This is a genomic window from Enterobacter sp. EC_50 (assembly GCF_019584525.1).
In the GTDB taxonomy this organism is placed as follows: Bacteria; Pseudomonadota; Gammaproteobacteria; order Enterobacterales; family Enterobacteriaceae; genus Enterobacter; species Enterobacter roggenkampii.
Genome location: NZ_VDAF01000033.1, coordinates 1 through 43,926, shown reverse-complemented (window position 1 = coordinate 43,926; position 43,926 = coordinate 1). Strand labels below are relative to the sequence as shown.

Below are 43,926 nucleotides of genomic sequence, written 5' to 3'. Positions count from 1 at the left end.
CTGGCAAGGCTGGGACGGAAGTCGCTGTCGTTCTCAAAATCGGTGGAGCTGCATGACAAAGTCATCGGGCATTATCTGAACATAAAACACTATCAATAAGTTGGAGTCATTACCTAAAACCTTACCGCTCTTTCGCTGGAATATTTAATCAACACGCCTTCACCTACAGGACTAAATCCTTCCTGATCATATCGTCCATAGGTGAACACATAGATCATATTTTTAAAGTGTATTGAAACGAAAGCATGTCCTGCACCTTGGGTTTCTGTCCAGAGGAAAACGCCATCACTCAGTTCATTCGTTTCTGCAATACACTCTCCCGCAAGGTCATATTGACCAGACTGGCTACAATCAATTCCCGGAGCAAACATCGTATCAGCCTGTGAGCCAGCCAGAAACGATGTCTTTCCAGCTCCTCCTGCATCTGAAATTGCACCAGCCGAACTCTTCTCATACGTATCATTCATCATCGACGGAATAAACTTAGCCTTACATGGACAGGTACTGTAGCTATCGAGTGTTCCGGCCATTCGCCTGCCGTGTATGGTATCGTTGTCGATGCCACCGGCTATCCTGTAAAGCCCGGGATATTTTCCACAGGTCACGCTGTCCTGCTCACGCGCAACCAGTTTATCAAACAGAGTGTGATCCTCGGCGCCCGAGGTAATTCTCCCGCCGCAGGTCGTTTTGTCACCCTGCACCAGATAAAAACCTTCTGTTGGCATATGTTTTCCTTTTAGTTGTATTCCGTCCTGTTACCCACAAAGCACCGCACTGCCTGCCGGGTCGAGCGCAATCAGACCGGCCAAAAGCTGGTCCATCTCAGGCTGAAGGCGTGACTTATCGGTTTCACTGCGTGTGGCTTTCATGCGCAGCAGTCTGAGGCGACGAGATTTCACTTCAAACAGCAGTGTCGGTGTCCACTGCGTGAGGGTGATTGACCGTGCGGCGCTATCGAGCTCACCCAGCAGATGCAGGGCCAGCTCATTTTTACCCTTTTGCTCGGCTATGCGGGCCATCAGCAGGCGCAGCAGCCATTTGTCTTTTGTAGAGTCGCAACCAGGATGGGTCTGGAGCCAGTGAAGTGTGGCATCCAGACCGTCAGTGTCCGCTTTATCCAGCGCTTCCGGCTCGAGGAGCAGGATATCGTTATCTGTCTTACCAGCAGCACTGACCGACTCATCCCGCCAGCTGGACAAATCGTCCAGCACGCTCTGATTTATCCAGTTGAGCGTGACCTCATCGGCAAACGGCGTTCCGTCATTAAAGGCCAGCGTTTCAAGTCCTGTGAGACGGCTCAGCAGCCCTTTCAGATCGGCGATGATGATATCGGCCAGCACATCGTGCCCCAATTTCACCAGAGCCTGGTGGATATACCACTGCAAATCCAGCCAGAGGTGATTAGCACCACGCGAGAAGGTGCTGTCCGCCTGCTCCAGTATCTCCAGCCAGCTCTGTTGCAGGTACAACCGTTTAAGCATGGCCCGCTGGTCAGCCCGCGGTGGTTCGATACGTGTTTTCCCTTCGGCATCCGGTGCAGGGATCGCTCTCAGCGTGTCATGGCGCAAGCTTTTCATCAGCCGGTGTGCGGCTAGCCAGCCATCAGGCTGCTCGCGCAGATATCCCGTCAGGGTACGGGCCTGGGCCAGCAAATCCTGACCGGAGGTGATGCGGTTCAGAACCGGCGCATCTGACTCGGTCGCATGCGTAAAGGGCTGTGACTGCGCCTTATTCCCTGCGTTCTGCGGTACCACGGCATCCACACCCCCGGCCTTCATCAGGCGAGACTCCAGCCCGCTGTACAGGGCATTCAGCTCTGGCCGCGATGCTTCCGGCTCGGTCTCCAGACGGGTACTGATGAGCAGCAAGGCCCCGGCGGTACGCTGTGCATCCTCGCGGATGACCTCCGGAAACAGTGACAGACTGTCCAGGACACGGCTACCGGCAAGCCATTCCAGTGCAGCCTTGCGGCTTCGGTCCCGCTGCGGGTGAAGCTGCATGCCGTAGCGCTGCAATAATCCGGCAAGCAGTTCAAGCCCTTCGGCAAAGCCGGCTTCGCCATCCTGGTGCAGTCGCGCCCAGCAGTAATAGGTCGCAATACGGATGTCTTTGGCTGTGGTGGTCAGTAACTTTTCAGCAAGCGTGCATATCAGTTCGGTATCAATTCCGGAGAGCTTATTAACCTCTTCGCGGATACGCTGAAAATCATCGTCATATCCCGGGTCTTCCCCGGTCGGACTGGCTACGCTTACCGGAGCAAGCCAGGGCTGCCAGTTATCCGTGCGCGTCTGCGCCTGTTCACGCAGCTGAGCATCGTCAGCCTGACAGGCGATAACCAAATTCTGCAATGTGCTCATTATTCGACGCCCTCCATGTCATTGTTTTCCGTATTAGCCATCAGCGCCTGAGCGGTGGCCGCGCTGTCGACACTGAATATGTGATCCGGCAGCGTGAAACCACGCAGATCCAACAGCGCCAGCGGGCCTTTTCCGAGTTGTGAGCGCAGCACCCACTGCAGGGTGCGACCATCCGGTGCAGTAAAGCTCATCATCCACTGGCTGCGGTCCAGCTGCTGACGCTTGCTCAAGTCCAGCCAGCGGATAAAGCCCCAGGTCCCGCTGTAATCCCCGAACAGACGCGCACTGGCGTTGACCGTGGTCCATGTCAGCATCGTTCCCGGTTTGTAAGTCTCTCCCGGCCAGCGGAAGCTTTGCCAGTCGGCCATCTGGTTGAAGTAGTGCAGCTTTTGTCCATCAATGGTTAGCTGCGTCTCCACCACCTGTGGCACAGGACGCGCCTGCAGCTCAAAGCTGATGCCCTGACTACCATCGGTGAACAGGATGTCTGACAGCTGGCTCAGCTGGTTAATGGCCCGCAGGAAGGCCGGGTTAAAGTTCAGTCCCTGGCTGTTGACCTTATCCGGTACCCACTGGCTGCCCTCTTTGTGCAACACACCGTTGAGCTCTGTCGACAAGAAGCGCTCTATCCGTCCACTGTCCTTACGGACAAATTCAGCCAGCATCGGTAAAGAGGCATCGCTTTTGCTGGCAGCAAACGGGAAACGGCCGTCAAAGGCAGTTTGCCAGTTCGCGACAACCGAGCGGCTCCATTTGTCATTCAGACTGGCTGCCGACGGCTGAAGTACGGTCTCCCAGGCCTGGGTCAGCGGCTGCACAAACATTGTGCTGCCAAATCCGCTCCACTCCTCACCAAGACTTGCCGAAATCAGGCTACCGTATTGCTGAGTGTCGGTGAGGTCCACGCTTTTGCCCTGGAATACGGTCTGCGCCAGGGTCTGCATCATTGCCTGCGGGTCAGAAGCGCTGGCCACCTGCTGCAGTCGCAGACGCACGCGGGTGATACGGGTCAGATACGTCTGCAGACTCAGGGTGTTGTCCGCCGACATGACATTACCACCTTTGTTTTTACCCAGAAGCTGTAGCAACGGGCCAAAGGTTTCATCGAGCGGCCCCTGTGGGCCTGACGCAGACTGGTCAATCGCCGGTTTATCCTGTCCGCCGACCAGGTCTTTAGCCGATTTGATGATGGAATCCGAAAGGCCTTCGTTTTGCTGGCCGGTTTGCCCCTGCCAGGCGAGGGTGTTCATCAGGGCAATCAGTGGCGACTGGCGGACATCGCTCATCAGCGTCAGCTGGTCGGTAACGTCCGCAATATTGTTTGCCGGGTTCCAGTGCAGACTGTTGAGGAAATTCAACCAGCTGCCGGCAAAGTCAATGAAATAACGCTCTGTCAGACGTGCTTTGAGCGCTTCCGGCGACAGATCTGCCGATACGGCTTTACGGGAATCGCTCAGCACCCAGTCGATTTCATCCCGGCGGGAATTTGCAGCCTTTTCGATAGCCTGCTGAATGCCCCCTTCCCAGGCCTGGCGGGTGAACATGCCCGGCACGACCACCTCGGTAGTAAAAAGTCGACGCGCATCGGTACCGCTGGTCATGTCCTCCAGGGAAACATCGGCGAAGTTACGACGCACTGACTTGAGCATATTTTCATACAGGGTGCTTTCAGCGTTACGACGCCCGATTTGCTGCAGCAGCACCTGGCGACTCTGGCTCACCAGCTGCGCATCCGGTGTGATTTTCCACTGTGGCTGCGCGGGCAGCTCGGCGATATAAAAAGCCCACAAATCCGGCACCAGGCTTTGCCACAGGCCGGTTGAAATCCCCATCCGCGTGGGCTGCACGGCTTTCAGGGTCTGTGCATAAAATGCGCCATCGACTTTATCCGGACGGGCCATCATCAGCCAGGCTTTCAGCTGGTCATAACCTGGCTTCGCCAGCTGTGCACGCTGGTCGCTGTTGGGGGCAGAATTTGTCAGCGCGGTGAGCTTCTGCTTAAGCGCTTCATTTGCCGGGTCGCGTATCAGACGGTTGTTCGCCACGCCGTACCAGGGCAGCATCGCGTCGAACAGCTGCTGGTTATGGTCCAGACCAAAGCGCTGATACCAGGGCGCACCGTCCTGAATATGATGCTGCAGGCGACCGGCTTCATTACGCAGGGTATGCAGGGCCGTCAGCTGATAATCCGATACCGAGGGATGCTCCACCAGATTGCGGGCCTGACCTGCCACAGAGGAAATCTGACTGTAGTTCAGGGCAAAAGAGAGCAACAGCCCGGCTCCCCAGACCCCGGTGATAGTCATCAGCGTCCAGGCGAGCGTCTGCTCCCACGCCATACCGACCCGGCGACCGCGCACGCGGGTACAGTCATCAACAATCCCCTGCCAGATCACCGGCAGAGTCAGGGCATGGCGCTGTGATTCCGGGACATATTCGTCTTTTTCCTGTGACGCACCGGCGTGTTTATTGTCCGGCAGGCTGAACATCAGGCCACGCAGCGGAATGCGCTGCTGTGAGCTATACAGCCACGGCGCCAGTTGCCGGGCCCGGCGGGCGATACCGCCGTCACTGAGGTACTGGCCAAGGCGCAGCAGGAAGTCATGGCGGGTGTTCTCAGCGACCTGGCTCACCCCCTGCGCCCGCAGGGCCGGCAGCATCAGTTCAAGCTGGCGGGTAATATCGTCTTCCCTGGCGCGTGGCGGGAAGCTGGCCCCCACCGCCTGCTCAGGGCGCGTCGCCTGCGGCCAGGCGCTGTCGCACAGCTGCCACAGCCAGACCGGGGCTGAGTAATGCAGCAGCTCGCTGAGCTTTTCCAGCCCGCGTAAATCGTTGTCGCTGATTTGTGGGGTCAGGTTAAGCGACTGCGGCATGACGCGGACAATACCGTCCAGTGGGCGCCCGCGACGCAGTTTACGCAGCGCGGCGTATTTTTCTTTATCAGGCTCAGCAGTCAGACTGCCGCCGTAAATCAGAACGGTACGGTTACCTTCAAGCCACTGGTTTTCCTGCAGGCCAGGTACCAGCAGTTCGATTGCTTCCTCATCGCCAGTGATTAACAGCAGACGGGTTTTACGACGCCAGTAAAGGCCAACACGGGAGCGAAGATGTCCCCGAATCTTGTTACACATGGCCACTGCAGGGTGAACAGGCGCTTTATCATTTTCCCGTTTCTTTTTCTCATCATCACCGTTGGTATTGTCGACAAGCGCATTAAACTCCTGCTTACCGGCACTACGAACTGCCGCCAGAAGCACTACGGATACGATAAGGGCAGATCCTGAAATACATCCGCCGGCGATGAGCCAGTGAATTTGCTGCTGACTTCCGTCTTCAATCCCGGCTATATCCGGGTGCTTCCAGACCATGAACGTCATAACGGCCAACAGCAAAAAGAAAATCAATGCGACAGCAAGATAGCGGCCTTCCGTAGTCTTCGGTGCTAAGGGTAGCTTCACGGATCCATCTCCTGTCGGGAAGCAATCGGGGTAATGAGCGTGCTCCACAGCACATTCTGTGTGGTATCACCGCAGATAATCATCTGTGGTAACTGAGTTTGTCGGGCAATTTCGGTGGCGGCAGCGATAGCCAGCCAGGGGGCCGCGGCACCGGCATGTCCCATAGATGTATCGAGCGAAATGACGGCTTCGTCCTCTACAGATTGCGCAGGGTGCGCATTCTGGCACGCGATAACTTCTGCACGCTGCTCACCCGTCAGCCCGGCAAGCCACATATTTTTCACGATATTTTCTCTGAGCGGGGCGTTATAGGCAGCCATGTTCATCCCCTCCCTCAGCTCACCGGTTGGAGCAGCATCTGGCCGATGCAGCAGCGCGAGAGGTTCGAGAGCCTCCTGCGTCAGGCGGTTGCCAAGAAGTAGTGCTACACCGGCTTCAGCTGTGTTGTCAGATTCGGCAGGCTTTAACTGGAGACCCACAATCAATAGCATTGCTTTATCTTTAATACGTTCATTCAACCAACGGTCGATTACACTGAGCCCACTCCCCTCACCATATTCAACAGGAAGAGTAATATTGCTATTTTGCCAGGTTTCATCCCAGTAATGGCGAATACTCTCCAGAGGCAGCGATGTTGTTACATCAAAAAATATGACCAGTGGTACTTTGTCAGGGATATGTGCGAAAGGAATGCCAGCAATCAACTTCGAAAAAATATTCGTTATCACAAATTTTAGCGAGTCCTGCGGGCTAGAAGAAATTTGGCTCATCCTGGAGCTTTCATTACCATCCCGGTCGACCTGCGAAACAATAATGCTATCGTTATTTTGCATCGCAATAGCTGTATCTTTCTGAGCAACTGATGAGTGGCCGGTAATGAATGTTGCATTCAGCACCTGCAGTGCACGACGTGCCTTACGGGTTTCGCGAAGAATCCATTGTTCTCGTTGTTTGTCGAAAGCATTTGCTTTGCTATCCTGCAATGCCCACAGAAGCAGACAAGAAGCAAACGGAACACTCCACAAAACGATAGGCACACCTAAAGCAATTTTCCAAAAATACAGGTTTTCAACATAACGCCCAAATATACGCATTAATATAACACTGACCGAAAGCATGGCAATTAGAGCAATAATCCAACGAGAAAATTTCAGAGGCTTAGGTCTGGGGTAGCATTCTGGCAAATGTTTAAGTGTATATAACATTCATTCTCTCATATTACAGATTAACTAAATTGGCTTTGGGTAAATATGAGGTGAGGGAATAATTTACTTAAAACCACGTGAAAGGTCACAATCAAAAAAGGTTCATTATTTTAATGAACGATAAACACGTCAATTTAATTTGGTCGTTGAAATAGACCTCCATTTCTTCAGCATGTAATTTAGCAGTTGCTTATCGTTTTTTAGATTGTAATCTGGAACCGGAGGGCTTTCTCCACCATACCCACCGTTTTCAACTATGATATGCTCTTCCCCTCGTAGGGAATATTTTACTCCATTTTTATACGCGAAATACTTTACAGTAACTGGGTCTATCCCACCAATACATCCAATTTTATAAGCAAATAAAACAGTGCCTTCGCCATCGGCAAAACTATTGTTTACTTCAATTGATTCTTTTATCAAATTCAGATTAATATCCACTTCACAGTCATTAACATAATCATTTAGAATCCAATCATCCTTTCCCTTCGTCACCTGTTTTACTGACAAATGTTCTCCAATGTTATTCTGGTTAATCTCCTTTTTTATCACCAGTAAATGCTCACCAGAATTGTCTTTCCACCTTACTTTAGGGGTTAGATCTTTAGCAAAAGTAGAGCTCACTGGGTACAAAAATAATATGCAACTCAACCTAAACAGCAGCAAAAGTGCCGAATAACAATTCATCAATAATACCCTTTATTTAAAATGAGATGCGAACTTCAAAACTCACAAGCTATTTTTGTAGCATAAACTTATTTGCAGTTTTGCAAGCTAAAGTTCCGTCAGGAAGTGAGTCAAACAAAGAGGTAAACTTATATAGAACTGTTTCCCCATTAACTTTCTTAAATTCAATAAAATACCCATAGGCACCATCATCATCACATTTTTTTCTCATAGACTCCGGTAGTGCAAAAGATACATTCCATACACACACTTTTTCATTTGGGAAAACTGCCGATGTGTTAACAGGATACTTAGACTTTTTGTCCACTCCCCAACCATAGTAAACCTCAGATACATTAACAAGTGTACTGTATTTATTTTTGATAAGTAAGTCACTTTCAATATATCGCTTCACTTCTTTTGAAGCCATTTCAATCAACAATTTCTTGTTATTTGTTTTGAAAATTTCTCTTAGAGAATCTATATTTGATTTATCCATACACTCTACTGCCAGTACAGAGGAACTGTAACAAAGTGACAACGCTAAAACATAATGATACTTCATATTACCTCCAGTATTAAATTTTTTATTTATCACCTTGTTCTTTCATCTTCATTCGAGGGTAGATTGGCTCCAAGGCTTTCACGCAACTCTGCAATATTAGACATTGTTGTTTTCCTCAAACCTGAACTTATTGTTTTTTGTGCATAAGCATAATATGGCTTAGGTACATAGAACCCTATCAATTCATAATGTAACCGCCCATTTATATAAACTTGATACAATGGATTTATAGTAACACTATCTCCCTGATTTCCGCCAAGCACACCTATTTCACCATCTTCAAAAAAACAGTATATAAAAGCAACGTGCCCTGTCCAAGATCCTTTTTTCCGCAAAACAACTATTGCACCGTATATAGGTTGAGATATTTTTATAAAATTTTTGTTTTTCGAGAAAGATTGAGAACTGGCGCTACCAGATGTCGAATACCCTGACTCTTTAAGGCAATAATTTATAAAAGAAGCACACCACGGATTAGAATTACCAACCATGGAAGACATATTAATGCCAGTCTTCTTATGGTAGTTTATTCCGCCATCGCCTTCCTTTACACGCCCCCATTTCCATCGAGTCTCTCCCTCCTCGAATGCAACCGCCATCCACGGAGCCTCTCTCTGATCATGAGGTAGTAACGCAATCGGATTACCAGAATTTTTCCCTCCAACTGAATCAAGTGTTTTTTTATTTTCATTGTTTATACTATTTTTTTCAGGTTTTTTAATAGCTGGTTTTGAGGCTATCGGATTTGCAACTGGCTTTTCAGTTTGACCAGACGTAACATTGCCACTTTTGTCTATAGAAATTGATTGTCCCGGGTATATTTTATTAGGATCTGATATATTATTCTGCCGCGCAATATCATCAACATACACACCATTTTTTTCTGCGATCTTCACCAACGTGTCCCCTGGAACAACGGTATAGTTCGAAGGCCCATTAGCATTGACACCATATATAGTCAAATGCTGGCCAGGGAAGATCTTACTCACATCTTTTATATTATTGTTTTTGGCAATCTCATCAGTGCTTGTCTTATAACGTTCGGCAATTTTCGAGAGAGTGTCGCCTGACATGACTGTATACTCAATCGGTTTTTGAGTACTCTTCGCACGTGGAACTTTGGGAGTATCGGCAAGAGTTTTTGCAGAGAATTGAGAAAAATTTCGCGTGAGCAGTATATTCTTCGTTTCATCCCCAGCAACTGCTGAATAAACAACATCCTCTTTTCCAGCAGAATTAGTATATTTGACGACAATAGCCATTCCTTGTTTCGTATGAATGATTGTCTTGAGCTTGCCGTAAGCGTCTGTTTTCCACTCGTAGCTAGTGCTTCCGAGCGTCACTTTAAATGGCACATCAGCAACTGGGCGGGAGCCGTCTGAAACAGTCACATTTGTCACATACACCCATTTTTCGGTGCCCGGCTTCAAGCCACCTTCCTTTTTGCTAATTGCCTTGATTACCTTACTGAATTTTGAATCGTCAAGTTCTCCTACTTTCTCCCCCTGAGCGACCCCACTTTCAGACATGATAAAATTGGCATAAGCTTCAGGGTTATTACCATCATTCCCCGGAGCATATTTTTTCATCATTTCTGGAATAGTAAAATCCTTATATTTTCTTTTGAGCAGAGATCGTTTGGCATTATCACCAGCTTCTATGCTAGAAAATATTGCGAATGAATGTTTGTCTGGATTGTAGACAACTCCAATACCGATTTTTCCTTTCTGATTTTTTACCGAAATAAGGTTTCCTGGGTTATTGAATCGCCAATTCAGTGAGCCCCCAGTTTTTAACAATCTTGTGCCATTTGATGACTCATATTCTACCGTTTTTGTCGATGCATGATAAATAGCATTTATAAAGCGCATTTTAATTAATCCTCTCTGCTATTTGCCTGCAACTTCAAACTTGGCATCATCTAATAAAACAGGCGTCATGTGATATCCGGTCTCTGCAAGAAATATTACGCCATCAATACTGACACTTTTTCCTAGAAGTCTTTTATTTGCTTTATAGTCATTACTATCACGCATTATCAACTGAACGTCCTGATTCCAGTTTTGGTTGTCAGTATCTGCGTCTGTTACACACGTGAGTGGCTGTTTTAAATGCAATATCCACTCATGTAGCTTCTCATCATTCGCTTTATCCTCCCCCCAGCCAGGAGGGCCGTAGTATAATTTTTCGCTAACAACTCCTGTCAGACTTACTTTATCCCCTTCCTTTAAGCAAGTAGCAGATGCACTAAAGCTAGAAAGCACGATCATAAAGCAAAAAATAGACTTCCAAATTTCCTTTAACATAGATCACCCTGTCGTAGTTAAATTTAATAGTTTTGCGATCATTGATTCTGTTAGCGCAGAAGTATGATCTTCTGCTGCCTCGGTATCATCCGAATCGGTATCAGACTCCAGTGATTCTATATCTTCCGCACTATCTACCTCAGCCTCTTCGACTGATGTTGGAAGCTCTTCTTTGAGCCAAGTCTCTCGCCCTATGATTAAGTTTAATGTATCGCTTTCAGGCAGCACTATTTTTGGGAAGCGACCTGAACTGTCTACCGTGCCGGTCGACAGGATTTTCCCATTGCTGTCAGTAATGTTGTATGGCTGATTTGTCATCCAGTCCATACTTTGGCTGACACTATCGGCGCCAGGGAAAGCAAAACGCAAGCTTTGTTCGCCAGGTTCCATTACAGGAAAGACAGGCAGCGTGACCTTTTCTGATGCGCTTGCCTTACGCCCATAATGTCCTGCTTTCGTACGATATTCACCTGCAGTAGCAGATTCAATCGCACTTGCATCAATCCTGATATAGCTCCCACCACCATTCAGAGTCAGCTTCTTCTTCGCGATGATTTTTATTTCATCTTCCGTGCTTACGATGCTGATTTCTTTTCGTGCCAGCAATGCCATCAGATCGTTCTGCGCCTGTACCTGTACCGGTCCCTGGTTTGCTATCAGCTTTATGCCCAGCTTACGCACAAAAACGCTCAGGGCATTGCCCACCCCGATAAACAGATTTTTCACCACGCTGACGTCTGCATTTTTTCCGGCGGTGGCAATCAGGTTCTGACCGGCCGATACATGCAGGTGCTGTCCGCTGGTCAGCGCCATCCCCTCCGGTGCGCTCATCAACAGCACCGACTTTTTAAGGTCCGTCAGTTGCTGTTCCAGCAGCTGAATCTGCGCCTGCAGATCGGCCGGGTTTGCGGTCGCCTTCTGTGCATCATCTGAGATGGATGTCATCTGCTCCCGTGCATCGCCGAGGTTGCTGACTGCCGGCTGCATCTCCAGCACCTGACCCTGCGCCTTCATCTGCCCGTCAGCGCTGATAAAAATCCCTTTCTGTGCCCGGATGGCCCCCCAGCTGTCCGTCCTGAGCTCAAAACCCTCACCGCGCTGCTGTTTCTCGCTGTCGACCAGATGCCCGAGGTTCAGCTGGCTCTTGCCGCCGTACTCCGTGCTGACCTTGATATGCTCTTTCCCGCGCTCATCATCCAGGCGGATTTTGTTATTCGCCGGGGTGCGCAGGACGTTACGTTTGTAGTTGCGGATGGTGACGTGGTCGCCGTGCGCCGAGTCGTGCAGCACGCCGGCAATGTACGGCCGGTCCGGGTTGCCGTCCTCAAAACCAATCGCCACTTCGGTTCCCGCCAGCAGCGGCAGGTGCAGGCCGTAGGTATCTCCTGCGTACGGGCGGGACTGGCGCACCCACAGGCTTTCGAATCCGGTTTCCCAGTTATCCCGGTCAAACAGCATGTTGACGCGGTAGCGCCCGTCCTTATCGATATGCCCGTAGGTGTCATTTTCGGTGGTACTGGTGATGCGTGCCGGTAAGGTGCCGGCCATCACCGGGCGCGAGCCAGGCTCCGGGCGGAAGCTGAAATCCGGGCTGTCCGGGATACCGTCAAACCTGACGCCGAAGTCCTTATCACGCCGCGCATGGCTGTGCATTGCCGTGACGACCACCCCCTGCGCAAACACGTCCGCCACTTCATACCCGCCGGTGACTTTCAGCCGCATCCCCGGAGAGAGCGTCGGACAGCTGGTGACGGCCCGGGTCTGCGTCTGGCCATTCAGGTAGCGCTCATGACGGATGCGGGCATAAAACGCCCCGGACTCCGGCGCCGGGTTGCGGTCGTGGGAATTCCCCGCGGTCAGGTAGTTATCCGCCCAGTGATAGGCATCACCATACGTGGTGGCATCCCCGCGGGTCGCATCCACCAGGGTATTCATGTCCTCCGTGGCCTGACGGTAGTTGTAGTCCCGGGTGCTGACCTGCTTCTGCACCACGTTATGGTGGCTCTCCATCTCCCACACCGAGTCCACACCCTTCGAGTGCTGCCCTGACGGCGGCACCGACGGCAGCGTCAGACCGTTCTCATACCCCTGCTGGCTGTCGTAAAACTCCACCACGTCGATGTTCAGCCGTGTGTCGGTGGTAAAGCGGAACCAGATACCGACCTCGCCCAGCAGGCGGGTGATAAAGTGCAGGTCGTTCTCACCGTACTGCATCACCTGCTCGCGGCGCGGGTACTCTTTTGACAGCGAGAACAGAAAATCCTGGCCGCGCATGCCGTGGCGCTCGCGCAGGATTTTTTCCACGATTTGCGGGACAGCCATGTCCTGATAAATGGCGTTCTGGTGCGAACGGTCAAGCAGCGCCAGGCGTGGCTGGAGGGTCAGGGCGTAATGCGTTTCGTCTTTTGACGTGCCCAGGCGCTCAAAACCGGTCACCACCCCCTGAATCACCCGCACCGGCTGCTGGACTTTGATGCCGTAACCCTGGTCAACCGGGGCCTGCAGCGTCAGCGAGCCGGGCTTCATCAGCATCATCTCCCTGCTGATGGCGTGGTTACCGCTGGTGAACTCAATACGGTAGCTGAAAGGCGTGCTCAGGGCTTCATCACCTTCAAACGCCAGCACATCGGACTCTGCGTCACAGCCCTTCACCGAAAGCAGGTGGTGGTTATGACTGAATCTTAACGGAGGATTGTTGCTCATTGTATTCCTTCACATCGGCAGAGAAATTATGTTCTGAAAGACCAGACATGCATTAAGTGAGTTAGTCACCGACTGATCTTTTAGCGCTCATGAAGAAAGATCATGACTCTTTAAAATTGTTTAATATACAAGGTAAGATCTTATTATTAGTTTATTTCTGAACATTAATCTCATATTTTTTTTGAAAATACTGCCCAGCACTAGCAACAACCCCCCTAATATTGATGGTTACAATTCCTTGTAACTTAGGCTTTCCTTCTATAGTAAAATTATCATATATATGTTTGGTGTAATATTTTTTTCAGCGAACACCAGTTTCAGTCCAGAATCTGATGGATGAATTTCATAACTTAAATCAACAACCGGTCCTGTACCTCCAGAGATGGTGATTGGGACATAATACTCCTGACCTATATATCCATCTGGCAACTTGTTGGGTTCAAATCTAAGGTGATTGCTACACCCAGTCAAAAACAAAGAAATTACAAAAGCTGTTAGGCAATGATTCATTTTTGATTATGGTATTTTTTTAAATACCATTCCCCCAAAAGTATGGCTTAGAAATTCACCTAATGTTAATGATACTAGAAGAGAATTATCTTTAACTTCATCCCAAGAAAAAAGCTTCAGTTCAATTAAAACATCACTAATCGATCGAGCTGGTCTTGAATTTATTTAATCTCTAATGAATAGGTTTTATCAATTCTACTAGTTTTCGTGTACATAGAGCCATAAGTATAGCCAGATATAGAAACCTTCACCTCACCTGATTTTAATGGCACCCCAGTAATAATAATATGATTGTATATAGGCAATCCATCTTTTCTTTTATTTGTAGTTACTACATACAATCCTATATCAGAGGGATAGATATTTACGCTTGCATTTTTATCAGTCAGAAATGCTGGATTATCCTCTAGACCAGCTCCGATAGTAATCTCTTGTTTATAAATCACACCGACTTTTCCATTCGGCAAGGAATCTCCAGGTGGATTATAATCAACATGAGATGAAGAGCATGATGCACTCAATAAAATAATGGAACATATAACCATTTTATAAAGCATATATTATTTAATTGGTCTAAAAACCAACCCTCCAAATGTATGTTTTATAAAAGAATCCAAACTAATGTTATTCTTCAGCTGACTTCCAACAGTCCCCCACGAGAATAGATTTAAATCCACAACATCTTCACTGGAGGTGCGTTCAGATATAACTACTCCATTACTGCACTTCACTTGTTCAGTCCAAACTATCCAATGATTCTTTGATGAGCTATCACCAGGAAAATCCGATAGCATGCCAGCAGAGATTAAGCTTACAACTTTATATCCTTTGCCAATAAAGTTATTCATATTTATAATATCTTTTAGATTTGAATGCGAGAGACTTATATTGTCGAATATTTTCTCATATCCTGCTTTCTCAAACCATTCACTCAATTTCCCCCACATAGTTATTCCTGCGACCTGATCATTCACTTCATCATAACTCATTAGTGAATTTTCAGAATCCCTCAAGCTAGCCAATGTAATCCAGTCCAGGCCTGATACTGTCTCTCTACCGTAATCATCATAAAAACTACCTTTGGGATGCCTACATCCGTCTCCTGGCAAGATCTCCAATGCGCTTATTTTTGTTTTCCCATGCAACCAAAGTTCAATAGCTGCTTGTTTATAAACATCCGGCCTATCCATCTGCAGACAATAAAAAAATGATGCAGGTCCGCACAAGCTAGTCCCCCCTTGATTAGGATAACTGACATAATTCATTCTTGATGCAATCTGGCTCTCGATCTTTTTTCTATCGAATGGATCATCAGCACTACCGATAGGATGTTCTTTTGCTATAAATGCTCTTTCCAGACAAGTTATCTGTACGCTATGGATATTGTCATCTTCGTTATCATTAACCGGCTTTGTCTGCGCTTTAGTCTCAAAATAGCAGACGTTTTCGCGTTTATTTTTAGAGTACGCTTGCCCTGATGCCATTTCACCAAGTGTGTACATTTTTTTCGCAGGCGATGAAAGCACAGAAACCAACTTACCGCCGTGCTTGCGATACAAGTTCATTTCCATAATGTAGATTACAGACAGATCATCCTCAGTTTCATTCGTTTCATGGGACTGAGTTTGATAATTTGGGGTTACTGGTTGTTGCGCCACTGACAGTAGCATATGTTTTTTATTATTGGCATCAGTTCTATACACATTGAGATCATAAAAAAGGTCGACTGCTGAAACATTCGATTCAATTTTTGTATAAATATTATACTTAGGCATTAATAGCCTCCGGCATCATATGTAGCAGAACATCCTGAGTCTGTGCAGACGTAAACAACTTCGTATACCCCTCACCATCACTAACACCCTCTATTACTGAACCATCAGCCAGAAATGCCTTGTATGGGGTATTAAGCATCGGTACTCCATTATCATCTACACACAAATAACGAATATTATGGCTGCCATCATCTATAGCATTGGCTAAAGGTGAAATAACAGGCTTATGCTGCGCTCTCGTCTGTCTCGCGTAATGCCCTGCTCTTGTCCTGAAATCTCCCATAGTGGCTGATTCAATAGCATTGACATCCAGAGTTATGTAACTCCCCCCACCGTTTACCGTCAGCTTCTTCTTCGCGATGATTTTGATTTCATCTTCCGTGCTGACGATGCTGATTTCTTTTCGTGCCAGCAATGCCATCAGATCGTTCTGGGCCTGTACCTGCACCGGCCCCTGGTTCGCGATGAGCTTGATCCCCAGCTTACGAACAAACACGCTCAGGGCATTGCCCACCCCGATGAACAGATTTTTCACCACGCTGACGTCTGCATTTTTTCCGGCAGTGGCTATCAGGTTCTGCCCGGCAGATACCTGCAGATGCTGTCCGCTGGTCAGTGCCATTCCATCCGGCGCGCTGAGCAGCAGCACTGATTTTTTGAGATCCGTCAGTTGCTGTTCCAGCAGCTTGATTTGCGCCTGGAGATCGGCCGGGTTTGCGGTCGCCTTCTGCGCATCATCGGAGATGGACGTCATCTGCTCCCGGGCATCACCCAGATTGCTGACCGCTGGCTGCATCTCCAGAACCTGGCCCTGTGCTTTCGTCTGGCCATCAGCGCTGATGAACATCCCTTTCTGTGCCCGGATGGCTCCCCAGCTGTCCGTTCTGAGCTCAAACCCCTCACCGCGCTGCTGTTTCTCGCTGTCGACCAGGTGGCCGAGGTTCAGCTGGCTCTTCCCGCCGTACTCCGTGCTGACCTTGATATGCTCTTTTCCGCGCTCGTCATCGAGGCGGATTTTGTTGTTCGCCGGGGTACGCAGGACGTTACGTTTGTAGTTGCGGATGGTAACGTGGTCGCCGTGCGCCGAGTCGTGCAGCACGCCGGCAATGTACGGCCGGTCCGGGTTACCGTCCTCAAAGCCAATCGCCACTTCGGTGCCCGCCAGCAGCGGCAGGTGCAGGCCGTAGGTGTCGCCGGCGTACGGGCGCGACTGGCGTACCCACAGGCTCTCGAACCCGGTTTCCCAGTTATCACGGTCAAACAGCATGTTGACGCGGTAACGACCGTCTTTATCGATATGCCCGTAGGTGTCATTTTCGGTGGTGCTGGTGACGCGGGCCGGTAAGGTGCCAGCCATCACCGGGCGTGAGCCAGGTTCCGGGCGGAAACCAAAATCGGTGCTGTCCGGAATGCCGTCAAAATCAACCGCAAAGTCCTTATCACGGCGAGCATACGTGTGCATCGCCGTGATGACCACGCCCTGCGCAAACACGTCGGCCACTTCATACCCGCCGGTGACTTTCAGTACCTGACCCGGCGAGAGGGTCGGACAGCTGGTGATGCCCTGCGCCCGGGTCTGACCATTCAGGTAGCGTTCGTGACGAAGGCGGGCATAAAACGCCCCGGACTCCGGGGCCGGGTTGCGGTCATAGGTGCTGCCCGGCGTCAGGTAGTTATCCGCCCAGTGATAGGCATCACCGTACGTGGTGACATCCCCGCGGGTCGCATCCACCAGGGTGTTCATGTCCTGCGTGGCCTGACGGTAGTTGTAGTCCCGGGTGCTGACCTGCTTCTGCACCACGTTGTGATGGCTCTCCATCCCCCACACCGAATCCACGCCATGCGAGTGCTGGCCTGACGGCGGTACCGACGGCAGCGTCAGACCTTTTTCATACCCCTGCTGGCTGTCGTAAAACTCCACCACGTCAATGTTGAGGCGCGTGTCGGTGGTGAAGCGAAACCAGATGCCGACCTCACCCAGCAGGCGAGTGATAAAGTGCAGGTCGTCCTCACCGTACTGCATCACCTGTTCACGGCGCGGGTATTCTTTTGACAGCGAGAACAGAAAATCCTGACCGCGCATACCGTGGCGCTCGCGCAGGATTTTTTCCACGATTTGCGGAACCGACATGTCCTGGTAAATGGCGTTCTGGTGCGAGCGGTCGAGCAGTGCCAGACGTGGCCGGAGCGTCAGGGCGTAGCGGGTTTCATCTTTTGACGTGCTGAGGCGTTCAAAACCGGTCACCACGCCCTGAATGGTGCGCACGGCCTGCTGCACTTTAATGCCGTAACCCTGGTCTACCGGGGCCTGCAGCGTCAGCGAACCGGGCTTCATCAGCATCGCCTCTCTGGCGATAGCGTGGTCACTGCTGGTGAATTCAATACGGTAACGGAACGGCGTGCTCAGGGCTTCATCGCCTTCAAACGCCAGCACGTCGAGCGCGGACTCACATCCTTTCACCGCCAGCAGGTGGTGGTTATGGCTGTATCTTAATGGTGGATTATTACTCATGCGTCCACTCCCTGTTTCACATCAAATTCCAGCCCGATCCCCTCTTCCTCACTCCAGCTAAAGCGTAATGACTGTGGTTTCAGTTTTGCGGCCATGTGGGTCAACAGTTGCTGACTGAGCACCGGCAGAATTTGCTGATTGAGCAGGCTGTCGACGTTGCGCGCGCCGGTGTCCGGCAGCAGGCAGGCGGCGGTCAGCGCGTCATACAGGCTCTCATCAATATGCGTGGTCAGGCCGTAGTGTCGATGCAGGCGCTTGCTAACCTGTAACAGCTTCATTTCCACGATGGTACGCATGGCTGCTTCCGCCAGAGGACGATAAATCACGGTCTGGAAGCGGGCCAGCAGCGCCGGCTGGAAGTGATCGCGCAGTATCGGACGCAGCAGCTCGTGAAGATCGCCTTCGCTGGCCTCCGGCTGTTCGTCAAGCAGTTGCATCAGGTGGTCGCTGCCGAGATTCGAGGTCATCAGAATGACGGTGTTGCGGAAGTCGATTTCACGTCCTTCGCCGTCGCGCATAAAGCCGCGGTCAAAGACCTGATAGAACAGGTTCATCACGTCGCGGTGGGCTTTTTCGACTTCATCGAGCAAAACCACACTATACGGGCGCTTGCGCACGGCTTCGGTCAGGATCCCTCCCTGACCATAACCGACGTAACCCGGAGGGGAGCCCTTCAGCTGGGAAACCGTATGCGGCTCTTGGTATTCTGAGAGGTTAATCGTAATGAGTGACTTCTCACCGCCGTACATGACATCGGCCAGCGCAAGCGCGGTTTCGGTTTTCCCCACCCCGCTCGGTCCCACCAGCAGAAACACGCCCTGCGGACCATTCTCGGAGGTGAGACCCGTTTTTGCCGCACGCAGACGCTGGGCGATGGCCTCGAGCGCCACATCCTGCCCGACCACACGTTTACCCATTTCATTTTCGAGGGTCAGCAGTTCGGTCTGCTCATCTTTCATCAACGATGACAGCGGAACGCCTGTCCAGTCAGCAATCACGTTGGCAACGGTGCGTACATCTACATCCAGGGAGAGCAGCGGGTTGCTGTGCTGCATGCCGTTCAGTTCCTGCTGCAGCGCGTGCGTCTCGCTTTGACGGGAGATGTCCTGGCGGCTTTCCAGCAGTTGTTCGGTGAGTTTCAGTTCCTGCCCGTACTGCGTTTCAAGCTCGTCGAGAGCAACGATAAGAGCGTTCTCTTCCTGCTCAATGACGGTCAGGCGTTCACCATGGCTCTGATTGCCGATAGCAATATCTTCCAGCAGCGCCTGCTTCTCCATTTCCAGAGAGGTAATCTGCGAGCGAATGCAGGTCAGCTGTTCCGGCACCGTGTCGAGGCTCATGCGGACGCGCGCTGCAGCGGTGTCGAGCAGATCAACCGCCTTGTCCGGCAGCTGGCGGCCCGTCAGATAGCGGCGGGAAAGCGTAACTGCCGCGCGCACCGCATCGTCGGTAATGTACACGTCATGGTGCTCGGCGTAGCGGGACTTCAGACCACGGAGCATCAGGCAGGCGGAGTCATCGTCAGGCTCATCGACTTTTACCATCTGGAAACGACGCTCCAGGGCCGCGTCGCGTTCGAAGTACTGCTTGTACTCGCTCCAGGTTGTGGCCGCAATCGTACGCAGTTCGCCACGCGCCAGCGCCGGTTTTAGCAGGTTCGCTGCATCGGCGCCTCCCGCCTGGTTGCCCGCGCCGATGATGGTATGCGCTTCATCAATAAATAGCAGGACCGGGGACGGGGATTGCTGCACCGCATCGATGACGTTTTTCAGCCGCTGTTCGAACTCGCCTTTCACGCCTGCACCGGCCTGCAGCAGGCCCAGGTCAAGGGTACGCAGAGTGACCGTTTTCAGTGATTCAGGCACATTACCCTCGGCAATACGCAATGCCAGACCTTCAACCAGTGCGGTTTTCCCTACGCCCGGCTCGCCGACCAGAATCGGATTGTTTTTGCGGCGACGAGAGAGGATATCCACCATCTGACGGATTTCTGTGTCACGGCCAAACACCGGATCGATCTTCCCTTCCTTCGCTTTGGCGGTGACATCGAGGGTGAATTTATCCAGCGTGTTCTGCAGCGCAGGGCTCAGTTCCCCCTCTTTCATTTCCGCACCAGCCGGACGCCCGACAAACTCCACCTCACCACCGTGGTTCTGTGTCAGCTCGGCTTCGCGCTGCATTTCCGGACGTTCATCCGATTGCGCATCCAGCAACGGTCGCAGGCGCTCCAGCTGGCTCTGAGCAAGCGTTAACAACGGCCAAAGGCCGTCACAACGTGCCAGTTTTGGTTTTTCCACCAGGGCCATCAGCAGATGGATGCTGCGAATGTGCTCTTCGCCATTGAGTGAGGCAAGTAGCCAGGCTTGCTGCATCAGAGTCTGAATGTCATCAGAGAGCTGGGGCCGATGGCGCACGGAGCGAGGTTGTCTGTCGAGCCAGCCAAGTAAATCCTGCCAAATGCCATCCATATCCCATTCATAGCGACGCGCCAACACCGTCAGGTCACCTTCCCCCTGCTCCAGCAGCTTCAGCAGCCAGTGCTCCGGCAGAATTTCGGCATGGGCACGGGTCTGACAGAGCGAAGCTGCGCCTTCCATCGCTCGGGCACAGTAAGGGTTCAGACGACGTAACAGGATGGCTGGATTTTCCATGAGATTCTCTCTTTGTCGGTTCCTGGACACGCTACCGCCCCTCGCTGTTCACCAAAGCGCATAAGGTCAGGCAGGCAGATTGTTTTTTCTTTGCTGAGTGCCCGCATCTCAGGCACTCAGCAAAAAACTGCGGACAGGAAAACCTGCCCGCATCAGGATTACGCCGTGGCGCGTTCGTTCCAGGAATCGGAATGAATGATGTTGCCGTCTTTGTAGGTCCAGGTGATTTTTTCGTAACGCAGTTCAACGCGCTCAAGGTGGTTGTGCTTCTCTTTAGAAGGATCCTTGATGTCATACATTTCAGGATTCACTTTCACTACCTTCACGTTTTCCAGTTTGGTGTTGAAGTACTCCACTTCCTGGCCCGCGTCGTTGATTTTGTACCACTTGAATTCAGCGGATTTCAGGGTCTGACCGGTTGTCACCGCCTTGTACAGATACGGGCTGGAGGAATCGATTTCCTTCGTGAACAGGAACGGCGTGTGGATACGGGTGCCGGTCAGCTTGCCGGTATTGTTGTCGGTTGGGATGTACAGGTTATGCTCCTGTGCAACCACTTCGATGCTGCCTTCACGATCCTGAACGTCAACAGACCCTTTGATGTCCGCGCCGCCGTCGTCCTTCAGCCAAAGATAAACAGGAATTGCCATGGAATTACTCTCCATTGTGTAGTGAAGCGCCATCATCCTGCGATGGCGCCGGGTGTTTGCCGGGTATCTGACAGGCATTCGCCTGCGGTACCAGACTGATTTCGACACGGCGGTTGAGCGCACGCCCTTCCAGGGTGTCGTTGGTTGCGACAGGACGGCTTTCGCCATAGCCCTGCACCGCAAAACAGCTTTCGGGCACGTCGCCCGTGTCCCGCATCCAGTTGCGTACCGCTTCGGCGCGTTTCAGAGACAGCGTCTGGTTAAGTTGCGGATTGCCGGTGTTATCGGTATGCCCAGACACGACAATCAGCCAGCCCGGTTTCGCTTTGATGCCAACCAATGAATTCACCAGCATCCTGGTGGAACCCGCTTTCAGCACGGACTTGCCGGAATCGAACAGCGACATGCTGTCGAGCCTCACTATTTTCGGTGCTGGTTTTGGGGTTGGCTGCGGTTTAGGAGGCGGCGGCATATACGAGCGGATCGCTTCCAGAAGAGGCATCCGCAGACGTTCCCCCTGATAAAGCCCCAGACCCAATCGGGCCGGTACGCCGTTACGTGCATAGTCATCCAGCAGCGCTGCATTCTCACGAAGGACCTCAACGGCGCTAGCTTTCGGGCCGTAGTCATCCATGGAGAGGCTGTCATAACGTGCTATATCGAAGCTCACGCGATGCAGCAACTGGCGATTGTTCCAGCCACTGCTCAGCAGCGCGGCGATGGCCGCCAGGGTGAAAAGACCAAGGGCACAGCGCCAGGTGCGGGCGCGGGGAGTAAGTCCACTTCCTTCCGGTAGCAGCGGCAGGATGAAATCCGGGAAGGGTGATATCACCGTGCTGTCCGTCCCTACCGGTTGCCAGCCGGCTACCTGCTGAATGGCAGTATGACGCGATAACCATGCCGTCCAGGCAGAGGACGCAAGGCTTCCGGCAAGAATCGGTCCCATTCCCCACAGCAGCGCTGCAGGTGCAATGACCGGAACATCAGGATTCTCATCGATGAATACCGCCTGGACATGCTGATGGAACCAGCTCATCAGGCTGTTCATCAGCACCTGCTGCTGCATTACAGGCGCACCGCCAGTGGTGACCCACGCGGCGATCGAACAAGGCGCATTCGACTCACGCCAGACAGTCCACCCTTCACCCGGAATAGCGGCCTGCCAGAGCATGTCATCCGTCATCGCGCTGCCAATCTGACCATTCAGAATGAGTGGCACAGATTGTCCCGTTTCTTTACGCAACTGGCTGACTTGCCAGCGCAGAGCCAGCAGACGACTTGTCAGGGCTTCGCTGTCGACATGTTTCTGCGGGCAGACACTGACCATCACCGACAGCTGACGCCCCCAGTCCGGGCGCTGCCACAGAATCTGACGGGCAACCTGCTCCAGATCCTGATGGTCCTCAACGCGGATCCAGCATCCCTGCGTAACGATCAGTACTGGTGACTGCTGCGGCCAGGTCAAAGGCATATCGCCACAAACCAGCACCACAGGTTGACGGTAAGTGGTTTCAGGAAGATCATCCAGACGCAGGTTAACGTCATGCTCCGCACGAGGTCTGGCGATATACCAGAACGCGACGATAACCCCGATCATCGCCAGCAGAACGAGCACTGAAGCCAGCCGGGATAACGGCAGAAAAGCCAGGCAGACCACAGCACTCAGCAGGGCAGCCCACAGCGCAAGCCCGCGCTGTTGTACAGGACTCATTTTACGACTCCCGGCAACAGGGTCAGCAGCATCTGATCGAGCCAGCGATCCAGTCCCCACCAGAGTGCGGCAAGAACAATCACGCTCAGGCCGATACGCGCGGGCCATGACGCCAGCCAGCCTCCCGCTCCCCGTCCGCTGCGGCTCTCTGCCAGAACGGGATGGGTCTGCGGGTAGCTGAACGGTGTAACACGCTCGTTGAGGGCGCTGACCAGCTTCTGGCGTTCCGGATCGTTTAGCGCACGAAAGTTTCCCAGGAATCCGAGCATCATTACCCGCTGGAAGCAGGTCACGACTGCGTGGTCTGGAGCCGGTTCACGCAGCACATCGCGCATCCGATCGCACAGCGTGTCGCCGGCATCCATGGTGCCGAGGAAGTGCCCCTGCAGTGGAATGTCATACCACTGCACACAGGCGTCATCTTCCACACCGCGACCTTTGACCGCTTCATCCAGCAGCGCACATTGTGCAGTGAGGATATGCTTACAGCTGGCTTCATCGAGTTCGCTCGCTTTTAGTTCACGCTGAACGCGTTCAACTTCAGCGATACAGCGTTCCCACAAGATCCGACCTTCGCCTTCCTGAAACTGCGGGCCATAGCGAAGGCTGATGACCTGAAGCCAGGTATCCTGCAGCAGTGCGTCAATATCAACAGACACGACAGCGCCGTGTTTACGTTCACTCATGTTCTCAATACCGCAAAGAGTTCAAGTTCAGGCTCGCCGAGCATGCCCGGGACGTAAAACATACATGTCCCACTCTGGAGCATTTCAGTCGCCAGAGGATGGGAGAGATCGAGACTGAAATACTGATTTTCCAGGCGCAGTGGAATGGCGGCAGGCACATGGCGCAGCGGCGTCAGCGGCACGCCCACGCGGGAAGAGTTGACGATCCCCCGCACATGGTCAGGGCTGCCCACCTTACACTGGCGCGGAAACTGCTCCTGCAGTTGCGCCACCGGAATCGGTGAACGCACAGAAAGATAGTAATCAGCCCCCTCGCGCAGACGCGGGTCATGCAGGCGAGCCTGCCAGAAATGCAGCCGTGGGTCATAGTCGAGTGCCAGGGCCACCACGCGTGACGGCAGGCTGGCTTCAAGCAGATCGCCAAGCAAATCAAACAGCGGTGGAAATACCGCATTGAGTTGCTCGTGATGCCAGGCCGGTATGGCGCTCACCTGATGTTCCAGGGAAAAGGTCAGCAGGCTCCCCGCAAGGCGAGAAAGTTCCGGATACAGACGTTCCGGTGGGCTTTGAAGATTACGCTGGAACTGGCCCAGCACGGGCTCGGCACTGTTCAGCGCGTTGAGCAGCCAGAACAGTGATACATCTGCCACAGCGAAATCAGCCATGCGCTCATTGCTTTCACGCCGCATTGCCATCAGACGGCACAGTCGCGCCCGCAGTTGTGTCAGTAGTTGTTCCAGTTGGGTAACCAGCCAACGGCTGCCCTGGAGGGTCAACAGCGGAGGAAGAAATGTTTCATCCAATAGCCATGTCCCCTGCGAGTCTTGCTGCAGGCGGGTGACCGGACAAGTCAGATAATCGCTGTTGTTCTGATGGGCAAAACGCAGCGTCAGTTCAGGCTGCATCACGGCAATCTGACGAGTATCTTCCCCGAAGGTATTGCGTACATCCCGCCAGCGCTGACGATATCGCACCGGACGCTCGGCCACCTCATCGGGTTTCAGGCAGTTGCCGCCGTTCGCCCGCAGTAGCGGGAGCGCCAGCACCACCGTCACCTCCTGCGATTCGCTTTCAAGCGACAGTACCGGTGGCAGCGAATCAGCATTGTCTGTATCAATCAGCGTACCGTCCTGAAAACGGACATGCAGATGACGGGCCTGAAGACGTCCAAGCCTGAGCGCTTCCGGCTCGAAGGTAGCATTTATTACCCCCCACGGGCAGGAGAGGCCCAGCCGGGCAATACACTCGGCAGACCAGGCCGCATACGCGACCTGTTGCTGAAAATGCTGGGGAGCGACCATAATGCCCCTACCCCATAACGGTTGTTCCGTTTTCATCGGCTTCCTGCCTGTTATTACGATTTCGCTTTTGGCATCTGGGAAACCAGCGACAGGTTGACGTCCATCCCTTCCACCTGGAAGTGCGGAATCGCATACAGTTTCACGCGGAAGAAGCCCGGGTTATCTTCAATATCTTCCACCACCACTTTTGCATCACGCAGTGGATGAGATGCCTGAAGCTCGTCGCCCGGATCGGTCATTTCGGTCACCAGAGTGCGGACCCAGGTGTTCAGCTCCAGCTCCAGCAGTCGACGATCCTTGGTGGTACCGATGTTCTCGCGTTGAATCAGCTTCAGGTAGTGGGCGATACGCGACAGCAGGAAGATGTACGGCAGACGCGCGTTGATGCGGCTGTTGGCGGTCGCATCAACGGTGTCATACAGCGCCGGTTTCTGGGCGGAGTTGGCTGAGAAGAAGCAGGCGTAGTCGCGGTTTTTGTAGTAGGACAACGGAATAAAGCCCAGATTCGCGAATTCGAATTCACGCGTTTCAGGGATCATCACTTCGCTCGGGATTTTTACCTGATTGCCGGTACCCAGGTCATACAGATGGATAGGCAGATCCTGAACCGCACCGCCGGCCTGCGGGCCACGGATCTGTACACACCAGCCATTATTGATGAAGCTACGCACCATGTTGGACGCGAAGGCAAACGACGCATTCGTCCACAGGTATTTGTCGTGATCCGGACCTTTGACTTCTTCGACATAGTTGAAGCTGCGAACCGGAACGGTATCCGGGCCATACGGCAGTCGTCCCAGTACGCGGGGCATCACCAGACCGATGTAGCGAGCGTCGTCCGTATCACGGAACGATTTCCACTTGATGTACTCGGCGCGATCAAAATAGTTGCCAATATCTTTAATCGCAGCGACGTCTTCCATTGACTCCTTGAGGAAGAATTTCGGGCCTGCTGAGCCGATAAACGGCATATGTGCAGCTGCGGATACTTTTGAGATGTTGCGCAGCAGAGCGACATCCTGCGCTGAAGCATCGAACTCATAAGCGGAAATCAGCGCCGCAATCGGCTCGCCGCCAGGGGTATCATATTCATCAATATAGGCGTGTTTATACAGGCCACTCTGGATGATTTCCGGGCTGTCTTCAAAGTCCTGGCGCAGCTCTTCTTTAGACATGCTCAGAAGCTCAATTTTCACGTTCTGGCGAAAATCCGTTTTATCAACCAGCGACTTCACGCCGCGCCACAGGCTCTCAACCGCCTGAAACTCTTCATGGTGCATAACGGCGTCGAGCTGGCGGCTTATCTGGTAATCGAGCTCAGCGATGTGATGATCGATCAGGCTTTTATCCAGTTTTTCGACTTTCGAGCCTGCCTTGGTCAGGCATTCCAGAAAGACCTGCATACCTGCGGTCAGACGCTCGTCAGCGGTCGCATCGGACATCGCCTGTGCATCTTGCCAGATGTCCAGCGCACTCAGCTCGGAGACAGGATTCAGATTGATTTTCTCAAACAGTGAGGCGTATACACCACCCACAGCAGGACGTTCCAGCACCACGCTTTCCCCGCCAGCAATATTATTTTGTACAGACATGAGCATTCCTTGATTAATCCGTTAAAACAGCATGATGGTTAAGGTTGTTTTGAAGCCAGTGCGGACAGTTCATTTCGCAACTCAGCACTAAGCGACTGGTCAACAACGATTTTTTCCAGCTCTTTTCGGAAAGTCTGGTTATCCAACAGGTTAGCTTTGAGATCGCGAAGCAAGTTGCGCATCGCCAGCATCGCCTTCAGCTGCGGAATTTGGGCAGCCACCTGCTCTGGCGTGAAATCTTTCATGCTCTGGAAAGTCAGCTGAATGTTGTCTTCACCACCATCGTCAGACAGTGTATTTTTTACGGCCAGGTTAACTTTTGGGGAATATTCGGAAAGAACGCTATCAAAATTATTTTTGGTGATGTTAATCTTTTCACGCTCAGATATTGTCGCAGATTCCTGCCCGTTGCTGAAATCACCCGTAACAAGCAATTTCAAGGGTAATTCCATTTTCTTGCTTGCTCCGCCAGTATGCAGGTCAAGCTTCAGGTTAATACGTGCCTTAGGCACCTCGTTCTGAAAACTGTCAGCCATCTAATCATCCCTCTTTGTTTTGCTATGCCAACTTCACGGTATCGTTCTTGATGCGCAATAATAGAATAATGATCGGAACAAAATCAAATACACAGATCATTTATCCGAGACAAGAATTTTCTTAAGAATTTTCCACTAAGACATTATCGCAAATTGCTCAATCAACTCAGAAAAAGAAACTGCTCTTTTCTCACAAATCGAATATTTGTATCGCCGAAGGGATTGCAGCCAGAGAGATATTAATAAAAACATCTTATTTTGATTTGCATCACGGCACTATGTCAAAAAACAAGAAAGAACTGCAATATTTTATTGCAGTATGATTAAAAGAAGAGAAAAGTGGGTGATAAAAGACGACTATTACATTGAGGATATGAATAATAAATAAGATTTTTCACAAAGAAAATTCTTATTTATTAGGTAAGGAAGAAATAAACGAGAAATAATTAATTTGCCGTAACTCAACAATGCCATTCTTTTTCGTTACGTCTTCCATCCGATCGCCAGGGCTTCTGCTCTCCGCTCAGTCAGGAAAAACGCTTTCAATGCGACTTTCTATAAAATCTGTAAAATCAAGCACCTCCTTAACTGCCGCTTTTTTAATCAAAAACGAGTAATAGCACATATCGTATAACGGTGCTACATTACGCCGCCCGCCCAAATCAGCAGTGGCCAGGCAACGCCGTAAAGTTCGGTAAAGCCTGCAACCATCACCTTGAAGAACGGTCTTATCGGCACGTCGTATCGCAAACTCTGCGCTACCTTTACAGGCTTCACATAGGTTTTACTATTTTGTCTCAATCCAAATTTCAACGCGCGTTTATACACCCGCGTTACTGGTTTACATGGTTTGGTCTTGGCGTTCTCTGGCTGCTGGTTCAACTTCCGTACCCTGTCCTGCGTTTGCTGGGGTCGAAACTGGGCAGCGCTTCCCGCTTCTTCCTGAAACGCCGCGAATCCATCGCGCGTAAAAATATTGAGCTTTGCTTTCCGCATTACAATGCCGAAGAGCGCGAGAAACTCATCGCTGAAAACTTCAAGTCTATCGGCATGGCGCTGCTTGAAACCGGCATGGCCTGGTTCTGGCCGGATGAGCGCGTCCGCAAGTGGTTTGACGTGGAAGGGCTGGATAACCTTAAACGCGCACAGATGCAAAAACGCGGCGTGATGGTCGTCGGCGTTCACTTTATGTCGCTGGAACTGGGTGGCCGCGTGATGGGCCTATGCCAGCCAATGATGGCGACCTATCGACCACACAACAGTCCGCTGATGGAGTGGGTACAAACGCGTGGCCGCATGCGTTCGAATAAGGCGATGATCAGCCGTAATAACCTGCGCGGTATGGTCGGGGCTCTGAAGAAAGGTGAAGCCGTCTGGTTTGCCCCCGATCAGGATTATGGACGTAAAGGCAGCAGCTTTGCGCCTTTCTTTGCGGTTAAAGATGTTGCGACGACCAACGGCACCTTTGTCATTTCTCGTTTGTCGGGCGCTTCCATGCTGACCGTGACGATGGTGAGAAAAGCAGATAAATCAGGCTATCGTCTGCACATCTCTCCTGAGATGGCTAACTATCCTGAAAACGAGTGCGAAGCCGCGGCGTTTATCAATAAAGTCATCGAAACTGAAATCATGCGTGCGCCAGAGCAGTATCTGTGGATGCATCGTCGTTTCAAAACCCGCCCTATTGGCGAAGCCTCGCTCTATATTTAAGCTCTTCAGAAAGGTTAGTTTCGCTAAGAAACTAACCTTTTCAATCACCTGTCATCCGTTAAGAAACCGTTTTTCATTGCGTCGCCCAAAGTGAATTTATTGCGATGCGAAATCAAACTGTCGCCGTTCCACGACACTCGTAAGTGACGGAAATTATTTAAAAAAATCCCTCTTGTCACCCCTCATTTTTAGGCGTACATTAGCGCCGTCTGGCAACAGGAAAGCACAGAATTCTGAGCTGGAGTGAGCGGCGAAACGGGAAAATTCTCATTTCCGCTTTGACCGGATTTCAGTTCTCTATAATCAGGTGGACTCTGTTTTTAAATGCGTACCACAAGATACGCGGAGCGATGAAACGTGAAATATTTCTTTATGGGCATTTCGGTGATTGTTTTAGTCTGGGCCGGAACCTTTGCCCTGATGATCTAGTGAAGAACATGCAGTCAAAAAAACAGGAGCCATTGGCTCCTGTTTTTTTATGTCATGATGACGCGGGATTTTCAGCCACGCTCTTCGAGGAGAGAAGCCCGTCGGCCCGGAACATACTCTTGATGCCCCTCACCGCCTGACGAATGCGGTCGCTATTTTCAATCAGGGCAAACCGCACATGGGTGTCGCCATAATCACCAAAGCCAATTCCCGGTGATACGCACACCTTCGCATCCTGGAGCAGCTTTTTGGCAAACTCCAGCGATCCCATCGCCGCGTATGGTTCCGGAATTTTCGCCCAGACGTACATGGACGCCTTCGGCATTTCCACCATCCAGCCCGCTTCATGCAAGCCTTTTACCAGCACGTCGCGACGGCGCTTATACTGAGCGGCAATCTCGTGGACGCACTGCTGGTCGCCCTCAAGAGCAGCGATAGCCGCAACCTGCAGCGGCGTGAAGGTGCCGTAGTCGTGGTAACTCTTAATACGCGCCAGTGCACTCACCAGCGTTTTGTTACCCACCATAAAGCCAATACGCCAGCCCGCCATGTTGTAGCTTTTCGACAGGGTGAAGAACTCTACCGCCACGTCACGCGCGCCCGGGACCTGCATAATAGATGGCGCTTTCCAGCCATCATACACGATGTCGGCATAGGCTAAATCGTGAACCACCAGCACGTCATAACGCTTCGCCAGCGCGACCACTTTCTCGAAGAAATCGAGCTCCACGCACTGGGCCGTTGGGTTCGACGGGAAACCGAGGATCATCATCTTCGGTTTCGGATAGCTTTCGCGAATCGCACGTTCCAGTTCGTTAAAGAAATCGACCCCTTCCACCAGCGGAACCGAACGGACCTGCGCCCCGGCAATCACCGCACCGTAGATGTGGATTGGGTAGCTGGGATTCGGTACCAGCACCGTATCGCCATGATCCAGCGTAGCCAGCATCAGGTGTGCCAGCCCCTCTTTCGAGCCGATGGTGACAATCGCTTCACTTTCCGGATCGATATCAACCTGATAGCGATCCTGATACCAGCGCGAGATCGCGCGACGTAATCTGGGAATACCGCGGGAGGTCGAGTAACCGTGCGTATCCGGACGCTGGGCAACCGTGCAGAGTTTTTCAACGATATGCGGTGGCGTTGGGCCGTCAGGGTTACCCATGCTGAAATCAATAATATCTTCGCCGCGCCGACGCGCAGCCATCTTCAGTTCAGCGGTGATATTGAAAACATAAGGGGGGAGACGATCGATACGCGTAAAACGGCGTTCAGGACTGAATTCAGCCATAGATTCCTCAGATTAACGTTAGCGCCCGGACCGTCCGAGCGACGCTGCCACCGATGTGGCGTGCTTAGAAAATAACCTGAAAAAAATCACGCTGTCGAGAGGGAAGTGAAAAAAAAGCGATCGCCTGAAAACCGGAACCCGGCGGTGCCGAAAAGCGGAAGCCCCTGTTTCAGGGTTGGCTTTCTGATAGCTTTTATTTAACAAGATGATATCAAAACGGTTACCTGACGATACGCAGGCTATAAAAAATCAGGACGTGTCCGTTACTGACAGACAATCCCCTTTAGAAATTATGGTTTTTCCTCATTTGATAAACCTGACGGATAGCTGGTCAACACGCGTCAGGTTTTTTATCATGGTTCTTTCCCGTTTTCCCAGGTCTACTCGTGCACGAAATATTCACTATGCTGCTGGCGGTTTTTGACCGTGCAGCATTAATGCTGATTTGCCTGTTTTTCCTCATTCGCATTCGCCTGTTTCGCGAGCTATTGCACAAATCCGCACACTCGCCAAAAGAGCTGTTGGCCGTTACCGCCATCTTTTCGCTGTTCGCCCTGTTCAGCACCTGGTCTGGCGTGCCGGTAGAGGGTTCGCTGGTTAACGTGCGCATTATCGCCGTGATGTCCGGCGGAATTTTGTTTGGCCCGTGGGTGGGTGTCATTACCGGCGTGATTGCCGGAACCCATCGCTACCTGATTGATATCGGCGGCGTCACGGCGGTGCCCTGCTTTATTACCAGCATTATCGCCGGGGTGCTCTCCGGCTGGATCAGCCGCAAAATCCCGAAAAAACAGCGCTGGCGCGCAGGGATCGTGGCGGGCATGGTGTGCGAAACGCTGACCATGATCCTGGTCGTCGTCTGGGCCCCGACCACCGAACTTGGGCTGGATATCGTCTCGAAAATCGGTATTCCGATGATCCTGGGCAGCGTGTGCATCGGCTTTATCGTGCTGCTGGTGCAAAGCGTTGAAGGGGAAAAAGAGGCCAGCGCCGCCCGTCAGGCCAAGCTGGCGCTGGATATCGCCAACAAAACGCTGCCGCTCTTCCGCCACGTTAACGCGGAGTCGTTGCGTCAGGTCTGCGAAATCATTCGCCATGACATCCACGCTGACGCTGTCGCCATCACCAATATTGACCACGTGCTGGCCTACGTTGGCGTCGGGGAGCACAACTATCGCGATAATGATGACACCATCAGCCCAACCACCCGACAGGCCATTAACTACGGTAAAATCATTATTAAAAACAATGATGAAGCCCACCGAACGCCGGAAATCCACTCCATGCTGGTGATTCCGCTGTGGGAGAAGGGCGTCGTGACGGGCACGCTGAAAATTTATTACTGCCACGCGCATCAGATCACCTCCACGCTGCAGGAGATGGCCATCGGCCTGTCGCAGATTATCTCCACCCAGCTGGAAGTATCCCGGGCGGAACAACTGCGTGAGATGGCAAATAAGGCAGAGCTGCGCGCGCTGCAGAGCAAAATCAATCCCCATTTCCTGTTTAACGCGCTGAACGCGATCTCCTCGTCCATTCGTCTTAATCCGGACACCGCGCGCCAGCTGATTTTTAACCTGTCGCGCTATCTGCGCTACAACATCGAGCTGAAAGATGACGAGCAGATCGACATCAAAAAAGAGCTGTATCAGATTAAAGACTACATCGCGATTGAGCAGGCGCGCTTTGGTGACAAGCTCACGGTCATTTACGATATTGATGAAGAGGTCAACTGCGTGATCCCAAGCCTGCTTATCCAGCCGCTGGTCGAAAACGCGATTGTTCACGGCATTCAGCCGTGTAAAGGCAAAGGCGTCGTCACCATCAGCGTCACCGAAAGCGGCAACCGCGTACGTATTGCCGTGCGCGATACCGGCCACGGAATTGATCCAAAAGTCATTGAGCGGGTGGAGTCTAACGAGATGCCTGGAAATAAAATCGGCCTGCTGAACGTGCACCACCGGGTCAAGCTGCTTTACGGCGACGGGCTGAATATTCAGCGTCTTGAACCGGGCACCGAAATTGCGTTTTACGTCCCGAACGAGCGCTCTCCCGTTCATTCGGCAACATCACTGTTGCCCCAGGTGGAGTAACCCATGAAAGTCATCATCGTAGAAGATGAAATTCTGGCTCAACAGGAGCTAACCTGGCTTATCAACACCCACAGCCAGATGGAAATTGTGGGTACCTTTGATGACGGTCTGGACGTGCTGAAGTTTCTGCAGCATAACCGGGTCGATGCCATCTTCCTGGACATCAATATTCCGTCGCTGGATGGCGTATTGCTGGCGCAAAACATCAATCAGTTTGCCCATAAGCCGTTTATTGTGTTCGTGACCGCCTGGAAAGAGCACGCCGTAGAGGCCTTCGAGCTGGAGGCATTTGACTATATCCTTAAGCCTTACCAGGAGTCGCGGATTGTCAGCATGCTGCAAAAGCTGGAGGCCGCGTGGCAGCAGCAGACCGCCCCTGCAAACGCCAGCCCAACGGTACGGGAAAACGACACCATTAATTTGGTCAAAGATGAGCGCATCATCGTGACGCCGGTCAATGATATCTACTATGCCGAAGCCCATGAAAAGATGACGTTTGTCTATACGCGACGGGAATCTTACGTGATGGCGATGAACATCACCGAGTTTTGCAGCAAGCTGCCTGCGTCGCACTTTTTCCGCTGCCACCGCTCGTTCTGCGTCAATTTAAACAAGATCCGCGAGATCGAACCCTGGTTTAACAACACCTACATTTTGCGTCTGAAGGATCTGGATTTTCAGGTGCCGGTGAGCCGCAGCAAGGTAAAAGAGTTCCGCCAGCTCATGCACCTGTAACAAAAAAGCCCTCTCCTGCGGGAGAGGGCTATGCGTCAGAGGATTTGACCGAGAACCTGACGCAGGTGGGCACCCGACCCCAGCAGGCCTGGGTTATCATGCACGATCAGATAAACCGGAATGTCCTGCACGTAGCTTCTGAAGCGCCCTTTATCCTCAAACCCGCCGCGGAAGCCGGAGGCTTTAAAGAACTCCAGGAAGCGCGGCACAATGCCGCCCGCGATATAAACGCCCCCGAAGGTACCCAGCGTCAGCGCCAGGTTGCCGCCGAAGCGCCCCATGATCACGCAGAACAGCGACAGGGCACGACGGCAGTCAATGCAGCTGTCCGCCAGCGCGCGTTCGGTGACGTCTTTCGGCTGCAGATTTTCCGGCAGACGACCGTCCGATTTCACAATCGCCCGGTACAGGTTCACCAGCCCCGGTCCTGACAGCACGCGCTCGGCGGAGACGTGGCCGATCTCCGCGCGTAATTCTTCGAGGATAATGCCCTCTTCTTCGCTGTTTGGCGCAAAGTCCACGTGACCACCTTCACCCGGCAGGCTCACCCAGCGCTGAGCGACATGCACCAGATGTGAAACGCCCAGCCCGGTACCGGCCCCGTAAACCGCAATCGGCTTACCTTCGACCGGTTCAGCGCCGCCAAACTGGATCAGATGCTCAGGCTTCAGCATCGGGATCGCCATGGACACCGCGGTAAAGTCATTGATGATTTCAAGATGCGCAAAGCCGAGGTTTTTTTTCATCTCGGCGATGGAGAATGCCCAGGTATGGTTGGTCATGGCGACCCAGTCGCCGGTTATCGGGCAGGCAATGGCGATGCAGCCATCTTCGACGCTTATCTGATGCTCCTCCAGATAGACGCGGACAACGGCCTCAAGGCTTGGATAATCGAGACCGGAATAGGTTTTCGCCCGGGAAATTTCACCGCTATTTACATCGCATAATGCAAGGCGCGCATTCGTGCCGCCCACATCGCCTACCAAAGCATACTTTGTCATTCTTCTACTGCTCCGCTAAAGTCAGAATAAATCTTTGGGACACTGTAAATTCAAGGCGTGATAACAACAACGACCGGAAGGTGAATGCCCATGGATTATCGATCTTCGTCACAGAATAACTTTACCGTTTCAGCACCTTTTGCACTATTGCCATAAGGCTTAATGTGCAAAGTAACGTAATACCGTTTTGTACAAGGAAATCATCATGCTTCACCCGCGAGCCAGAACCATGCTGTTGCTGGCAATTCCGGCGCTCATCATTGGCGTGGTTTCAAGTCTGGTCCTTATTGTCGTGATGAAAGTCGCGTCGGTGCTGCAAACACTATTATGGAACGCGCTTCCTGCAGGGCTGGGCGTCACCGCTGACTCTCCTGCCTGGATCGTTGGGATGCTGACGTTAACCGGTATTGCGGTGGGCCTGGTGATCCGTTTTAGTCCAGGTCATGCTGGCCCCGATCCGGCACTGGAACCGTTGATCGGTGCCCCGGTAGCCCCCTCGGCGTTGCCAGGGCTAATTATTGCGCTGATTATCGGTCTGGCTGGAGGCGTTAGTCTGGGACCTGAGCATCCGATTATGGCCGTGAACATTGGCCTGGCGGTTTTTCTTGGCTCACGCATTTTGCCCCGCGTTGGCGCGCTGGACTGGACTATTCTCGCCTCCGCAGGCACCATCGGGGCGCTCTTCGGCACGCCCGTTGCGGCGGCACTGATCTTTTCTCAGACGCTCAGCAGTAACAACGATGTCCCACTCTGGGACAAGCTCTTTGCCCCACTGATGGCCGCCGCCGCCGGAGCGTTGACGACCAGCCTGTTTTCCCATCCCCATTTTTCACTCTCTCTCCCCCACTACGGCCAGATGCAAATCGCCGATATTTTCAGCGGTGCCATCGTCGCCGCCATCGCCATTGCGCTGGGCATGGTGGCAGTATGGTGTCTTCCACGCCTTCACCGGCTGATGCACAGACTCAAACACCCGGTGCTGATTCTGGGGGCTGGCGGTTTGATTCTGGGTATTTTAGGTACGATCGGCGGGCCGGTGACGCTGTTTAAAGGACTGGACGAGATGCAGCAGCTGGCCTTCAGCCAGGTGTTTAGCGTCTCCGACTATCTGCTGTTTGCCGTGATCAAGCTGGCAGCGCTGGTGGTGGCGGCCGCCTGCGGTTTCCGTGGTGGACGCATCTTCCCGGCGGTCTTTGTCGGCGTTGCGCTGGGGCTGATGCTGCACGAGCATGTCGATGCCGTTCCGGCTGCGATTACCGTTTCCTGCTCGATTCTGGGGCTGGTGCTGGTGGTCACGCGCGATGCCTGGCTGAGCCTCTTCATGGCCGCCGTGGTGGTACCGGATACCACCCTCATCCCGTTACTTTGCATCGTGATGTTGCCCGCCTGGCTCCTGCTGGCGGGCAAACCGATGATGATGGCCTGGCGAAACGACAAATAATCAGGCGCTGTTGCGCGCTTCCAGCGCTTTGGTGATCGCCCCCAGCAGCGGAGGGATATCAGCTTTCGGCAGCATCACCTCAATCAGCGAGAGCCGCTCGTGGTGCGCCACTTTCTCAAGGACGTCCGCCAGCTGCTCCGCTTCACTGACCCGCCAGCACTGGGCCTGAGGATCAAGGCTCAGGGCCTGCGGGATTTGCGTCCAGTTCCATAGCGCAATGTCGTTGTAACGCTGCTCAGGCCCGTGGATCGCTCTTTCCACCGTGTACCCTTCGTTGTTCAGGACCAGAATGATGGGGTGTTGTTTATCCCGCAGCATCGAGCCAAGCTCCTGGATAGTAAGTTGCGCCGCGCCATCCCCCGTCAGGACAATCACGCGCCGGTTCGGGCAGGCCGTTTGCGCGCCAAATGCTGCCGCCAGCGTATAGCCAATCGATCCCCACAGCGGCTGGACGATAAAATTCACGTCAGCCGGCAGACGAAGGTCGATCGCGCCGAAGGCCGAGGTGCCCTGATCCGCAAGAATGATGTCTCCCGGACGAATAAATGTCTGCAACGTTTGCCAGAAATTCGCCTGCGTCAGCGAGCCATCCGGCTGCGGGTAGGCCATCGCGCTTTGAGAAGACTGCGCGGGCGTCTCGTGCACGTGCTGTTTGCACAGTTCCACCAGCGTTTCGATTGCCTGAAGCATAGGGATGCCGGTAAACCAGAGATCACCAACGCGTGAGGCATGAGGCTGAACTTCTATCGTTTGTGCCGGGGTGAGCTGATGCGTGAAGCCGGCGGTCAGGGTATCGGTAAATCGCGTGCCGATGCACAGTACGGTATCCGCCCCTTCAATCGCCTCTTTTACCGCACCGGCGCTCGCTGAACCGCTGTAGGTGCCATAAAATCCGGCGTGACGTTCGTCAAATATCCCTTTGCCCATCAGCATGGTGGCGTGTGCCATCGGCACGTCTTTGACCCATTTTTGTAGCGCATGCTTCAGACCGTGGCGCAGGACAAGGAAATCGGCCAGCAGCGCAGTACGCTTGCTCCTGGCAAGCTTGTTTTCTGCGGCGTCCCGGAACGCTTTCAGGCAGGCACTATCGGCATGTGGATGCCTGAGCGTGAGAGCGTTTACAGGGGGAGTGGCGGCCTTTTTTGCCACGTCGGCAGGCAACATCAGATAGCCGGGGCGACGCTCCCGGAGCATTGTCGTTAACACCCGGTCGATTTCATAACAGGCGTTTTGTTCGGTCAGGATCGCCTGTGCAGCAGTGATCGGCTCGCTCATATGATAAAAATGACGAAACTCACCGTCGCCAAGCGTGTGGTGCAGCAGCTCCCCTCTTTGCTGTGATGCCGTACCCGGTGCCCCCACAATATGCAAGACCGGAACGTGCTCGGCGAAGCTGCCCGCAATGCCGTTCATGGCGCTTAACTCTCCTACGCCAAATGTCGTCAGCAGCGCGGCAAAGCCCTTACATCGGGCGTATCCGTCAGCGGCATAAGAAGCGTTTAACTCGTTGGCACAGCCCACCCAGCAGATATCCGGGCTGTCTATCACATGGTCGAGAAACTGCAGGTTATAGTCGCCCGGCACGCCAAACAGATGATCGGCTCCACAATCATTAAGACGGTCCAGCAGGTAATCGGCGACGCAGTATGGGGTACGCATGAACAGGTATCCTTCTAATGTTGACCTCACCTTGAGTATTAAATAAGCGTGATGGCTGTCCAGAATTGGTGATAAGAAGGGCATGGAAAGAATGCTTTACAAAAAAGGCTGCGCTATGCTGCTTTTTTTCACGAAAATGTAAACGCATACACTGATTTTTCACTTCAGCGCCAGAGGTCACGAAAATGGGTTATCAGCCGGACAAAAATCGTTACTGGACAATGGAGTATCGCCGCTGCGGGCGAAGCGGACTCAGGTTGCCTGCCATCTCGCTTGGGCTGTGGCATAACTTTGGTGACACCACCCTTATCGAAAACAGCCGTCAACTTTTACAGCGTGCGTTCGATCTGGGCATTACGCATTTCGACCTTGCCAACAACTATGGCCCGCCCCCCGGATCGGCCGAACGTAATTTTGGACGTATTTTGCAGGAGGATTTCCTGCCCTGGCGCGACGAGCTAATCATCTCCACCAAAGCGGGTTATACCATGTGGGAGGGGCCTTACGGCGACTGGGGGTCACGTAAATATCTGCTGGCAAGCCTCGATCAAAGCCTGAAGCGCACGGGGCTGGAGTATGTGGATATCTTCTATCATCACCGGCCAGATCCGGAAACGCCGCTGCAGGAAACCATGAAAGCGCTTGACCATGTGGTGCGTCAGGGGAAGGCTTTGTATGTCGGATTATCCAACTACCCGGCTGTTCTGGCTCGCCAGGCGATTGATATCCTTAATGACCTCGGGACGCCCTGCCTGATCCACCAGCCGAAATACTCCCTCTTTGAACGTGCGCCGGAAGCGGGGCTGCTGGACGTGTTGCAGAAAAAAGGAGTCGGCTGTATTCCCTTCTCGCCGCTGGCCGGCGGGCAACTGACCAATCGCTATCTGAACGGCATCCCCGCAGACTCACGCGCGGCTAGCGGCAGTCAGTTCCTTAAACCCGATCAGCTCACCGAAGAGAAGCTGGAGAAAGTCAGGAAGCTGAATGCCCTGGCAGAAAGTCGCGGCCAGAAGCTGTCCCAGATGGCGCTGGCCTGGGTATTACGCCATGAGGAAGTGACGTCGGTGCTGATTGGGGCAAGTAAAGCGGCTCAGATTGATGACGCCGTGGGGATGCTGGCAAACCGCCATTTCTCTGCAGAAGAGTTGGCCCGTATAGACGCGATCCTGAGCAGCTCAATATAACATCACTTTTAGCAAAAAGTGCTCTCACCCAGGAATTCGGAGTTGAGGCGATGATACGACGCTTTACCAACTCGTAAAATTGCGTTAACAGGCCCAACAAAGGCCCCGATCGTGAAGGAGAAAGAGTATGTTCAGGTCACTGATTCTTGCAGCGGTATTACTGGCTTCGGCGCCGCTGATCGCCACTGCGGGCGAAATCACCCTGTTGCCATCAGTAAAACTACAAATTGGCGATCGTGACGACTACGGCAGATACTGGGACGGCGGCTACTGGCGCGACCGTGATTACTGGCATCGTCACTATGAGTGGCGCGGCGATCGCTGGTGGAAACATGATAACGGCAGACACCGCGGCTGGTATAAAGACAGCGCCTATGAGCGCGGTTACCGTGAAGGCTGGAACGATCGTGACGACCGTCGCGGCGGCTGGGGTCGCGGCAAAGGTCATGGTCACGGCCACCATCACTAATCAAAAAGGAGCCTCCACGGCTCCTTTTTTTGTTAAAGACCCAGCGCAGTTCCCACTAACAACCACAGGTTCAGCGCCACGACCACCACCACGATGGCCCACCCGGTTCGTTTCACCAGCGTTGAGTTGACCAGCTCGCCCATCAGAGTTTTTTTGCTGGTAAAGATCAGCAGCGGCACCAGCGCCAGCGCAATACCAAAACTCAGCAGCACCTGGCTCATGACCAGAATTCGCGTTGGGTCGAGTCCCATCAGAATCACCACAAATGACGGCAGCATGGTGACGGAACGACGAACCCACAGCGGAATATGGAACCGGACAAACCCCTGCATCACCACCTGGCCTGCCAGCGTACCCACCACCGTAGAAGAGAGCCCAGCAGCCACCAGGCTAAGGCCAAATATCGTGGCGGCAGCATGGCTCAGCAACGGCTCCAGCGTGAGATAGGCCTGGTCGAGATCGGCAATACCGGTATGACCGTTAAAGTGGAAAGCTGCGGCTGCAGTAGCCATCATCGCCAGATTGACAAACCCCGCGATGGTCATGGCGATCGCCACGTCCCACTTGGTGGCGGAGTAACGTTCTTTACGCGTCCCACCGTGGAGATGCTGAGTCAGCGAGGAGTGGAGATAGATCACATGCGGCATGATGGTCGCCCCCAGCACCCCGGCGGCCAGGAACACCGCTTCCGAGGTCGGCAGGCTTGGGATCGCCATTCCTTTACCGAGTTGCGCCAGATTCGGCTGTGAGAAGATTAGCTCAACGATATAGGCCGCCGCGACAAACAGCAGCAGACCGCCAATGACCTTCTCCAGCGGCTTTTGACCCCGACGCTGCAGCATCAGGATCAGGAACGTGGCAATCCCGGTGAGGACCGCCCCCTGCAACAGCGACACACCCAGAATCAGCTTAAAGCCGATCGCTGCGCCGATAAATTCAGCAAGGTCAGTGGCCATGGCGATGATTTCAGCCTGAACCCAGTAGAGCCAGACCGCGGGACGCGGATAATGGTCGCGAATTTGCTCCGCCAGGTTTTTGCCCGTCGCAATCCCCAGCTTTGCGGAGAGCATCTGAATCAGCATTGCCATCAGGTTTGCCCAGACGACCACCCAGAGCAGCTTATAACCGAAGCTGGCCCCGGCCTGAATATTGGTCGCAAAGTTACCTGGATCGATATAACCAATGGCAGCGATGAACGCAGGTCCCATTAATGCGAACCGCAACTTGCGCGCTGCTCTGCCACTGCTACCCTCTACGCGACTGTTTGTCATTTCTGCCTCTGAAATATAGCCTTTGCTATGTTTAATGCTATCAAAATGAGAATGATTATCAAGATCATTTATGAAGTTTGCAGTGATTTCTCTGATAGCTTTGAACGATAGACGGGCGGGTAAGTGGGGCGATCTAACTGAAACTGAAATCGCGCATGCTTTTGTGAAGACTAGCACACAAACTTAACTTTTCACTCATTTACCTAACATAACAAAAATGTATTGTGGATCACTATTTTTGAGACTCGTCACAGGATGTAACTATAGTGTGTCCTCGATCTCGTTTTCTTTTCGCTTGTTACATAGAATGTGCACGAAAATTAAACCTGCCTCATATTTGGAGCAAATATGGACCGCGTCCTTCATTTTGTCCTGGCACTTGTTGTCGTTACTGCACTCGCATTGCTGGTCAGCACAGACCGCAAAAAAATTCGTATTCGTTATGTTGTCCAACTGCTGGTCATTGAAGTTTTACTTGCGTGGTTCTTCCTGAACTCCAACGTAGGCCTCGGCTTCGTGAAAGGCTTCTCCGAAATGTTCGAAAAACTGCTCGGATTCGCCAATGAAGGGACCAACTTTGTCTTCGGTAAAATGAACGACGAAGGTCTGGCGTTCTTCTTCCTGAAGGTTCTCTGCCCTATCGTCTTCATCTCCGCGCTGATCGGTATTCTGCAGCACATCCGCGTTCTGCCGTTCGTGATTCGTGGAATTGGTTTCCTGTTATCCAAAGTGAACGGCATGGGTAAGCTGGAATCCTTCAACGCCGTCAGTTCCCTGATCCTCGGTCAGTCTGAGAACTTCATCGCGTATAAAGATATTCTCGGCAAGATGTCCCGCAACCGCATGTACACCATGGCGGCAACCGCAATGTCTACCGTTTCCATGTCTATCGTGGGCGCGTATATGACCATGCTGGAACCAAAATACGTGGTGGCAGCGCTGGTACTGAACATGTTCAGCACCTTTATCGTTCTGTCGCTGATCAACCCGTACCGCGTTGACGCCAGCGAAGAGAACATCCAGATGTCTAACCTGCACGAAGGCCAGAGCTTCTTCGAAATGCTGGGTGAATACATCCTGGCCGGTTTCAAAGTCGCGATTATCGTTGCCGCCATGCTGATCGGCTTCATTGCGCTGATTTCTGCACTGAATGCCCTGTTCGCCGCGGTGCTGGGTATCTCCTTCCAGGGCATTCTGGGCTACATCTTCTACCCTGTTGCATGGGTGATGGGTGTTCCGGCTCACGAAGCGCTGCAGGTGGGCAGTATCATGGCAACCAAACTGGTTTCTAACGAATTCGTTGCGATGATGGATCTGCAGAAAATTGCCAGCACGCTTTCTCCACGCGCGGAAGGTATTCTGTCCGTGTTCCTGGTCTCCTTCGCGAACTTCTCGTCTATCGGTATCATCGCCGGTGCGATTAAGGGTCTGAACGAAGAGCAGGGTAACGTGGTTTCTCGCTTTGGCCTGAAGCTGGTTTACGGCTCTACGCTGGTGAGCGTCCTGTCCGCATCCATCGCGGCGCTGGTTCTGTAACGTTTACCGTTAAACAAAAACCGGGAGCCTGGCTCCCGGTTTTTTTATGCCCGCAATTCTTCCAGCGGTTTGGGTTTGCCTATCAGGTATCCCTGCAGGTAATCCACACCAAAGCGAAGCAGCATCTCCCGCTGGGCCGGCGTTTCGACGTATTCCGCGACGACGCACAGCGATTTCGCCTTCGCCAGATTACACATCGACTGGACAATCATTGCATCCATGTCGTCTGTACAAATGTCTTTCACAAAGCAGCCGTCAATTTTAATGATGTCCGCCTGCAGGCGTCTGAGACGCTCGTAGTTGGCGTAGCCAGTACCAAAATCATCTATGGCAATTCGGAAACCGTAATCCCGCAACTGCTGAATATTGTTGATACTTGTGCCTGAATTTGAAAAAGCCTGCTCCTCGGTGATCTCAATCACGACGGCTTGGGGTGCCACGCCGTACCGTTCAAACAGCGCGCAAATCTCGGTCGCCACCTCTTTTTGCATCAGCGTGAGCGGCATCAGATTGACGGAGAAACGGGCGCCAGCCTGTGTTGCAGGGTGATCGCGCAGCCACAGCAGTAATTTCTCCATAATGCACATATCAAACCGATGGCTGAGGTTGAACTGGGCAATCAGCGGAATAAAGCGGTCAGGGGTGAAGATCTCGCCCTCGCTCTCCATACGCGCCAGGATTTCGTAATACCCGCTCCCGTCCGCCTTCTGGATCGGTTGCGCGTATAAATGGAACTGCCCTGCCTCAAGGGCATGCTTAATCCGCGCCAGCATCAGGACACGCTCTGTCGTTTGTCCTGATGCCGCCTCAAGGCTATTCGTGAGCGCGAGAACGTTTTGCTCTCCGCAGGCCTGCTCTGCCAGCCAGCTCAGCTGTCCCAGCGTGTGATGAAGCTTTTCGCCGTTTTCGACCATTCCCCAGGATGCGCCAAATTCAATATCCAGCCCGGTGTTGTTCCAGAAAATCTTACGGCTGTTCAGCCGATCGACCATATGCTGGAGACGCTCGGCGGTTCCCGGCCCCAGTAATACCAGCACCAGTTCGCTTCCCGGAAGCTGGAAGAGCGTCTCATCTTTCTGCAAAAGTGGCTGTAGCGACGTGGCGATCGTACGTTTGCAGTGGACCCGCATGATAATCCCGTAGTGGCGGCTCAAAAACTCCAGGTTATCCATGCGCAGAATGCACACTTTGGCATCCGGGTGAATCTCAAGATAATCTTCCAGCGCACGAATATTGGGCAAACCGGTAAGGGGATCGGTAAGCGCCCTGCCCTGCCAGCCCCGCTTCAGCCACTCGCTGCGCTGGTAAATGCGCGACATGTAAAGCAAGCAGATAGCGAAAGAAATCAACACGGAGAGGATAAAGGAGAGTGAATGGCCCGATTCGACCCCGTTCAGGAAGTTGTAGTTGTAGGTCAACAGCAGGAGCGCTGAGGTGGCCCACAGCAGAGAAATCAACGCATAGGTCAGGCGGCTTATTGCCAGGGTAAAAAGAATAAAAATCAGCGGCATCAAATAGCCCGCAATGACCGGTGATTCAAAAGGACCACATAAAATGATGAGAATGGCGCCTAAAAGCACTAGCCAGACAAAAATATATAATGGATTCTTGTGATAAAACACGGGCTTCACGCTTCGCCGCCAGAAGGTGACGGCATAACGAGGATTAATTATCATTCTTAATGGGTAATAGAACATCATGGTAAAAATCAGCCCCGCGCATATCAGGCTTTGAATATCCACAACATTATAAATTACCGTTCCTTCGCCGAAATAGGTTGAGATAGTCACCGGAAAATCAAACAAATAGCCGGTAATGACTCCAACTTATTGATAGTGTTTTATGTTCAGATAATGCCCGATGACTTTGTCATGCAACTCCACCGATTTTGAGAACGACAGCGACTTCCGTCCCAGCCGTGCC

The 43,926-nt window shown here is 52.5% G+C and carries 32 protein-coding genes and 2 pseudogenes; 9 read left to right on the top strand and 25 right to left on the bottom strand.

The window, feature by feature from the left end; genetic code table 11:
- Positions 1–99, top strand: a 99-nt coding sequence (locus FHC48_RS20895) for an IS1 family transposase (protein ID WP_000641146.1), incomplete at its 5' end; no start/stop codon positions are given.
- A gap of 347 nt (positions 100–446) precedes the next feature.
- Here FHC48_RS20895 and FHC48_RS20890 read toward each other — a convergent pair.
- The 19 genes and pseudogenes from FHC48_RS20890 to tssB all read right to left on the bottom strand — a co-directional run.
- Positions 447–725: pseudogene (locus FHC48_RS20890) on the bottom strand (PAAR domain-containing protein); the annotation flags it as partial.
- Between the two features lie 30 nt (positions 726–755).
- Positions 756–2,357 (bottom strand): type VI secretion system protein TssA, encoded by a 1,602-nt coding sequence (tssA, locus tag FHC48_RS20885; RefSeq protein ID WP_045334247.1) that lies wholly within the window; start codon positions 2,355–2,357, stop codon positions 756–758.
- Positions 2,357–5,815 carry an ImcF-related family protein gene (locus tag FHC48_RS20880; protein ID WP_059362661.1) on the bottom strand — a complete coding sequence of 1,153 codons (3,459 nt, stop codon included), beginning with the start codon at positions 5,813–5,815 and terminating at the stop codon, positions 2,357–2,359. The genes tssA and FHC48_RS20880 overlap by 1 nt, the downstream gene beginning before the upstream one ends.
- Positions 5,812–7,020: a hypothetical protein gene (locus FHC48_RS20875; RefSeq protein ID WP_039266810.1), complete on the bottom strand. Its 1,209-nt coding sequence runs from the start codon at positions 7,018–7,020 to the stop codon at positions 5,812–5,814. Before FHC48_RS20875 ends, FHC48_RS20880 begins: the two co-directional genes overlap by 4 nt.
- Positions 7,021–7,149: 129 nt before the next feature.
- Positions 7,150–7,707, bottom strand: coding sequence for a M949_RS01915 family surface polysaccharide biosynthesis protein (locus FHC48_RS20870; RefSeq protein WP_039266811.1), 558 nt, complete (start codon positions 7,705–7,707; stop codon positions 7,150–7,152).
- A gap of 49 nt (positions 7,708–7,756) precedes the next feature.
- Positions 7,757–8,251 carry a sugar ABC transporter permease gene (locus FHC48_RS20865; RefSeq protein ID WP_072253802.1) on the bottom strand — a complete coding sequence of 165 codons (495 nt, stop codon included), beginning with the start codon at positions 8,249–8,251 and terminating at the stop codon, positions 7,757–7,759.
- A gap of 29 nt (positions 8,252–8,280) precedes the next feature.
- Positions 8,281–10,122 carry a TIGR02594 family protein gene (locus tag FHC48_RS20860; RefSeq protein WP_045334242.1) on the bottom strand — a complete coding sequence of 614 codons (1,842 nt, stop codon included), beginning with the start codon at positions 10,120–10,122 and terminating at the stop codon, positions 8,281–8,283.
- A gap of 18 nt (positions 10,123–10,140) precedes the next feature.
- Entirely contained in the window at positions 10,141–10,557 is a 417-nt protein-coding gene (locus tag FHC48_RS20855; RefSeq protein WP_039266813.1) for a DUF4431 domain-containing protein, read from the bottom strand.
- A 3-nt stretch (positions 10,558–10,560) separates the two neighbouring features.
- Positions 10,561–13,260 carry a type VI secretion system Vgr family protein gene (locus FHC48_RS20850; protein ID WP_220420584.1) on the bottom strand — a complete coding sequence of 900 codons (2,700 nt, stop codon included), beginning with the start codon at positions 13,258–13,260 and terminating at the stop codon, positions 10,561–10,563.
- A 671-nt stretch (positions 13,261–13,931) separates the two neighbouring features.
- Positions 13,932–14,237, bottom strand: a complete 306-nt coding sequence (locus FHC48_RS20845; RefSeq protein ID WP_129694129.1) for a hypothetical protein — start codon at positions 14,235–14,237, stop codon at positions 13,932–13,934.
- Positions 14,238–14,330: 93 nt separating this feature from the next.
- Positions 14,331–15,545 carry a hypothetical protein gene (locus FHC48_RS20840; protein ID WP_045334236.1) on the bottom strand — a complete coding sequence of 405 codons (1,215 nt, stop codon included), beginning with the start codon at positions 15,543–15,545 and terminating at the stop codon, positions 14,331–14,333.
- Complete coding sequence (locus FHC48_RS20835) at positions 15,538–18,057, bottom strand: type VI secretion system Vgr family protein (RefSeq protein WP_059362667.1); 2,520 nt, start codon at positions 18,055–18,057, stop codon at positions 15,538–15,540. The genes FHC48_RS20840 and FHC48_RS20835 overlap by 8 nt, the downstream gene beginning before the upstream one ends.
- Positions 18,054–20,708 carry a type VI secretion system ATPase TssH gene (tssH, locus tag FHC48_RS20830; protein ID WP_059362670.1) on the bottom strand — a complete coding sequence of 885 codons (2,655 nt, stop codon included), beginning with the start codon at positions 20,706–20,708 and terminating at the stop codon, positions 18,054–18,056. The genes FHC48_RS20835 and tssH overlap by 4 nt, the downstream gene beginning before the upstream one ends.
- Before the next feature lie 158 nt (positions 20,709–20,866).
- Positions 20,867–21,358: a type VI secretion system effector Hcp gene (gene hcp, locus FHC48_RS20825; protein ID WP_023325816.1), complete on the bottom strand. Its 492-nt coding sequence runs from the start codon at positions 21,356–21,358 to the stop codon at positions 20,867–20,869.
- A 4-nt stretch (positions 21,359–21,362) separates the two neighbouring features.
- Positions 21,363–23,069, bottom strand: coding sequence for an OmpA family protein (locus tag FHC48_RS20820; protein WP_059362673.1), 1,707 nt, complete (start codon positions 23,067–23,069; stop codon positions 21,363–21,365).
- Positions 23,066–23,755 carry a type VI secretion system protein TssL, short form gene (tssL, locus tag FHC48_RS20815; RefSeq protein ID WP_059362676.1) on the bottom strand — a complete coding sequence of 230 codons (690 nt, stop codon included), beginning with the start codon at positions 23,753–23,755 and terminating at the stop codon, positions 23,066–23,068. Before tssL ends, FHC48_RS20820 begins: the two co-directional genes overlap by 4 nt.
- Complete coding sequence (tssK, locus tag FHC48_RS20810; protein WP_025912766.1) at positions 23,752–25,092, bottom strand: type VI secretion system baseplate subunit TssK; 1,341 nt, start codon at positions 25,090–25,092, stop codon at positions 23,752–23,754. Before tssK ends, tssL begins: the two co-directional genes overlap by 4 nt.
- A gap of 17 nt (positions 25,093–25,109) precedes the next feature.
- Positions 25,110–26,654, bottom strand: coding sequence for a type VI secretion system contractile sheath large subunit (tssC, locus tag FHC48_RS20805; RefSeq protein WP_059362679.1), 1,545 nt, complete (start codon positions 26,652–26,654; stop codon positions 25,110–25,112).
- A gap of 32 nt (positions 26,655–26,686) precedes the next feature.
- Positions 26,687–27,184 carry a type VI secretion system contractile sheath small subunit gene (gene tssB / locus FHC48_RS20800; protein ID WP_008501580.1) on the bottom strand — a complete coding sequence of 166 codons (498 nt, stop codon included), beginning with the start codon at positions 27,182–27,184 and terminating at the stop codon, positions 26,687–26,689.
- A gap of 789 nt (positions 27,185–27,973) precedes the next feature.
- Here tssB and lpxP point away from each other — a divergent pair.
- Together lpxP and ypdK are read left to right on the top strand one after the other, a co-directional pair.
- Complete coding sequence (gene lpxP, locus FHC48_RS20795) at positions 27,974–28,894, top strand: kdo(2)-lipid IV(A) palmitoleoyltransferase (RefSeq protein WP_119312287.1); 921 nt, start codon at positions 27,974–27,976, stop codon at positions 28,892–28,894.
- Positions 28,895–29,251: 357 nt separating this feature from the next.
- Positions 29,252–29,323: a membrane protein YpdK gene (gene ypdK, locus FHC48_RS23705; protein WP_099458937.1), complete on the top strand. Its 72-nt coding sequence runs from the start codon at positions 29,252–29,254 to the stop codon at positions 29,321–29,323.
- 52 nt (positions 29,324–29,375) lie between these two features.
- On the opposite strand, the gene alaC is transcribed toward ypdK, so the two are convergent.
- Entirely contained in the window at positions 29,376–30,614 is a 1,239-nt protein-coding gene (alaC, locus tag FHC48_RS20785; RefSeq protein ID WP_008501582.1) for an alanine transaminase, read from the bottom strand.
- A 386-nt stretch (positions 30,615–31,000) separates the two neighbouring features.
- Between alaC and FHC48_RS20780 the strand changes: the two genes are divergently transcribed.
- Together FHC48_RS20780 and FHC48_RS20775 are read left to right on the top strand one after the other, a co-directional pair.
- Positions 31,001–32,707: a sensor histidine kinase gene (locus FHC48_RS20780; RefSeq protein WP_032667591.1), complete on the top strand. Its 1,707-nt coding sequence runs from the start codon at positions 31,001–31,003 to the stop codon at positions 32,705–32,707.
- A gap of 3 nt (positions 32,708–32,710) precedes the next feature.
- Positions 32,711–33,442: a LytTR family DNA-binding domain-containing protein gene (locus tag FHC48_RS20775; protein ID WP_021241782.1), complete on the top strand. Its 732-nt coding sequence runs from the start codon at positions 32,711–32,713 to the stop codon at positions 33,440–33,442.
- A 35-nt stretch (positions 33,443–33,477) separates the two neighbouring features.
- Here FHC48_RS20775 and glk read toward each other — a convergent pair whose 3' ends face one another.
- Positions 33,478–34,443 (bottom strand): glucokinase, encoded by a 966-nt coding sequence (gene glk, locus FHC48_RS20770; protein ID WP_008501585.1) that lies wholly within the window; start codon positions 34,441–34,443, stop codon positions 33,478–33,480.
- 205 nt (positions 34,444–34,648) lie between these two features.
- Here glk and FHC48_RS20765 point away from each other — a divergent pair, with 205 nt between their 5' ends.
- On the top strand, positions 34,649–35,884 hold the full coding sequence (locus FHC48_RS20765; protein WP_059362688.1) for an ion channel protein: 1,236 nt from the start codon (positions 34,649–34,651) through the stop codon (positions 35,882–35,884).
- Here FHC48_RS20765 and ipdC read toward each other — a convergent pair whose 3' ends face one another.
- Entirely contained in the window at positions 35,885–37,543 is a 1,659-nt protein-coding gene (gene ipdC, locus FHC48_RS20760) for an indolepyruvate decarboxylase (protein WP_045334228.1), read from the bottom strand.
- Positions 37,544–37,728: 185 nt separating this feature from the next.
- Between ipdC and mgrA the strand changes: the two genes are divergently transcribed.
- Both mgrA and FHC48_RS20750 read left to right on the top strand, forming a co-directional pair.
- On the top strand, positions 37,729–38,727 hold the full coding sequence (gene mgrA / locus FHC48_RS20755; RefSeq protein WP_059362691.1) for an L-glyceraldehyde 3-phosphate reductase: 999 nt from the start codon (positions 37,729–37,731) through the stop codon (positions 38,725–38,727).
- 127 nt (positions 38,728–38,854) lie between these two features.
- The gene (locus tag FHC48_RS20750) at positions 38,855–39,196 is read left to right on the top strand and encodes a DUF2502 domain-containing protein (RefSeq protein ID WP_008501589.1); all 342 of its coding nucleotides are present in this window, start codon (positions 38,855–38,857) and stop codon (positions 39,194–39,196) included.
- Between the two features lie 32 nt (positions 39,197–39,228).
- Here FHC48_RS20750 and FHC48_RS20745 read toward each other — a convergent pair whose 3' ends face one another.
- Positions 39,229–40,467 carry an Nramp family divalent metal transporter gene (locus tag FHC48_RS20745; RefSeq protein WP_059362694.1) on the bottom strand — a complete coding sequence of 413 codons (1,239 nt, stop codon included), beginning with the start codon at positions 40,465–40,467 and terminating at the stop codon, positions 39,229–39,231.
- Positions 40,468–40,815: 348 nt separating this feature from the next.
- Between FHC48_RS20745 and FHC48_RS20740 the strand changes: the two genes are divergently transcribed.
- Positions 40,816–42,003 carry a NupC/NupG family nucleoside CNT transporter gene (locus FHC48_RS20740; protein WP_008501591.1) on the top strand — a complete coding sequence of 396 codons (1,188 nt, stop codon included), beginning with the start codon at positions 40,816–40,818 and terminating at the stop codon, positions 42,001–42,003.
- 44 nt (positions 42,004–42,047) lie between these two features.
- On the opposite strand, the pseudogene FHC48_RS20735 reads toward FHC48_RS20740, so the two are convergent.
- Positions 42,048–43,820 (bottom strand): annotated as a pseudogene (locus FHC48_RS20735) (EAL domain-containing protein); the annotation flags it as partial.
- A 9-nt stretch (positions 43,821–43,829) separates the two neighbouring features.
- Positions 43,830–43,926, bottom strand: a 97-nt coding sequence (locus tag FHC48_RS20730; RefSeq protein ID WP_000851394.1) for an IS1 family transposase, incomplete at its 5' end; no start/stop codon positions are given.

Bases quoted from the DNA above. Each gene is read 5' to 3' on its own strand.
- FHC48_RS20875 (WP_039266810.1), bottom strand. From the start codon at position 7,020: ATGTTATATACACTTAAACATTTGCCAGAATGCTACCCCAGACCTAAG.
- FHC48_RS20860 (WP_045334242.1), bottom strand. From the start codon at position 10,122: ATGCGCTTTATAAATGCTATTTATCATGCATCGACAAAAACGGTAGAA.
- tssC (WP_059362679.1), bottom strand. From the start codon at position 26,654: ATGCTCATGTCTGTACAAAATAATATTGCTGGCGGGGAAAGCGTGGTG.
- tssB (WP_008501580.1), bottom strand. From the start codon at position 27,184: ATGGCTGACAGTTTTCAGAACGAGGTGCCTAAGGCACGTATTAACCTG.
- FHC48_RS20750 (WP_008501589.1), top strand. From the start codon at position 38,855: ATGTTCAGGTCACTGATTCTTGCAGCGGTATTACTGGCTTCGGCGCCG.
- FHC48_RS20745 (WP_059362694.1), bottom strand. From the start codon at position 40,467: ATGACAAACAGTCGCGTAGAGGGTAGCAGTGGCAGAGCAGCGCGCAAG.
- glk (WP_008501585.1), bottom strand. From the start codon at position 34,443: ATGACAAAGTATGCTTTGGTAGGCGATGTGGGCGGCACGAATGCGCGC.
- FHC48_RS20740 (WP_008501591.1), top strand. From the start codon at position 40,816: ATGGACCGCGTCCTTCATTTTGTCCTGGCACTTGTTGTCGTTACTGCA.
- alaC (WP_008501582.1), bottom strand. From the start codon at position 30,614: ATGGCTGAATTCAGTCCTGAACGCCGTTTTACGCGTATCGATCGTCTC.
- mgrA (WP_059362691.1), top strand. From the start codon at position 37,729: ATGGGTTATCAGCCGGACAAAAATCGTTACTGGACAATGGAGTATCGC.
- FHC48_RS20840 (WP_045334236.1), bottom strand. From the start codon at position 15,545: ATGCCTAAGTATAATATTTATACAAAAATTGAATCGAATGTTTCAGCA.
- FHC48_RS20835 (WP_059362667.1), bottom strand. From the start codon at position 18,057: ATGAGTAATAATCCACCATTAAGATACAGCCATAACCACCACCTGCTG.
- FHC48_RS20855 (WP_039266813.1), bottom strand. From the start codon at position 10,557: ATGTTAAAGGAAATTTGGAAGTCTATTTTTTGCTTTATGATCGTGCTT.
- hcp (WP_023325816.1), bottom strand. From the start codon at position 21,358: ATGGCAATTCCTGTTTATCTTTGGCTGAAGGACGACGGCGGCGCGGAC.
- FHC48_RS20850 (WP_220420584.1), bottom strand. From the start codon at position 13,260: ATGAGCAACAATCCTCCGTTAAGATTCAGTCATAACCACCACCTGCTT.
- tssA (WP_045334247.1), bottom strand. From the start codon at position 2,357: ATGAGCACATTGCAGAATTTGGTTATCGCCTGTCAGGCTGACGATGCT.
- ipdC (WP_045334228.1), bottom strand. From the start codon at position 37,543: ATGCGTACCCCATACTGCGTCGCCGATTACCTGCTGGACCGTCTTAAT.
- FHC48_RS20820 (WP_059362673.1), bottom strand. From the start codon at position 23,069: ATGAGTCCTGTACAACAGCGCGGGCTTGCGCTGTGGGCTGCCCTGCTG.
- FHC48_RS20765 (WP_059362688.1), top strand. From the start codon at position 34,649: ATGCTTCACCCGCGAGCCAGAACCATGCTGTTGCTGGCAATTCCGGCG.
- FHC48_RS20865 (WP_072253802.1), bottom strand. From the start codon at position 8,251: ATGAAGTATCATTATGTTTTAGCGTTGTCACTTTGTTACAGTTCCTCT.
- tssH (WP_059362670.1), bottom strand. From the start codon at position 20,708: ATGGAAAATCCAGCCATCCTGTTACGTCGTCTGAACCCTTACTGTGCC.
- FHC48_RS20775 (WP_021241782.1), top strand. From the start codon at position 32,711: ATGAAAGTCATCATCGTAGAAGATGAAATTCTGGCTCAACAGGAGCTA.
- tssL (WP_059362676.1), bottom strand. From the start codon at position 23,755: ATGAGTGAACGTAAACACGGCGCTGTCGTGTCTGTTGATATTGACGCA.
- FHC48_RS20870 (WP_039266811.1), bottom strand. From the start codon at position 7,707: ATGAATTGTTATTCGGCACTTTTGCTGCTGTTTAGGTTGAGTTGCATA.
- tssK (WP_025912766.1), bottom strand. From the start codon at position 25,092: ATGAAAACGGAACAACCGTTATGGGGTAGGGGCATTATGGTCGCTCCC.